50 protein-coding genes and 1 pseudogene (2 of these 51 cut by a window edge) are annotated in these 57671 nt (G+C 68.6%); 10 read left to right on the forward strand and 41 right to left on the reverse strand.

Annotated elements, in window-relative coordinates:
• The 7 genes from MQH10_RS01585 to MQH10_RS01615 all read right to left on the reverse strand — a co-directional run.
• Positions 1-1135 carry the 5' portion of an MFS transporter gene (locus MQH10_RS01585; protein WP_242562318.1) on the reverse strand. The gene continues 44 nt to the left of window position 1, outside the view, so 1135 of the gene's 1179 nt are visible here — the first part of the coding sequence; the start codon lies at positions 1133-1135; its stop codon lies beyond the left edge, outside the window.
• A complete protein-coding gene (locus tag MQH10_RS01590; protein ID WP_242562319.1) occupies positions 1132-2736 on the reverse strand; it encodes a beta-lactamase family protein in 1605 nt (534 codons plus the stop codon). The genes MQH10_RS01585 and MQH10_RS01590 overlap by 4 nt, the downstream gene beginning before the upstream one ends.
• Complete coding sequence (locus MQH10_RS01595; protein ID WP_242562320.1) at positions 2736-4127, reverse strand: tetratricopeptide repeat-containing sulfotransferase family protein; 1392 nt, start codon at positions 4125-4127, stop codon at positions 2736-2738. The genes MQH10_RS01590 and MQH10_RS01595 overlap by 1 nt, the downstream gene beginning before the upstream one ends.
• A gap of 4 nt (positions 4128-4131) precedes the next feature.
• A complete protein-coding gene (locus MQH10_RS01600; protein WP_242562321.1) occupies positions 4132-6486 on the reverse strand; it encodes a TonB-dependent receptor in 2355 nt (784 codons plus the stop codon).
• Entirely contained in the window at positions 6487-7377 is an 891-nt protein-coding gene (locus tag MQH10_RS01605) for a carbon-nitrogen hydrolase family protein (protein ID WP_242562322.1), read from the reverse strand.
• An 80-nt stretch (positions 7378-7457) separates the two neighbouring features.
• Positions 7458-8096 carry a hypothetical protein gene (locus MQH10_RS01610; protein WP_242562323.1) on the reverse strand — a complete coding sequence of 213 codons (639 nt, stop codon included), beginning with the start codon at positions 8094-8096 and terminating at the stop codon, positions 7458-7460.
• Positions 8097-8104: 8 nt separating this feature from the next.
• Positions 8105-9310, reverse strand: coding sequence for an aminotransferase-like domain-containing protein (locus MQH10_RS01615; protein WP_242562324.1), 1206 nt, complete (start codon positions 9308-9310; stop codon positions 8105-8107).
• A 600-nt stretch (positions 9311-9910) separates the two neighbouring features.
• Here MQH10_RS01615 and MQH10_RS01620 point away from each other — a divergent pair.
• Positions 9911-11605, forward strand: coding sequence for a class I adenylate-forming enzyme family protein (locus MQH10_RS01620; RefSeq protein ID WP_242562325.1), 1695 nt, complete (start codon positions 9911-9913; stop codon positions 11603-11605).
• Positions 11606-11739: 134 nt separating this feature from the next.
• Here the strand turns inward: MQH10_RS01620 and MQH10_RS01625 are convergent, their stop codons facing one another.
• Genes MQH10_RS01625 through MQH10_RS01635 form a run of 3 tightly spaced genes read right to left on the reverse strand, consistent with a single transcriptional unit; the run spans position 11740 to position 13912 of the window.
• On the reverse strand, positions 11740-12027 hold the full coding sequence (locus tag MQH10_RS01625; RefSeq protein WP_242562372.1) for a winged helix-turn-helix domain-containing protein: 288 nt from the start codon (positions 12025-12027) through the stop codon (positions 11740-11742).
• 34 nt (positions 12028-12061) lie between these two features.
• Positions 12062-12673 (reverse strand): hypothetical protein, encoded by a 612-nt coding sequence (locus MQH10_RS01630; RefSeq protein ID WP_242562326.1) that lies wholly within the window; start codon positions 12671-12673, stop codon positions 12062-12064.
• Positions 12674-13912, reverse strand: a complete 1239-nt coding sequence (locus MQH10_RS01635; protein WP_242562327.1) for an acyltransferase family protein — start codon at positions 13910-13912, stop codon at positions 12674-12676. It abuts the gene before it with no gap.
• A gap of 326 nt (positions 13913-14238) precedes the next feature.
• Between MQH10_RS01635 and manD the strand changes: the two genes are divergently transcribed.
• Genes manD through MQH10_RS26245 form a run of 4 tightly spaced genes read left to right on the forward strand, consistent with a single transcriptional unit; the run spans position 14239 to position 19171 of the window.
• Positions 14239-15447 (forward strand): D-mannonate dehydratase ManD, encoded by a 1209-nt coding sequence (gene manD, locus MQH10_RS01640; RefSeq protein ID WP_242562328.1) that lies wholly within the window; start codon positions 14239-14241, stop codon positions 15445-15447.
• A 51-nt stretch (positions 15448-15498) separates the two neighbouring features.
• A complete protein-coding gene (locus MQH10_RS01645) occupies positions 15499-16764 on the forward strand; it encodes an MFS transporter (protein ID WP_242562329.1) in 1266 nt (421 codons plus the stop codon).
• Complete coding sequence (locus MQH10_RS26240) at positions 16761-18140, forward strand: TIM-barrel domain-containing protein (RefSeq protein WP_272886631.1); 1380 nt, start codon at positions 16761-16763, stop codon at positions 18138-18140. Before MQH10_RS01645 ends, MQH10_RS26240 begins: the two co-directional genes overlap by 4 nt.
• Positions 18110-19171 (forward strand): glycoside hydrolase family 31 protein, encoded by a 1062-nt coding sequence (locus tag MQH10_RS26245; RefSeq protein ID WP_336605022.1) that lies wholly within the window; start codon positions 18110-18112, stop codon positions 19169-19171. Before MQH10_RS26240 ends, MQH10_RS26245 begins: the two co-directional genes overlap by 31 nt.
• 114 nt (positions 19172-19285) lie before the next feature.
• Here MQH10_RS26245 and MQH10_RS01655 read toward each other — a convergent pair whose 3' ends face one another.
• Positions 19286-21517 (reverse strand): TonB-dependent receptor, encoded by a 2232-nt coding sequence (locus tag MQH10_RS01655; protein WP_242562330.1) that lies wholly within the window; start codon positions 21515-21517, stop codon positions 19286-19288.
• A gap of 303 nt (positions 21518-21820) precedes the next feature.
• Between MQH10_RS01655 and MQH10_RS01660 the strand changes: the two genes are divergently transcribed.
• The 3 genes from MQH10_RS01660 to MQH10_RS01670 are packed head-to-tail and all read left to right on the forward strand — an operon-like array spanning position 21821 to position 25539.
• On the forward strand, positions 21821-22576 hold the full coding sequence (locus tag MQH10_RS01660) for a FadR/GntR family transcriptional regulator (protein WP_419720744.1): 756 nt from the start codon (positions 21821-21823) through the stop codon (positions 22574-22576).
• A gap of 55 nt (positions 22577-22631) precedes the next feature.
• Positions 22632-24566, forward strand: coding sequence for a beta-glucuronidase (gene uidA, locus MQH10_RS01665; protein ID WP_242562332.1), 1935 nt, complete (start codon positions 22632-22634; stop codon positions 24564-24566).
• Between the two features lie 37 nt (positions 24567-24603).
• On the forward strand, positions 24604-25539 hold the full coding sequence (locus tag MQH10_RS01670) for an alpha/beta hydrolase (RefSeq protein WP_242562333.1): 936 nt from the start codon (positions 24604-24606) through the stop codon (positions 25537-25539).
• Positions 25540-25560: 21 nt separating this feature from the next.
• Here the strand turns inward: MQH10_RS01670 and MQH10_RS01675 are convergent, their stop codons facing one another.
• The 19 genes from MQH10_RS01675 to MQH10_RS26265 form a co-directional block, all read right to left on the reverse strand.
• Complete coding sequence (locus MQH10_RS01675) at positions 25561-26640, reverse strand: alpha/beta hydrolase fold domain-containing protein (RefSeq protein WP_242562334.1); 1080 nt, start codon at positions 26638-26640, stop codon at positions 25561-25563.
• Positions 26637-28043, reverse strand: coding sequence for a sodium:solute symporter family protein (locus tag MQH10_RS01680; RefSeq protein WP_242562335.1), 1407 nt, complete (start codon positions 28041-28043; stop codon positions 26637-26639). Before MQH10_RS01680 ends, MQH10_RS01675 begins: the two co-directional genes overlap by 4 nt.
• 54 nt (positions 28044-28097) lie before the next feature.
• Positions 28098-28760, reverse strand: a complete 663-nt coding sequence (locus MQH10_RS26250; RefSeq protein WP_272886632.1) for an enolase C-terminal domain-like protein — start codon at positions 28758-28760, stop codon at positions 28098-28100.
• On the reverse strand, positions 28724-29269 hold the full coding sequence (locus MQH10_RS26255; protein WP_336605023.1) for an enolase-like domain-containing protein: 546 nt from the start codon (positions 29267-29269) through the stop codon (positions 28724-28726). Before MQH10_RS26255 ends, MQH10_RS26250 begins: the two co-directional genes overlap by 37 nt.
• Positions 29270-29303: 34 nt before the next feature.
• Positions 29304-29996 carry an SDR family NAD(P)-dependent oxidoreductase gene (locus MQH10_RS01690; protein ID WP_242562336.1) on the reverse strand — a complete coding sequence of 231 codons (693 nt, stop codon included), beginning with the start codon at positions 29994-29996 and terminating at the stop codon, positions 29304-29306.
• 4 nt (positions 29997-30000) lie between these two features.
• The gene (locus tag MQH10_RS01695; protein WP_242562337.1) at positions 30001-30945 is read right to left on the reverse strand and encodes a dihydrodipicolinate synthase family protein; all 945 of its coding nucleotides are present in this window, start codon (positions 30943-30945) and stop codon (positions 30001-30003) included.
• A 23-nt stretch (positions 30946-30968) separates the two neighbouring features.
• Positions 30969-31772 (reverse strand): IclR family transcriptional regulator, encoded by an 804-nt coding sequence (locus MQH10_RS01700; RefSeq protein ID WP_242562338.1) that lies wholly within the window; start codon positions 31770-31772, stop codon positions 30969-30971.
• Positions 31773-31839: 67 nt separating this feature from the next.
• Positions 31840-33441, reverse strand: coding sequence for a carboxylesterase family protein (locus tag MQH10_RS01705; protein ID WP_242562339.1), 1602 nt, complete (start codon positions 33439-33441; stop codon positions 31840-31842).
• A 6-nt stretch (positions 33442-33447) separates the two neighbouring features.
• Positions 33448-36231 carry a TonB-dependent receptor plug domain-containing protein gene (locus tag MQH10_RS01710; RefSeq protein WP_242562340.1) on the reverse strand — a complete coding sequence of 928 codons (2784 nt, stop codon included), beginning with the start codon at positions 36229-36231 and terminating at the stop codon, positions 33448-33450.
• Between the two features lie 276 nt (positions 36232-36507).
• The gene (virB11, locus tag MQH10_RS01715; protein WP_242562341.1) at positions 36508-37479 is read right to left on the reverse strand and encodes a P-type DNA transfer ATPase VirB11; all 972 of its coding nucleotides are present in this window, start codon (positions 37477-37479) and stop codon (positions 36508-36510) included.
• A 2-nt stretch (positions 37480-37481) separates the two neighbouring features.
• Positions 37482-38378, reverse strand: a complete 897-nt coding sequence (locus MQH10_RS01720; protein WP_242562342.1) for a TrbI/VirB10 family protein — start codon at positions 38376-38378, stop codon at positions 37482-37484.
• Positions 38379-38507: 129 nt separating this feature from the next.
• On the reverse strand, positions 38508-39317 hold the full coding sequence (locus MQH10_RS01725; RefSeq protein WP_242562343.1) for a TrbG/VirB9 family P-type conjugative transfer protein: 810 nt from the start codon (positions 39315-39317) through the stop codon (positions 38508-38510).
• Positions 39314-40441 (reverse strand): TrbL/VirB6 family protein, encoded by a 1128-nt coding sequence (locus MQH10_RS01730; protein WP_242562344.1) that lies wholly within the window; start codon positions 40439-40441, stop codon positions 39314-39316. Before MQH10_RS01730 ends, MQH10_RS01725 begins: the two co-directional genes overlap by 4 nt.
• A complete protein-coding gene (locus MQH10_RS01735) occupies positions 40438-42852 on the reverse strand; it encodes a VirB4 family type IV secretion/conjugal transfer ATPase (protein ID WP_242562345.1) in 2415 nt (804 codons plus the stop codon). The genes MQH10_RS01730 and MQH10_RS01735 overlap by 4 nt, the downstream gene beginning before the upstream one ends.
• Positions 42853-42859: 7 nt before the next feature.
• Positions 42860-43144 carry a VirB3 family type IV secretion system protein gene (locus MQH10_RS01740; RefSeq protein ID WP_242562346.1) on the reverse strand — a complete coding sequence of 95 codons (285 nt, stop codon included), beginning with the start codon at positions 43142-43144 and terminating at the stop codon, positions 42860-42862.
• 1 nt (position 43145) lies between these two features.
• Positions 43146-43271, reverse strand: coding sequence for a TrbC/VirB2 family protein (locus MQH10_RS01745; RefSeq protein ID WP_242562347.1), 126 nt, complete (start codon positions 43269-43271; stop codon positions 43146-43148).
• A complete protein-coding gene (locus MQH10_RS01750) occupies positions 43256-43432 on the reverse strand; it encodes a hypothetical protein (protein WP_242562348.1) in 177 nt (58 codons plus the stop codon). Before MQH10_RS01750 ends, MQH10_RS01745 begins: the two co-directional genes overlap by 16 nt.
• A gap of 17 nt (positions 43433-43449) precedes the next feature.
• A complete protein-coding gene (locus tag MQH10_RS26260; RefSeq protein ID WP_272886633.1) occupies positions 43450-43644 on the reverse strand; it encodes a lytic transglycosylase domain-containing protein in 195 nt (64 codons plus the stop codon).
• Entirely contained in the window at positions 43644-43973 is a 330-nt protein-coding gene (locus MQH10_RS26265; protein WP_272886634.1) for a transglycosylase SLT domain-containing protein, read from the reverse strand. Before MQH10_RS26265 ends, MQH10_RS26260 begins: the two co-directional genes overlap by 1 nt.
• A gap of 297 nt (positions 43974-44270) precedes the next feature.
• Between MQH10_RS26265 and MQH10_RS01760 the strand changes: the two genes are divergently transcribed.
• Positions 44271-45170 carry an intradiol ring-cleavage dioxygenase gene (locus tag MQH10_RS01760; RefSeq protein ID WP_242562349.1) on the forward strand — a complete coding sequence of 300 codons (900 nt, stop codon included), beginning with the start codon at positions 44271-44273 and terminating at the stop codon, positions 45168-45170.
• Positions 45171-45177: 7 nt separating this feature from the next.
• On the opposite strand, the gene MQH10_RS01765 is transcribed toward MQH10_RS01760, so the two are convergent.
• From MQH10_RS01765 to MQH10_RS01800, 9 genes and pseudogenes are all read right to left on the reverse strand, one after another.
• Positions 45178-46653: a sensor histidine kinase gene (locus tag MQH10_RS01765; protein ID WP_242562350.1), complete on the reverse strand. Its 1476-nt coding sequence runs from the start codon at positions 46651-46653 to the stop codon at positions 45178-45180.
• Positions 46650-46781: a helix-turn-helix domain-containing protein gene (locus MQH10_RS27000; protein WP_419720746.1), complete on the reverse strand. Its 132-nt coding sequence runs from the start codon at positions 46779-46781 to the stop codon at positions 46650-46652. Before MQH10_RS27000 ends, MQH10_RS01765 begins: the two co-directional genes overlap by 4 nt.
• Positions 46782-47062: 281 nt before the next feature.
• Positions 47063-47350, reverse strand: a pseudogene (locus MQH10_RS27005) (response regulator); the annotation flags it as partial.
• 152 nt (positions 47351-47502) lie between these two features.
• Positions 47503-48258 (reverse strand): alpha/beta hydrolase, encoded by a 756-nt coding sequence (locus MQH10_RS01775; RefSeq protein WP_242562352.1) that lies wholly within the window; start codon positions 48256-48258, stop codon positions 47503-47505.
• Positions 48259-48460: 202 nt separating this feature from the next.
• Positions 48461-48781 carry a ubiquitin family protein gene (locus tag MQH10_RS01780; protein ID WP_242562353.1) on the reverse strand — a complete coding sequence of 107 codons (321 nt, stop codon included), beginning with the start codon at positions 48779-48781 and terminating at the stop codon, positions 48461-48463.
• A 34-nt stretch (positions 48782-48815) separates the two neighbouring features.
• Positions 48816-49118, reverse strand: coding sequence for a ubiquitin-like protein (locus MQH10_RS01785; protein WP_242562354.1), 303 nt, complete (start codon positions 49116-49118; stop codon positions 48816-48818).
• 84 nt (positions 49119-49202) lie between these two features.
• Complete coding sequence (locus MQH10_RS01790; RefSeq protein WP_242562355.1) at positions 49203-49856, reverse strand: SUEL-type lectin domain-containing protein; 654 nt, start codon at positions 49854-49856, stop codon at positions 49203-49205.
• 60 nt (positions 49857-49916) lie between these two features.
• Complete coding sequence (locus MQH10_RS01795) at positions 49917-51644, reverse strand: type II secretion system protein GspD (RefSeq protein WP_242562356.1); 1728 nt, start codon at positions 51642-51644, stop codon at positions 49917-49919.
• A 165-nt stretch (positions 51645-51809) separates the two neighbouring features.
• Positions 51810-52463 (reverse strand): response regulator transcription factor, encoded by a 654-nt coding sequence (locus MQH10_RS01800; RefSeq protein WP_242562357.1) that lies wholly within the window; start codon positions 52461-52463, stop codon positions 51810-51812.
• 201 nt (positions 52464-52664) lie between these two features.
• Here MQH10_RS01800 and MQH10_RS01805 point away from each other — a divergent pair, with 201 nt between their 5' ends.
• The gene (locus MQH10_RS01805; RefSeq protein WP_242562358.1) at positions 52665-55094 is read left to right on the forward strand and encodes a sensor histidine kinase; all 2430 of its coding nucleotides are present in this window, start codon (positions 52665-52667) and stop codon (positions 55092-55094) included.
• A 30-nt stretch (positions 55095-55124) separates the two neighbouring features.
• Here MQH10_RS01805 and MQH10_RS01810 read toward each other — a convergent pair whose 3' ends face one another.
• Both MQH10_RS01810 and MQH10_RS01815 read right to left on the reverse strand, forming a co-directional pair.
• Positions 55125-57548, reverse strand: coding sequence for a YbcC family protein (locus tag MQH10_RS01810; protein WP_242562359.1), 2424 nt, complete (start codon positions 57546-57548; stop codon positions 55125-55127).
• Between the two features lie 19 nt (positions 57549-57567).
• Positions 57568-57671: the end of a proton-conducting transporter transmembrane domain-containing protein gene (locus tag MQH10_RS01815; RefSeq protein WP_242562360.1), read on the reverse strand. The gene runs 1456 nt beyond the window's last position; only the last 104 of its 1560 coding nucleotides appear in the window; its start codon lies off the right edge, out of view; it ends in the stop codon at positions 57568-57570.

Consider the following 57671-nt stretch of genomic DNA (forward strand, 5'->3'; position numbering starts at 1 on the left):
CCGCGGACAGGCAAAGACCGGTGACCGCGAGGGTCACGAGGCGCGGGAAGTGGGTCTCTTGCAGAAGCACCGCGCCGAGCGCCGGACCCGAGGCCAGGCCCAGCTTGGAGAAGAAGCCGGCCAGGGTCGCGATCCGTCCGCCGGGGTCGAAGGCGGCGCACAGACCGAGCAGATAAGGGATGACAAAGGCCCAGACGACCGAGGTCACGATGTTGGCGACCACATACATCCATGCCAGGTCGCTGCGCAGGAAGGCCAATGCGCCCAGCACCGTCAGCACCGCGCCATACGCGATCGGCTTCAGGCGCCCGAAGCGCAGCCCGATCATCACCACCAGCACCGAACCCAGGGCGCCGATCCAGTTCGCGGTGGCCAGGGTGGCGCTGATGAAAGGCTGGGCCAGGCCATAGGCGCGGCCCAGATCGATGACGAAGGCCGACAGAGCCATGTTCGCCGCCTGGAACATGAACACCGCCACAAGCGCCGCGGCCAGGGGCGCCCAGCGCACCAGGCCGCGCGCAGCGACCGCCTCCGGCGATCGGCTGCGCGCCGGATAGGCGGAGAGAAAGGGCAGCATCAGCGCCGCGGTCGCGCTGAAAGCAGCCAGGGCGAGAAACAGCACCGGGGTGCCGAACTTTGGCACAAGGCCCGGCAGGAACAGCAACCCGACGCCACCCAGGCCGAACTGAACCACCAGAAGCATGCCGAAGGTCCGGTCTGGCGCCTTGGTCCTGGCGATCACCGCGAACGAGATCCCCACCAGGAAGCCGCCGATCAGGCCATGGCCGAACCGCACCGCCATCAACACCGGCGCCACCGTCAGCTCGGTGGAGACCAGATCCGTGGCGATCAGGGCGAACAGCAGCCCCAGCGCCGCCGGCTTCCAGGCGATCCGGTCAACCACGAACACGGCGGCGAAGGCGCCGGCCGCAGCGCCATAGACATTCATCGCCGCGACCAGACCCGCGGCCCTGGCCGTGAATCCCAGCCCATCCTGCAGGCCGCTGACCAGGGCCGGCATGATGTTCACATAGAACAGTCCGGCCGTAGCCATGAAGGAGAGCAGCACGGCGGCGATCAGGCCGTCAGGCGCCGCCTTCGGCAGACCGGGGGCCCGAGGGGAGACATCAGTCATGACACAGGGCTTTCACGGCGTTGGCGGCGCCGGCGGCGGGGCCCCAGTCGAAGCGACCCTCGTCTCCAAATGCATAGAAGACCACGCCATTGGGGAACAGGACGATGGAGATCCCGCCGTAGCCGGACAGGAACGGCGTCCAAACCGGCCGCGCGCAGCCGATCAGGTCGGCGATGTTTCGCGCCCAGACACCGTGGACGTAGCGCAGCCGCGGCGAACCGGCGGGCGCCCGCGTCGGACCTCTGCAGCGCCTCGTCCATCAACTTCGGGTCGAAGAGTTCGTCCTGGCGGGCGCGATTGGTCGGCGACAGAAACAGGCCGAGGCGCGCGGCGTCGTCGGGTCGCAGGAACAGACCCCAGCCCGTGAGGGGCTGGCGCGCGGCGTCGAGGGTGCGCCGGGTCTCGTCGAGAGCCGGGCTCAGTCCCAGATCCCGCCAGATCGGCCGCAGCACGGCGTCGTAGGGATCGGCGCCTGCCGCTCCGCGCAAGGCCTCGCCCAGCAGGTAGCTGTCGGTAGTGTGGTAGACCCAGGTCCCACCGGGCGCCGTCCGGCGCGGATAGTGGCCACAGGCATAGGCCAGCTTCTCGGCGCGGGTTTCCGATGCGAAGAAGGCCGCCATGTCGCTCGCATCCTCGTCCGCCTCATAGGCGTCGGAGCCGTAGCGCCCTGTGGTCATATCGAGCAGATCGAGGGCGGTGACCTCGGCCCAGGGATAAGGCGCCTGACAGTCCGGAACGAGGTTCGCCACCGACCGGCGCGACGTGCCCGGACGCTCCCGCTCCAGCCGCATCAGCCCCAGCCCGCCGACCAGCGTCTTGGCCAGAGAATAGGAGGGCAGTAGCCGGCCCTCGCAGAAGGGATCGACGCCGAACCGGGTCGGACAGGGCCCGGCGTAATTCACGCCGTCCGCCACCATCCCATAGACCGCCTGATCGTCGCCAGAGGCCCGGGCCAGGGCGGCAAGGTTCACACCCGGATACCTCGCGGCCAGAGCGACCAGGGGTTGGACCGGCGCCTGGTTCGCCCGAAGCTCCCGGTCGCGGGCGACCCGAAGGTCGCGATCCGCCGGGGCTCCGGCGATGAACTCCACCCTGGGCGCCGCCCAGGCATCGAACTTGGCATAGAGGCAAGTCTCCGCGCCGATGCGCAGCTGGGCGTTGGCCACGCCTGTGGCGCTCAAGGTCAGGCGCAGCAGCCCATTGTGAACGCAGTTGGCGTTGGCCTCGCGCAGGGCGACCGGCAGGACGGCGACGTCGCCTCCAGCCGCCGCCCAGACCCGCCCGGGTCCCGCCGACCAATCCCAGGACTTTGATCCTCCGCCGGGAGGAACCTCGACGATCAGCCGCCCGCCATCGTCCATCACGTTCAGGGCCAATGCGGGCCAGGCCAGGCGCGGGTCAGGGTCCGGCGGCGGATCATCGTCACGCAGGACCTTCACGCCTTGTGGCCGCGGGCCAAAGGTCAAGATCAGTCGGCCCTCAAAAGGACGGGCCGGCGCATGCGCGCCGGCGGGAGGCGTGAAGGCCGCCATGGGCAGGCGCTCGGCCTCCGCCGGTCCGCCAATTGCGAGCGCGGCCAAGATCAGAATGAGCCGGCCCATCACGCGACGCCTTGCGCCTTTAGGCTCTGGGCCAGGGGCGCGAGCTCCGCCTCGTAGCGGCGCCAGAGCGACAGTGAGTCCCGATAGATCGGTCGCCGGACCTGGGCCGCGCTGGCCGTGGCCGCGGGCGCCGGATTGGCGTGAAAGTCCAGACAGGCCGGCTCCCAGGTGAGGCCCAAGACCTCGACCAGTCGGCGGCTTTCGCCAGCCTGATCCTCAACGAGGGCTTCATAGTCGATCTCGACCATCCGCCCCCGGAGCACGTCGCGCCAGTGAGCCATCAGCCGGTGATAGGCACCGATATACTGGCCGAGGTCCGCCTGGCTGTAGGAATAGGGGCAGCCCGTGCGGAACAGGGTCTTGAAGAGGGCGTAGCCATTGTCCATCGGATCGCGACGGACATGGACGATCCGCGCCTCCGGCAGGCTGAGCGCGATCAGGCCGATATAGAGGTAGTTGGCTGGGGTCTTATCGATGACCATCGGCGCGGCGCGGCCATAGGCGGTGAGGCTGTCGCGATAGGCCTGGCCCAGGCGCTCGAAATCCATGCGTCCAGAACGCGCGACCATGTCGCCCTTGTCCACCGCCGGGCCCACGGTGCGCACCAGGGACAGGGCGAAGTCGCTGATCTCGCCTAGGCTCTCCACCTGGCTGTGGGCGCTGAGGATGCGGTCGACCAGGGTCGTGCCGCTGCGGGGAAGCCCCAGGACGAAGACGGGCCCTGCGGACGCGGGGCGGGTCGCCGCGCACGCCGTGGTCGGCGCATCGAACACCTGAGCGATCTGGGTCATGGTCGCCAGATCGGCCTCGACCTTGTAGCTCAGCAGGCTGCGCCGCCGAGCGGCGCCACGCGCCAGCCAGGTCCAGGCGGCGGAAGCGTCGCCCAAGTCCTCGTATTCCTTGGCGAGCGCGTAGCAAAGCGCGGCCTCGGCGCCCGGCTGGCGGACGCGGGCCACGGCCGCCGTCATTTGGTCGATGTGATTGTCGACCGTGCCCCATTTGCGCAGGGTCGCGCGATTGTAGCAGGCGTCGCCGTCCAATGGATCCAGGGCCACCACCTGATCATAGGCGTGTTCGGCGCCGACGAGATCACCGCACGCCACCAGCACCGAGGCCAGATTGTAGAGCACGCCGGGATCCCTTGGCGCCAGGTCCGCCGCCCGCCGGTAACACCTCAGCGCGTCGTCGAAGCGGGCGTTGGCCAGGAACACCTCGCCGGCCGCTTGAAGCCCCCGGGCGTCGCCCTGCAACCCAGGCTCCAGGGCGAGGAGCTCGGCGTTCGCCTCGCCCCTGCGCCCAACATTGACGAGCGCCCGCACGGCCTCCAGCCCCCCGCGTCCGTCGCCGGGCGCGGCATGACTGACCGATCGTGGGGCGCCCGGTGCGGTCATGACCTTAGAACGGATGGTCGAGGGTGAGGCCGACGGTGCGCGGCAGGGTGATGAGGTCCTTGGCGCCGTTGCCATAATAGCCGTCGGCGGGGTCGGTCCCCATGTAGCTCTGAGTGAAGCGGCCGGTCACCCCGTCGGCGTTGAAGATGTTCTTTACGAAGACGGTCGCAGACCAGGTGTCGAAAGTCGCGGTGGCTGAGGCGTTCCAGATCTGGAACGGCGGCAGACCGACATTCAGTCGCGTCGAGGTGGTCACCGCATTGCGGGTGGCCGACTGGTAGTAGCCATTCAGCCGCCCGGTCAGCATCACCCCGTTGGACAGCGTCATGGAGTGGTCGAGGGCGAACGTCACCGCATGCTCGGCCGTGCCGGGCAGACGGGCGCCCTTCAGCGCCACGGGCCGGGTTCCGCCAGTCGGGGGATAGGCGTTCTCGGTCAGCTTGGCGTCCGTATAGGTGTAGCCCAGGCTATAGTGTACGCCCTCCAGCCACCCGTCGATCTGAGCTTCCAGCCCCTGCGAGCGCGCCGCGCCGCCGTTCTGGGCGACGAAGAAGCCCCAGTTTGGCGTGACGGTGTTGATCTGGATGTCCTTCCAGTCGACGTAGAACAGGGCCGCATTATAGGTAATCCCGTAGCGGATCCCCTTCAGACCGGCCTCGTAGTTCACCACCCTGTCTGGTCCATATTGTTGCCAGCGGGCGTCCTCGGCGTAGCGGCCGATGGTCGGCACCGCGTTGGCGCCGCCGCGCCGGTAGCCCTCCGACACCGTCGCATAGGCCAGGCCCCGTTCGCCGAATTTCCAGGAGACATTGGCCTTGTAGAGCGCCTTGCTGTCCGACTTCTGGAAGCTTGCATTGGTCGGCGACGATAGCGAGGTGTAGACCGGCACGTCCATGAAGGTGTGGCTCTTGGACTGGTTGTCGAACCAGCGCACTCCTCCCGTCACCTGCAGCCGGTCCGTGACGTGATAGGTCAATTCGCCGAACAGGGCCTTGTCGGTGAAATCCTCGTGGCGGTCATAGGCGAAGTCCTGATCCGACTGCACTTCGGCCTTGAAGGCAGGATAGGCGGCGTCCCACCAGCGCTTGAAGCCGCGCAGATAGCTGGCCTGGGTCGCGCCCAGCTTCTGCTTCTCGTAGAAGCCGCCCACCACGTAATCGATCGGGCCCTTGGTCTGGGAGACCAGCCGGATCTCCTCAATGAAAGCCCGGTCGGAATAGGTGCGGACCGCCGAGGCCATGGGCCTGGGGAAGTTGTAGTAGAACCCGAGCCAGCCATTCTGGGCATAATAGCCGGTGTTCTCGCTGACGCTGTCGCCATGGTGGTCATAGGACGAGGTCGATGAGGTCAGGGTCGCAAAGCCCAGGTCGACCGTGGTTTCCAGCGAGGTCAGGCTGACCTCCCGCGACGAGGGCTCGAGTTGAACCGAGCCGTTTTCGTACTTGCCGTAGACGCGGCCATAGCCATCGACGCCGCGCGTCACCTGACGGCGGCCGCCGATGTCGTCGGACTGGCGCGCATAGGAGAGCGTCATGTCCAGCCAGTCGGCGGGTTTCACCCGCAGGGCCGCGCGGCCGTACTTGATATTGACCGTGTCAGCGTCCTTCTTGGTCTCATAGACCGCCGCCGAGGACAGTACGCCTGACGGCGCCACAGGGATGCCCGCCGCATCCAGTTTGTAGACGTTCACGTAGTCGGTCAGGCCCGGATAGTCCTGGACGCTGCCGGTGATCCGCAGGGCGGCCTTCTCCCCGAACGGGATATTGATCGTCCCATCTCCGGCCCAGCCGACGCCGCCGGATCCGTCGACATGTGAGGCCGTGGCGCTCACCTTGCCGCCGAATTCACCGAGCTCCGGGGCGTGCAGGATGTAGCGGATGGTGCCGCCGAGCGAGCCGGAGCCGTAGAGCGTGCCCTGGGGACCGCGCAGGATCTCCACGCGATCCACATCCTTCAGCGCGAAATTGGCGAACAACGGCGTGTCATTGACATAGCTCGACACCGGCGCGACGGCCGAGATCGCATAGTCGCCCAGGATGGCGCTATCGACGTTCAGGCCGCGAATCTGGATGCTGTTGCTCACCCCCTGGTTCCGGTAGCCGCGATCGACGACCGAGACGCCCGGCACGGTGCGCAACAGCTCCGCGGCGCTCTGGACCTTGGCCTGATCGATGGCCTGACCCGACACCGCCGAGATATTGTAGGGCACGTCGAGCACCCGCTCCTCGCGCCGAGTGGCGGTGACCACCACCTCGGCGACGGTGGCGTCCGACGTCTGCTTGGCCGCCTCGGCGAGCGCCTGCGACGCCATCAGGGACAACGACACGGCGGTCGTCGCCATCAACATGGATCTGAACATCTACCCCTCCGTCTGATCTTGAGTCTTGGTCGACGCCGCCGGCGCCAGGGCCTGTGGCTTCTCGAGTGGGCCCAGCCCCGCCAGGGCGGCGGACCGCGCGCCCTCGCGATAGGGCGGGAAGGTCGATGGGCCGTCGCGATAGCTCTTCAGCACCTGCCCCAGGCCATGCCAGCCGCGCTCGCGGACCCGGCGCACATAGTCGAGGTCCAGATCCGCGGCGATGATGTCGCGACCCGAGCCAGCCTCGTAGATCACCTCGCCCCCGGGGCCGAACACCGCCGAACGGCCGTTGCCGAGATGGCCGGCCAGGTTCACGTCGACGAAATAGCACTGGTTCTGGGCGGCGCTGGCCCGGGCGATGGCCAGTTCGACATCACGATCGATCGTGTTGGTCATGCCCGGATGCAGGACCACCTCCGCGCCCATCCAGGCCAGGGTGCGCGTCGTCTCCGGGAACCACATGTCATAGCAGATCGACACCCCGATCCGGCCGACCTTGGGAATGTCGAACACCATGCACTCGGCGCCTGCGGCCACCCCAGCCTCATAGGGGCGGAAGGGGTAGATCTTGCGGTACTTGAGAACCAGGTCGCCGTTGGGATCGATCACCGGACAGGTGTTGTAGATCACGCCATCGACACGCTCGAAGATCGACCCCCCGACCAGCCAAACCCGGTTGTCGCGGGCCATGGCCCGAAGCCGGGTCTCGGCGACGCCGCCCGGATCCTGGGCATAAACCACCGAGGGTCCATAGGCGCTCAGCTCTCCGATCAGGACGAGGTCAACCCAGGACAGACGCCGCTTGGCCGCAGCGACCTCGTCCGAGATCCTGTCCAGATTGTCCCCCGCTTGCAGATCAAGCTGCAGACCGGCGACGGCGAGATGCGACATGCGAAAGTCCCTTCAACGCGGTCTTGTGAAGAGACAGTGACGGTCCAGCGACGCCTCGCGTAGGACCAGATTGACCCAATCTATGGGGCCAGATTCAGAGGTTCGGTTGCATCGCTTAATCCCGCCAATGGCTTGATGATGCCGCGGTTGAACAGCAGGTGATCGTTGCGGTACCAGCGAATCTGGTCGCCTTCGACTACGGTCAGGAAGCGCGCGGTCTCGCCGTAGGACCACTCGGTCCAGCGCCGGCACCAATAGTCTCCCTCCATCCACCAAGCGCCGACGTCGCAGTCCTCATGGGCATAGCCGGCCTTGCCGATCAGCCGCCCGTCGGGCAGCACATCGACCTCGTAAGGATCGCCATAGGCCGTGCGGCAAAGCAGTTTGGCGCCAGAGATCAGGGCCTCGAGATCCCCGCCCGGCAGCCAGGTCGGCCTGGCGGGGTCGAGCCGGTCCAGCCTTGGTTGGGTCAGGCTCTGGACCACCTCGGCCAGCACGGTGACTCCCTCGCGTATCCTGGCGTGGGGGATGCCGGTTACCCCCATGCGGAAGCAGTTCTCGGCCCGCGTGGATGTCGAATAGAACCGATCGGCGGGTTCAATCAGCACCCCACGCTTGGCTGCCTCATTGGCGAGTTGCCGAGCCGAAAGATCGGGAGGCCCCTCCACCCAGATCGCCGATCCGTTGGCCCGGGGATCAATCGCGACGAGTTGCGGCAAGTGATAATTCAAGGCGTCACGCAGGGCGTTGAGCCGCTCGCGCAGGATTCGGTGCTGACGGGCCAGGATCGCGTCATAGTGGCCGAGCGACAGGAAGAAGGCGGCCGTCCGCTGGGTGGCGCGCGGGGCCGGACCGACACCAGCGTGCGCAGCCGCCGCAGTTCGCGGATCAGGTCCGCGTCGCCGACGATGAATCCCAGGCGCAGGCCAGGGCTCAGCACATCGCAGAGATCGGCGACATAGATCACCCGCCCCGAGCGATCCATGCTGCGCAGAGCCGGCGCCGCCTGATCGGCGAAGCCGCCGCTCGCGGCGAGGTCATATTCCACCACGAGCAGATCGGCCTGTTCCGCCCGCTCCAGGAGGGCCTTGCAGCGGGCGGACGACAATCGCGCGCCAGTCGGCAGCTGGCAGGCGGGGGTGACAAAGACCAGGTCGGCGGAATCCAGGCGTTCGTCGATCACCATGCCATCGGCGTCGACCGGCACGGCGAGGATGTCCGCGCCCTGCAGTCGCAACAGGTGGGTCAGATCCGCGGGCCCCGGCTCCTCGACCGCCACCGGCGTCCCGCGGCCGACCAAGGCGCGGGCCAGCAGGCTGAACGCCTCGCGCCGGCCACCGACCACCAGAACCTCCTCGCTCGTTGCCTGCGGCCCCCGGCGCGGAAGGACCTTGGTTCGGATCTCATGGATCAGGCGGGGGTCATCAGCCTCGCCGCCGTCCTGGCTCCATTCCGCCAGCTCCTGGGCCTGGAGGGTCGAACGTACGGCGTCGCGCCACTCCGCCCCCGGCGACAGGGAGGCGTCATAAGATCCGTCGAGAAAGGGATAGGGGTTCAGCTCCCAACTCGGTGGCGGCCGGCCCTCGAGATCGACCCGGACCACCGCCTGCAGACGCGCGCGCCAAGGGGCAGACGGGGAAACCGGGCGGCTGGCGCGGTCGCGGCCGGGTCGGACCCCCTCGAAGAGAGCGTCGCTGACGAACACACCGCTGCGCTCGCGACCCGTGAGATAGCCGTCCGCGACCAGCTGCTGGTAGACCAGGGTCACGGTGTTGCGGGCGATATCGAGGTCGCGCGACAGCCGCCGCGAAGGCGGCATCCGCACCCCGGGCTCGAGATTGCCCAGGACGATGGCGTCGATGATCCGCTGCCGCAGCTGGGTCTGCAGGGTCTGGGGACTAGCCGGATCAAGATAAAAGACCGCTTCCGCCACAACGAGTTCCCAGCATCCGAGCTGGGCCCATCATAGAATGTCAGGCTGAGGTTTTGTCAGGGATTCAGTTTCAATGGCCCCTGTAAGGGAGCTTGCGCTGGTGTCCATCGACACCTCCGGCATGTGCGGTGGCGCTCACGACGACTGAGGCGCCGTCAAAATCATTGTGGTCGGAGACGCGGCCGTCGAAACACTTTCATGTGCTCAACATACTGCTTTTATGGAGATTTCTCGACCCGAGACACGCCGCACCGCCACATGTTCGGCCGCAACTTGTCTCCGGGGCTGTGTAGCGCGTCGATTTCAGCGCGGGCCTCAAAGACTTGGCGGGAGCGCAGCCGTCATGGCGCGCAGCGTAGATGGCTCCACGAACAGCCCATCGCGCTTCCTCCCATCCGGCGAAGCCCTGGCGTCGTCTGGCCTGACGGTGGACGCCGAATCCAGCGCACGACGAATTTCCGCTAGCCCTGCCGCCGATCTGCGTCGTCTATTCGCGGTCCGGCCGACCGACTCCCCAACCGAGAATTGGGCGCGGTGATCGCCGCGCCCTGGTTCTCAGGGCGTGGGGAAGCGGCACGCAATGGGGTGGGAAGGAACAGTATGACGAGCGTGAGCAGGATCGAGGCTTTGGCGCAGCTGACCGGCGAGGGTCAGCCCTATGAGCTGGTGGAGATCGAGGCCCTGGGCCGGCGCATTCGGGCGTTCAAGAACGCACCCGCGAACCTTGGGACGCTGTTCGAGCAGGGCCGCAGCGACCTGACCTTCATCGTCTATGACGATGAGCGCCTGACCTTCGACGAGGCCTGGACGCGGTCGCGGCATCTCGCGGCGGTGATGGCCCGGGACTTCGGCGTGGAGAAAGGCGACCGGGTCGCGATCTCCATGCGCAACTATCCAGAATGGATTCTCGGCTTCATGGCGGCGACCAGCCTGGGCGCCGTGGCCGTGGCCATGAACGCCCTGTGGCAGCCGCACGAGATGGAATACGGGCTGACCAACAGCGGCGCCAAGCTGCTGCTGGCCGACCAGGAGCGGCTGGACCGACTGGCCGCCTGTGAGGCGCCGCCGGCCGGACTGCAGGTGATCGCGGTGCGCCCGACCAAGCCGCTGGCCGAGGGCGTGCGCGCCTATGCCGAACTGATGGCGACGCCGCCCCCCGAGGGACCGCCGATGCGCGAGGTCGCGCCGGATGACGACGCCATCATGCTCTACACCTCGGGCTCGACCGGCCATCCCAAGGGGGCGGTCTCGACCCATCGGAACATCCTCAGCGCCCTGTTCTCCTGGGAGCTGGACGCCCAGGCCGGCATGCTGGCGGGGTTCGCGCCCGTGGCGGGCGGGCTGCAACCGGCGGCGCTGCTGGCCATCCCGCTGTTCCATGTCTCGGGCCTGCATGTCAGCCTGCTGCAAAGCTTCCGGGCCCAGCGACGCCTGGTCTGCATGTACCGGTGGGATCCGGAGCTGGCGGTGGAGATCATCGAGCGGGAGAAGATCACGGGCTTCAACGCGCCGCCGGCGGTGACCGGAGACCTGGTGGAGATCGCCCGGCGTAAGGGCCGCGACCTGAGCTCGCTGATCGCCGTGGGCGGGGGCGGCGCGTCGCGGGCGCCCGAGCAGGTGCGCGCGATCGACGCGGCGTTCCCCAATGCGGCCCCCAATACCGGCTGGGGCATGACCGAGACCAACGCCATCGGCACCAGCATCGCCGGGCCGGACTATCTGGCCCACCCGGCCAGTTCGGGACGGGTTTCCGGGGTGCTGGACATCCGCATCGTCGACGAGGCCGGGGTGGAGCAGCCCCCCATGGCGCGGGGTGAGCTGCAAATCCGCGGCGCCTCGATCATGCGTGGCTATTGGAACCGGCCCGACGCCAACGCCGACACCTTCGTCGACGGCTGGATGCGGACGGGGGACGTGGCCTATGTGGACGAGGAGGGCTTTGTCTACATCGTCGACCGGATCAAGGACCTGGTGATCCGGGGCGGTGAGAACATAGGCTGCGGGGCGGTGGAAGCCGCCCTGCTGGAGCATCCCGAGATCCTCGAGGCCAGCGTCTATGGCGTGCCCGACGACCGCCTCGGCGAGGAGGTCGGCGCCACGATCTATGCCCGCGCGCCCCTCGACGAGGCGGAGCTGCGGAGCTTCCTCGAGCCGCGCCTGGCGCGGTTCGAAATCCCCCGATATTTCCACTTCTCCGGCGAGCCGCTCCCGCGCATCGCCTCGGGAAAAATTCTCAAGCGACAGCTGCGGGACGAGGCGGCCCAGCGCCTTGCCCAAAGAGAGCCGGCCTCCTGACCGTCAGCCCTTTCTGTTTTCAATCCGAGACCTGGTGAGTCGCGCTCAGTTCCAAGACCTGGGCCAGCGCGGAAGGGGCGCGCGAACTGGTGCGCGCGCCCGGAAAGTCTGGTCCCGTTGGCAGGGCGACGGGACTAGGCCTTTGGTCCGATCAGCTGGCTCAGGGCTTCCAGATAGGCGGCGAAGGCCTTGCGGCCGGCGGGGGTGATGCGCACCTGGGTTCGGGGCTTGCGGCCCAGATAGCCCTTCTCGATCGTGACGTAGGCGGCGTCCTCCAGCTTGCGCAGTTGGACGGAAAGGTTGCCCTGGGTGACCTCCAGCAACGCCTTCAGCTCATTGAAGTCGGCGACCTCGGCGTTCGCGAGATAGGCCATCACCCCCAGGCGCAACCGGCCATGGATGACATCGTCGATCCTGCCGATCCCGGATGCGGAAGAGCGTGCGGACCCGGCCAAGTCAGGCCCTCGCGCCGGCCTGGCGCATGAGGTAGAGCCCTGGCGCCAGCATGAAGCCCACGACGCCGACCGTGGCGGCGGCCACATAGGCGGGCACATCAGTGACGAACGCCGCCATGGTGACGCCGGTGGCGAACCAGCCGATCGCCACCCCCCCAAGCCAGGCGCGGCGGCGCATCATATAGGCCACCGACCAGGCCAAACCCTGCAGGATCATCACGACGCAAGGGTAGAGACGCCACACCGTCTCACTGTGCAGACGCAGGGCGACCGAGCCGAAGCTGAGGCACAGGGCCAGGTTGCTAAGGCCCACCGCCCCGAACGCGGCGCCCACGGCCTTTGAAGTGGTTCCGACCGGCGCACCCCGCCCGCGGCGCACCACCCAGAGAAGGATGCCGACGAAGACCGCGGTCGGAACCCAGCCGACCACCTGCGCCCACGGCCCTTCTCCCGGCAGCAAGCCGAAGAGCTGGCCGATGTGCATCGCCATCTGGACCGAATAGCATCCCCCCGCCGCCGCATAGATGCGGCCGAACTGCTGTTGCCAATTGTCCTCCGGCGCCACCAAGGCGCGGAGGAAGGCAAGGTCGTCCCGGGCGCTATCGACATCCATTCAGCGGGCCTCCGTCCGGGCCATCTGGCCCCGCGCCTTCGCGAGCCTGGGCGCGCGCCGCCCGTTCAGGATGGCGCCGAGGACGCTGTGACGCACCATCAGCTGATAGCTGGCGAACATCAGCGGGAAGGCGGCGCCGAGCACAATCACGATCTTCACCTCTGCGGGCAGGTCCAGGCGCACCACCGTCGCTTGCAGCGCCATCACCAGGGGCAGGTGGATCAGGTACAGCCAGTACGATGAGTCGGCGATGTAGCGCCGCACCGGGCTTTCCGCGCCCATAAACTTCAGGGCCATGCCGATGGCCGCGGCGGTCCAGGCCCACATGGCCACGGCATAGGCCGCCGCATAGGCTGTGGTCTTCACGCCCGGCTGGGCCAGGCCGATGAAGGGGGCCACCCCGGTCAGGCCCAGGCACGCCGCGGTCAGGCCCGCCGCCAGCGCCAGGTTCAGGGGCCAGCGCCGCGACCAGGCGCCGATCAGCGCCGGTTGTCGATGCAACAGCCAGCCGAAGCCGAAGGCGGTGAAATACTGCACGGCCGCATGAAGGTTCGGGATCAGGGAGGAGTCCGGCGTCGTCACGCCGAACCACATCCGCCAGGGCCCGCCGAACAGGAAGGCCGCCATGACCGGGATCGCCAGGATGACCGGCGCCAGGGGGCTGTCCGCCACGGCGGCGACCACAGCGTCGGCGCGGGCGCGGAACCCGCCGCCGGCGTCCAGACGCAGCACCAGGGCGCGCAGGCCCAAGGTCGCCGCATAGAGCCAGAGCAGCAGATAGAGGAACCACAGATGGGTCAGCGGAAAGGCCAGCGGCGGGGCTGGAGGGGCGTGTGCCGCAAGGGCGGCGTGTTCCTGCGTCGTCGGAAGGTGGCCGACCGTCATCACATAGCCGAACAGGCTGGAGGCGATGATCCCGCCCAACAAGATCGGCCAGCCGACCACCAGGGGCAGCGCGATCCGCTTGGCGCGGTCCTTCACGAAGGCGCGCACGCCGCGCTTTTCCACCCCCATGTGACCGAAGAAGCCGGCGATCAGAAAGAAGGTCGACATCCGGAACATGTGCGACACGAAGAAGAGGCCCGACAGAAACAGGCTCCTGTGCGGATCGCTCACGGGCCAGAGTCCCTGTCCCGGCAGGTAGGCCATGGTCGCGTGGTAGACGATGCCCAGCAGCAGGGCATAGCCCCGCACCGCATCCAGTCCGTGCAGTCGGTCAGATCCGTGGGCCGCGACCATAGCGCATCCTCCTCGCCAATCCGGCGTCTCACACCCCGAGCGCCGAATGTCTTAGATCAACTAGTCTATAATGTAAACTTGTCTACCTCCTCCGCCGTTGCCGCGGCGACGCAATCGCACGGCGCTCACCGCCCATGGCCCTGCTGGATCGGATCACGCCTGAGGGCGGACATCGGGCGTCGCGGTTCGGCGCGCCCTCTCAAAATGGATCGCCCAAAATTGGTCAGTCCAGTCTGGACAAACCAATTCTTTGGTCTTAGCCAAGTCGGGATCCCGTCGCTGTCGGCTACCTCGGCAGCTGGTTCATGAGAGAGATTTCGCCTGCCATGCGGATTGTCGACGCCAAGGTCATTGTCACCTGCCCCGGCCGCAATTTCGTGACCCTGAAAATCGTCACCGATCAAGGCGTTCACGGCATCGGCGACGCGACGCTCAACGGCCGCGAGCAGGCGGTGGTCGCCTATCTCAATGAGCACGTGGTCCCGCTTCTGATCGGTCGCGATCCCCGAAAGATCGAGGACACCTGGCAATTCCTCTATCGCGGCGCCTACTGGCGTCGCGGCCCCGTGACCATGCGGGCCATCGCGGCTGTCGACGTGGCCCTGTGGGACATCAAGGCCAAGATGGCCGGCCTGCCGCTGTACGACATGCTGGGCGGCAAGAGCCGCGAAGGGGTGCTGGTCTATGGCCACGCCAATGGCGGCGACATCGCTGAGACCGTCGACGAGGTCGAGCGCTATGTCGGCCTGGGATACAAGGCTGTGCGCGCCCAAAGCGGCATACCGGGCGTCGACAAGGCCTATGGCGTCGGTCGCGGCCAGATGTACTACGAGCCGGCGGACGCGACCCTGCCCACCGAGACGGTCTGGTCGACCTCGAAATACCTCAACCACGCGCCCAAGCTGTTCGACGCCCTGCGCGAGCGGGTGGGCTTCGGCGTGGAGCTGTTGCACGACGCCCACCACCGGCTCACCCCGATGGAGGCCGCGCGCCTGGGCCGATCGCTTGAACCCTATAACCTGTTCTGGCTGGAGGATGTGACCCCCGCCGAGAACCAGGAGGCGTTCCGCCTGATCCGCCAGCACACCACCACCCCGCTGGCGGTCGGAGAAGTCTTCAACACGATCTGGGACTGCAAAGACCTGATCCAGGAGCAGCTGATCGACTTCATCCGCGCCACCATCGTGGGCGCGGGCGGGATCACCCACCTGCGCAGAATCGCCGACTTCGCCTCGGTCTGGCAGATCCGCACGGGCTGCCACGGCGCCACCGACCTCTCGCCGGTGACCATGGGCGCGGCCCTGCACTTCGACAGCTGGGTCCCCAATTTCGGCATCCAGGAATATATGCGCCACAGTCCGGAGACCGACGCGGTCTTCCCGCACGCCTACCGTTTCGAGGACGGCTTGCTGTCCCCCGGCGAGGCCTCAGGCCATGGGGTGGACATCGACGAGGCCCTGGCCGCCAAATACCCCTATGAACCCAAGCAGCTGCCGGTGGCCCGTCTCGAAGACGGAACCATGTGGAACTGGTGACCAGACACAAGCCCGCGGCCCTGGCTTCATGAAACCGGCGGAGTCCAACCCATGATGCCTTTGAGGCGCCTGCGCTGGTGGATCATCGCCCTGGTCTGCATGGGCACGATGCTCAACTATCTGGCCCGCAACTCGCTGGGGGTGCTGGCGCCCACTCTGACCAAGGATCTGGGCTTCACCACCCAGCAGTATTCCTACGTCGTGGCATCGTTCCAGCTGGCCTACACGGTGATGCAGCCCATCTGCGGCGCGATCATCGACTCGCTCGGCCTGAAGGTGGCCTTCGCCCTGTTCGCCGTGGCCTGGTCTCTGGCCAATATGGCGCACGGCCTGGCCGGCGGCTGGTTGTCCCTGGCCTTCTTCCGGGGCCTGCTGGGGGTCAGCGAATCCGCCGCCATCCCCGCCGGCGTCAAGGCGGTCAGTGAATGGTTTCCCGCCAAGGACCGGTCGGTGGCGGTGGGCTATTTCAACGCGGGCACCTCGCTGGGCGCCCTGATCGCCCCGCCCCTGGTGATATGGCTGTCTCTCACCTACGGCTGGCGCGCGGCCTTTGTGGTCACCGGCGGTCTGGGCCTCGTCTGGGCGGCGGCCTGGTTTGTCCTCTATGACAGCCCCGCCCGCCACAGGGCCCTGAGCGACGACCAGAAGGCCCTGGCCCCCGTGCCGCCGACCGCGGCGGCGGAGCCGCCGGTCCCGATCCCCATGTTGCTGCGCCAGCGCAACTTCTGGGCCCTGGCCATCGCCCGTTTCCTGTCCGAGCCGGCCTGGCAGACCTTCAGCTTCTGGATCCCGCTCTATCTGGCGCGGGAGCGGGGCATGGATCTGAAATCCATCGCCGCCTTCGCCTGGCTGCCCTTTCTGGCGTCCGACGCCGGCGGCATCCTGGGCGGATACCTCTCTCCGTTCCTGATGAAGCGATTCAACATGGGCCTGCTCACGTCCCGGGCCAGCGGCGTGGCCTTGGGCGGCCTGATGATGATCGGCCCCGGCTGCGTCGGTCTGGTGGCCGGGCCCGTCGCCGCCATCGCGCTCTTCTGCATCGGCGGCTTCGCCCACCAGATGCTGTCGGTGATGATCAACACCCTGACCACCGATGTCTTCCCCCAGGCCGCCGTGGCTCGCGCCAACGGCCTGGTGGGCATGGTGGGATGGACCGGCGGCCTCAGCTTCACCCTGCTGGTCGGCGCCCTGGTCGGGACCGTGGGGTTTGGGCCGCTGTTCGGCCTGCTGGCGGTGTTCGACATCGTGGCCGCCATCGTCCTCTTCGCCCTCATGCGCCCCATCCGGTCTGACGCCCAAAGGGCGGCGCTGGCATGAGACCCTCGATCGCCAACCCGCCCCTGTTCCGCCTGGCCGGACGCGAGGGCGCGCGAGTGACGCTCGTCGCCGACGAGGCGGGCTTCACCGTCGAGGTGTCCGTGCTTGAGCCGGACATCATCCATGTCCTGCACCGACCGGGCGGGCGCCTGCCGGCCCAGAGGACCTGGGCGGTCGCCCCCGGCGCGGAAGATGTCCCCGACGCGGGGCGCGATCGCGGGGCTCTGGAGGGATTTTCCTGCCCGGACTTCGACCTGGACGCCGGCGACGCCGCCAAGTTGGTGATCACGACGTCGCGCCTGCGCCTCACGGTGCGCCTCAAGGGCCTGTTCTTCACCTGGGACATGGCCGACGGCGCCGGCGGCTGGACCCCCATCGCCCGCGACCGCCCCACCCAGGCCTATAATCTCGGATGGTGGGGCGACCAGGTCCGCCACTATCTCCAGCGCGATCCTGCCGAACGCTATTTTGGCCTGGGTGAGAAGTCCGGCGCCATGGACCGTGCCGGGCGCCGCTTCCGGATGGGGAATGTCGACGCCATGGGCTACGACGCCCGCGGGTCGGACCCGCTCTACAAGCACATCCCGTTCTACATCACGCACCATGAGGGAACGGGCCTGGCGTTCGGCCTGTTCTACGACACCTATGCCGACTGCAGCTTCGACTTCGGCGCGGAGCGCAGCAACTATCACGGCCTCTATCGGGGTTTCGCCGCCGAGAGCGGCGACCTCGACTACTACGTGATCGCCGGCCCGAAGGTGGCCGATGTCACCCGCCGCTTCACCTGGCTGACCGGTCGACCCGCCCTGATGCCCCGCTGGGCGCTGGGCTATTCCGGCTCGACCATGAGCTATACCGACGCGCCGGACGCCCAGGCCCGGATGGCGGAGTTCATCGCCAAGTGCCGCGAGCACGACATCCTCTGCGACAGCTTCCACCTGTCGAGCGGCTACACCTCGATCGGCCCCCGCCGCTATGTGTTCCACTGGAACCTGGAGAAGTTTCCGGACCCGGCCGGCTTCGCCCGCAGCTACCACGAGGCCGGCGTCCGTCTGTGCGCCAACATCAAGCCCTGTCTGCTGGATGACCACCCCCTCTTCGACGAGGCCCTGGCCCGCGGCCTGCTGATCGTCGACGGCCAGGGCGAGCCGGCCTGGTGCCAGTTCTGGGACGGGGTCGGCGCCTATCTCGACTTCACCAATCCTGAGACCCAGGCCTGGTGGCGCGCCCATGTCACCGCCGACCTGCTGGGGGTCGGGATCGACGCCACCTGGAACGACAACAACGAGTTCGAGGTCACCTCGCCGGACGCCCTGGCCCACATGTTCGGCGCGCGGCGCCGGCGGTGGAGACCAAGCCCCTGCAGACCCTGCTGATGCTGCGCGCCTCGCGGCAGGCCCAGACCGCCCACGCGCCGGATCGACGCCCGTTCTTGGTCTCCCGCGCCGGGGCGGCGGGCATGCAGCGCTATGTGCAGACCTGGTCGGGCGACAACGCGACGGCCTGGGAAAGCTTGCAGTACAATATCCGCATGGGCCTGGGCCTGGCCTTGAGCGGGGTGTCGAATTCCGGCCACGACATTGGCGGGTTCTCCGGCCCCAAGCCCGATCCGGAGCTGTTCGTCCGCTGGGTGGAGGCGGGCGTGTTCATGCCCCGCTTCAGCATCCATTCCTGGAACGACGACGGCAGCGCCAACGAGCCGTGGATGCATCCCGAGGTCACGGCCACGGTGCGCGATCTGATCCGGCTGCGCTACCAGCTGACGCCATATCTCTACGACCTGACCTGGCGCCATCATGACGCCTTCGCGCCGATCATCCGGCCGACCTTCCACGACTTCCCCGACGACCCGGGCTGCCTGGCCGAGACGGACGATCTGATGCTGGGGCCGAGCCTGCTGGTCGCCACGGTCGTCGCCCCCGGCCAGACCGAGCGGCGGGTCCGTCCCCCGGCCGGCGCCGACTGGCGGGATTTCTGGACGGGCCGCCGCTTTTCCGGCGGCGAGCCCCTCACCCTGCCCGCCCCCTGGGGCCGCCCGCCCTTGCTGGTGCGGGACGGTTCGGCCGTTCCGATGAACGTCGCCGCGCAACGCTTCGACCGCCGCGCCGACGCCCGGGGCTTCGCGATCTTCGCCCCTCTGGACGGCGCGTTCACCGCGGCCTGTTTCGAGGATGACGGTGAGACCGAAGCCTGGCGGAGGGGCGACCATGGACGCTGGGCCCTGTCCGTCGGCGCGTCGCCGGACCGACTGGACATCGAGGTCCGGGCGAGCGGCCAGCGCCCGCCCAAGGGGCCCGTCGCCCTTTTGCTCCCTCAGGATGACGGCCGCCCGATCACTGCGACCGGCGGCCGGATCGTGGGCGAGCGGGCGATGGCGGCATGGCGCTGCCTCGACCTTGAGGTCTGAGCGGCCTCTCCTGCGCCGGGGCCGCGGCTCGGTTCTGAGTTTATCGATATCGAACAGGGAGTCGCCGCCGGTGCGCTCAGGGGAAACGAGCGCGCCGGCGGCGGATCGTGCGGACTAGAAGGAATAGGCCGCGCGAATGCCGGCGAAGCGCTTGAAGTCGCGCGGCAGGATCACCTGGGTGGCCAGCTGGTTGTTGTAGGTGCCGGCCTGGTCGAAGATGTTGGCGTAGTAGTGCTCGTTGAGGGCGTTGTTCACGAACGCCATCACCTCATAGTGCCGGGTGGGATTCTTCACGCCGACGGTGAGGTTCAAGATCCCATAGCCCTTCTGGATGGTCTGCGGGTCCTGGTTGAGCGCGTAGTTGACCTTACTCTGATAGGCGTAGGTCGCCGAGGCCACCCCGTCCAAATTGGTGCCCTGGATGGGATGGGAATAGTTCAGGTCCGCCGACAGCTTGAGCTTGGGCGCCTGAGCCGGGCGCTTGCCGGCCAGGTTCTGACGGCCCGGGCTGCCGACACAGCCCTGGGCGGCCGTCTGCAGGGGATAGCACTGGGCCACCGGGAAGCTGGTGATCTTGGCGTCCACATAAGCCGCAGAGGCCGACAGTCGCCAGTCGTCGCCCAGCCGCGCCGAGGAATCGACCTCGATCCCCTGGGTCCGCAGCTTGCCGACATTGGTCAGGCGGAAGTTGGTGCTGCCGTCCGGGAGGGTCTCGATCCCCTGGGCCTGGAAGTCCTCGTAGTTGGTCTTGAAGGCCGTGGCGTTGACCGTCAGACGGTGCTCGAGGAACTGGGCGCGCGTGCCGACTTCCCAGCTCTTGGAGGTCTCCGGGCGGATCGGACCGGCCAGGGCGCGATTGGAGTTGAAGCCCGTGGTCAGGTCGTAGGTCTGGCCCTTGTGACCCGTGGAGTAGGAGACATAGGCCATCAGGTCGTCGGTGAACTTGTGGTTCAGGGCGGCGTGGTAGGTCCAGAAATTGTCCTTGGCGCCGCCGTGGAAATAGGCCGAGCCGTTCTGGATATCGAGGAAGGTGTAGTCGATCGTCTCGTGCTGATAACGCGCGCCGCCAGTCAGGGTCGTGCCCGGGATCACCTCCCAGTCCAATTGGCCGAACGCGGCCTCCTGCTTCGAGCCGGACGTGGCGTACCAGCGAGCCAGCGAGAAGAAGGGCCCGCGGTAGAAGTTCCGCACGAAGTCGACGTCGGCGTAGAAGGCGCCGACCGTGTAGCGCAGGGGCCCCTCGCCGTTGGAGACGAGCCGAACCTCCTGGGTCAGCTGGCCGGATTTGAAATAGCCGATCTGACGGTTGTCGATCGCGGTCACGGCGGTCTCGTCCACGTCCAGCAGATCGGTGACCTTGTAATTGTCGTTGCCGGTCACCGCGACGAGGGTCGCAGGACCAAGGTCCCACTCCACCTTCAGCGACTGGCTGTTGTCGTCATAGTCCGTGCGCGCCGCGAAGTTGTTGGCGAACTTGGTGTTCTCGGGTCCGACCGCGATGCCGGCCTCGAAGACCGAGGGCGGCAGGGCCGTGTTCCCGCGCAGATAGGCCGTGGGCGAAAGGGCGATGAAGGGCCGGCCGACCGTGGTGCCGCCATTCACATAGTTCCAGCCGAGGGTGACCTTGACCGTGTCCAGGGGCGTCCAGGCCAGCTTGCCATGCACGGAGGCCGTGTCCCGCCCGCCGGCCTTCTTGCCGTTTGAGACGTTGCGGACATTGCCCTCGAACTTGTCGTAATTGGCGCTCAGCCGGTAGGCGAGCTTGTCGGTGATCGGCCCCGACAGGGTGCCGCCGGCGCCGTACTCGTCATCGGTGGTGGCCAGCACATTGAAGCCGCCGCTCAGTTCCGGCGTCGGGCCGCGGGTGACCACATTGATCAGGCCCGCCGAGGCGGACTTGCCATAGAGGGTGCTCTGCGGGCCGCGCAGCACTTCCACGCGCTCGATGTCGGACAGGTCGGTGAAGGCCCGCGCCTGGAACGCCACCGGCACATCGTCCACCTGGATGGCCACGCTGGGCTCGACGCCGATGGAGAAGGCGAAGGTGCCGATGCCGCGGATGGAGACCGAGGAGTTCACCGGTTGCTCCGCCGGACGGACCACCAGGGATGGGGCCAGCTTGCTCAGGTCGGTGAACTCGCGCACGCCGGCGGCGGCCAGCTGGTTCGCGGTGACCACCTGAACGGCCTGAGGCACGTCCTGGACGTTCTCAGCGCGCTTCTGGGCGGTGACGACCACCTCCTCCACCTGGGTGTCGGCGGCATGGGCCGCGCCCGCGGCCAAAGACGCCATCACCCCGGCCAGCAGCCAGGCCGGCAAGGACGCATTGGAAAACAGATGCCTCATGGTCTCTCCCCTAATTTCGCGACAGGCCGTTTAACCGCCCATTCAAATCGGTCCTACCATATTGGTAAGGCCACTAGCAATGACTGGCATGGCAGAATTGTAAAGGTTACCGCGCGAGCCCCCATTCTGCGGTGTCGCGCGCCCGATACCGCCGCCCGGCTCGACCTCGATGCGGGCGAAAGCGATCCGAAGAGGAAATTTGGTCAGGTCACGCTGGCCCGGAGCGTCAATGCCCGACATTCTCCAACGGGGGCCTCTGCTTCGGCTTGTCCAAATTGGCCTGACCAGATATGGATTGAGATGATGATCGCCAAGACCGAAACCGGACGATTGTACGAACGGGTCGCCCGGGACCTCTCCCGTCAGATCGCCGAGGGCGAATACGCCGTGGGTCGCCGACTGCCGTCCGAGCGCGACCTGGCCCAGGCCTACGCCGTCTCCCGACCCACCATCCGCGAGGCGATCATCGCCCTCGAGCTGGACGGGCTTGTGGAGGTGCGGCTGGGCTCCGGCGTCTATGTCACGGCCCGCCTCCCCCGCGGCGGCCAGGCCGGCGAGATGGATGTGGGCCCGTTTGAACTTCTGGAAGCCCGGCGCGCCATCGAGGGCGAGGCCTGCGCCATCGCCGCCCTGCTGATCACCGACGAGCAGCTCGACGAATTGCAGGGTCTGGTCGACGAGATGCAGGCCGAGAACAACCGCGACATCCTGATGTCGGAGGACGCCGACCGGCGCTTCCACATGCTGATCGCCACCGCCACCCGCAACAGCGCCATGATCAATGCGGTCGAAACCCTGTGGGACGCCCGCGCCCGTTCACCCCAGACCCAGTTGCTCAGCGCCAAGGCCCACGCCGCCGGCGTGATCCCGCGGATCGACGAGCACGCCGTCGTGCTGGAGGCGCTGCGCCGTCGTTCGCCGGAGGCCGCCCGCCGCGCCATGCGCGACCACCTGACCCGCGTGCTCGACTCGCTGCTGGCCGCCACCGAGGTGCAGGAGCTGGAACAGGCCCGCGCGCGCATCGCCGCCGAACGCAAACGCTACGGCGCCTCGGGCTAGAGCCCGTTTTCGCCGACCGCCCACAAAAGGGCGGCGGCTCACAGGGAGAGACAGCATGGCCGAAGACACCCCCCGCACCCCGACCCGGGCCATGACCCGCCGGCAGGCGGTCGGCGCATTTGGCCTGGCGGCCTCCGTCACCGCGGCGGCCGCGGCCCCGGCCATGGCCGGCCCGCATCCGGGCGGCCTCGCCCGCGGCCCCTCGACCCTGCTCTATCCCCATGAAAGCCGCACGCGCTCTGTCCGGGACCTCTCGGGGCTATGGCGCTTCCAGATGGACCCGGCGGACCAGGGCGAAAGCCAGAAGTGGTTTGTCTCGGGCCTGCCCGCACCCCGGCCGATCCCGGTGCCCTGCAGCTGGAACGACCTCTTCGATGACGCCCGGGACTACTTCGGGACCGCCTGGTACGAGACCGAATTCCAGCTGGATTCAGGCTGGAGGGGCCGCCGCCTGCACCTGCGCTTCGGCTCCGCTGTCTATCACGCCAGGGTCTGGCTGAACGGCGAATATCTGGGCGAGCATATGGGGGGCCACCTGCCGTTCGCCTTCGACGTCACCGGCCTGGCGCACGAGGGCCAGCCGAACCGGCTCAGCGTCAGCGTCGAGAACAAGCCCCTGCTGGACCGGGTGCCGTCGGTCCCCGACATGCGCTCGGCCCGCATGTACCAGGTGGACTTCCCCCAGACCGCCTACGACTTCTTCCCCTATTGCGGGCTGCATCGCCCGGTCGTCCTGTTCACGACCCCGGACGCCCACCTCCAGGATGTCACGGTCACGACCGGCCTGTCCGGTGGCGCGGGACTGGTCGGGGTCGCCGTCGCGGTGAGCGGGGGCTGGTCCGGCGCCGCGACCCTCACCCTGTCCGGCGGGCCGAAGCCCGTGTCCGTCAGCATCAGCGTCAAGGACGGCGCCGGCTCAGGCCAACTGAAACTGCCCGGCGTGCGCGCCTGGTCGCCTGACGATCCCTTCCTCTATCGCCTCACCATCAAGCTGGGCGGCGAGGCGGGCGGCGACGAATACGCCCTGAAGATCGGGGTGCGGACGATCGAGGTGAAGGGCAGCGAGATCCTGCTGAACGGCAAGCCCATCTTCCTCACCGGCTTCGGCAAGCACGAGGACTTCCCGATCCATGGCAAGGGCCTGGACCTGCCCGTGCTGGTTCGCGACTACGAGCTCCTCAAATGGATCGGCGCCAACAGCTTCCGGACCTCGCACTATCCCTATTCGGAAGAGTCGCTGATGCTGGCCGACGAGTACGGCTTCCTGGTGATCGCCGAGACCCCCGGCGTCAGCCTCGTGTTCATGGATCCCCCGGAGATCATCGAGGCGCGCCTTCGTCAGCTGTCCCAGGCCACGTCGGAATTGGTCCATCGCGACAAAAACCATCCGTGCGTCATCATGTGGTCCCTGGCCAATGAGCCGATCCCCAAGCCCTTCCATACGGTCAATGACGTGCCGCCTGGCGCGGTGGAAGCGGGGACGCGGTTTTTCGAGCGGCTGTTCGCCCACGCCCGCACCCTGGACAAGAGCCGTCCCATCGCCCTGGTGAGCGTCCAGAACGGCCCCGCCGACTGGGTGGGCCAGGGCGATGTGATCTGCACCAATTCCTACAACGGATGGTACGCCATTTCCGGCCAGATCGACGTGGCCACCGCCACCCTGGAAAAGGAGATCCTCGCCCTTCGCGCCCGCCACGGGGACAAGCCGGTGATCTTCACCGAGTTTGGCGCTGACGCCGTGGCCGGGGTCCACGCCCAGCCCGCCGAGATGTGGAGCGAGGACTATCAGGCGCAACTGATCGAGGCCTATTGGCGGACGCTGCGCAAACACCCCTACATCGTGGGCGCTCACCCATGGGCCTTCGCGGACTTCAAGACCGCCCAGGGGATCATGCGGGTGGGCTCCCTGAACCAGAAAGGCGTCTTCACTCGCGACCGCCGCCCCAAGCTTGCCGCGCACAAGCTCAGGGAGCTCTGGGCGAAGGTCTAGTGCGTTAGCGTTCAGCCGGCGCCGAGGAAGGATTTCCATGCGAAAAATCACAGTCGGAACGCTGATCGCCGCGATCGCGGGCGTCGCGGCTAATCTTGTCGGACCGACCGGCGTCGCCCATGCCGCCGGCGAATGGGTCAACGAGGTGAAGGCGATCCCGAGGCCCATTGAGCCCGCGGGCATGGCCCTGCCCGTGACGGCGGCCCAGGTGAATCCCGCGCACGAGGCCTGGGCCCAGCAGACCTTCGACCAGCGGATGGCCTACAATGTCACCGAGCCCGTGCTGATCCCCGTGGCGGGGCCCCGAGCGCCGGTGGCGGACGGGCCCGCCGTGATCCTGGTCCCCGGCGGCGGGTTCCTCTATCTGGCGATCGACAACGAGGGCTACGATGTCGCCCAGCGCCTGAACGGCCTCGGCGTCCGGGTCTTCATCCTCAAATATCGCACCGCGCCGGCGCCCGACAGCTTCGAGGGGTTCCACCGGCTGCTGGCCGATCGCTTCCAGAGGGGCGCGCCGATCCAAAGCAAGATCGACCCGCTCACCTTCGCCGTGGCCGACACCCAGGCGGCGATCCGCCTGGTCCGGGCCCACGCCAAGGACTGGCGGGTCGACCCCAAGCGGGTGGGTCTCCTGGGCTTCTCGGCGGGCGCGGTCACGTCCCTGGCGGCGGTGCAGGCGAACCTCCCCGACGCGCGACCGGATTTCGTGGGCCTGATCTACGGGCCGACCGCCGGGAGCCCCCCGCCAAATCCCCCGCCCCTATTCTCCGCCATCGCGGCCGACGACCGTTTCTTCAACAAGCAGGACCTGGGTCTGATCACCGGCTGGCGGGCCTCGGGCAGCCCGGTGGAGTTTCATCTCTACAGCGCCGGGGGGCACGGCTTCGCATCCCATCCCACCGGCGCCACAAGCGACGCTTGGTTCGACCAGCTCGCGCTGTGGCTGCGAGCTCAGGGGATCACGGGGCGCTGATCCCCGAGATCGATCCTCATTTCAGACGGGCGGTGAAGAAGTCCGCGACGACGCGGTAGACCTCGCGCGCTTCCGGCAGTCGCTCATCATAGAAGAAGGCGTGGCGGCCGCCTCCCACACATGCAGCCGCGCGTCGACGCCCTGGGCGACCAGCCGACTGTGGAGATTGACCGCGCTGCTCATGGCGAAATCCCGGGTTCCGGTGACGATGAGGGTGGGAGGAAAGGCCGCCAGCGTGGCGCGATCCGCCGCCGGGAAAGCGGCGGGATCCGACGGCGGGGCGCCGCGCATATAGCCCAGCGCCGGCGGTTCGGCGGTCCCCGGTTGCGGCGGCGGGCTGGGCGCCTCGCCGTCGCCGAGCAGCATGCCGATGATGCGGGAATCGCCGGGCATGGTCGGGTCGCCGCCGGCGCAGAAGACGCCCGCCGCGGCCGGCCTGGGCAGGCCGTGGTGTTGGAACCAGGCCAGGGACTGCGCCGTCAACAGCCCTCCCGCCGAACAGCCGAACATGCCGATGCGCCTGGCCGGAATGGTCTTGAGGATCGTCCGGTAGACCGCGGCCACATCTTCGGACGCGGCCGGATATTGCGCGGCCGGCGCCAATCGATAGTCGACGCTGATCACCCGCAGACCGGTCAGGGCGGCGATCGGTATGGATTCCAGCCCCCCACACTCGACGAAGCATCCGACGAAGCCGCCGCCGTGGAGATTGATGAGCAGCTTTCCGCGATTGGCCTTGGCCACGCCAGCGCGCGGCTCGTAGATCAGGACCGGCACGCCGCCGACCGTAGCCGGTGTGACCGTCACGGCGTAGGCCGCCTTGGTGCGCTCCAGCCGCGGTCCGAACAGCGCGGCGTTCAGGTCCGCGATCGAGCGTCCCTTCAAGGACCGTTCCGTCAGGATGTGCTCCACGCGCGACGCATTGCCTTCCGGGCTCATCAGACCGCTGCTCGGGACTTCGATGGCCGGGATCGAGGTCGTTCCCGCAGGGCTGACCTCGACGGGCTGGCCGGCGAAGGCCGCCGGGACGCCGAGGCCTGCGACGGCGGACAGAAGGGCGACGGCGAGCCGCCGCAGGCCATGACGGGTTGCGCGGCTCATCGGCCGACCTCCTGCTGTTCAACGGATTGGGCTTGCGACCTGCCGCGGAGCACGCGGTCCGCGCCGAGAATGACGAAGGGCACGATCGCGGCGACATAGATGTTGTCGACGCCAAAGGGATTGCCGAGCAGATACCAGGCGGTGGTCGCAACCCCGCTGGCGATCAAGGCGGTCACGGCTGACCTGGGAGACCCCACCAGCGGAAGGAAGACGCCGATCAGGGCGACGATGGCGATCGACAGCCGCAGGGCGCGGGTGAAGAACGAGAGTTGCAGGATGTGCGGCGCGAAGAAGACGAACAGCAGCGGGGCCAGTCCCACCGCCAGCGCCACATAGCGGGTCGCCGTCAATTCCTGCTCCGGACCGGGCTTGCGCCAGGGCGCATAGAAGTCGCGCATGACGAGCGCCGTGGTGGCCAGCGCCACGGTGCTGACGCTGACCAGCACCGAGGCGACCAGCGACACCGTCACCACCGCCGCGAGGGGCGCGCCCATCTTGGAGATGAACACCGGCAGGGCGAACAGGCTGTCCATCTGGGGGAAGAGGTAGCGGGCGGCGACGCCGATGAAGGCGAGCGCGAAACCCAGCGGCAGGCAGAACAGCGCAGACAGGAGCACCGAGGTCCGGGCGGCGGCGGCGTCACGATTGGAGGCGATCGCCTGCACGATGTACTGGGTCGAGAAGATCGCCCCGACCGTGCCCACGATCCAGGCGAAGATGGTCGGCCCGCCCACGGCGCCGTCGATGGTGAAGTAGTGGGCCGGCAAGGCTTGGGTCATGGGCTGCAGGCCGCCGGTCAGATGCGCGGCGACGGCGACCAGGATGGCGATCCCGGCGAGCTTGATCAGGCTGTGCAGCACCGTGACATAGGCGATGCTCTTCAGGCCGCCGAAGACGTAATAGACCGCGCTGAAGGCGGCGATGACGAAGGCCGAGACGGTGAGGTTGAGGTGCAGGGCGCTGCTGATCACCGCGGCGCCGCTGAGATAGTTACCCACGTTCACGAGCAGCAGGGCGTAGATCATGATGATCGACACCACGATGCGGGTCCCATTGCCGAACCTCTGCTCGATCAGGCCCGAGATGGTGTGCTGGTTCGAATTGTAGATCTGACGGGCGAAGAACAGCCCCAGCAGCAGGAAGCCGACAGAGGCGGCGAGCACGGACCAGCCGGCTGCGACGCCCTTTTCGAAGGCCTCCTGCGCCGTCCCCACGGTGGACTTCGCCCCGATGAATTCGCTCATCAGCAGGACCGCGATCACCACGGCGGGCAAGGCGCGCGAGCCGACCATGAACTGCGCGTTGGTTCGGCTGCGCAGGACGATCGCCAAGATGCTGGTCAGCAGGATGTAGAGGGCGACCGATCCGATGATCGTCACGTCGCGCGCCAAGCCCGGATCCATGAAACCTCCCTGGGGTCGTCGACGCGTCGCCGCGTCGCGCCCTCGTCTTGTTGGTTATTCGGCCAGGTCGCGCATGACGCGGATCAGGTCCGTCTTGCCCTCGAAACCGATGCCCGGCAGGTCCGGCATGCGGATGCGACCGGCCTCGACCTTCACCCCGTCCGGGAAGCCGCCATAGGGTTGGAAGAGGTCCGGGTAGCTCTCATTGCCGCCCAGCCCGAGGCCGGCGGCGATGTTGAGGGACATCTGATGCCCGCCATGGGGAATGCACCGTGACGCCGACCACCCGGCGTTCTCCAGCACCTCCAGCGTCCGCATGTACTCGACCAGGCCGTAGGACAGGGCGCAGTCGAACTGCAGCCAGTCGCGGTCGGGTCGCATGCCGCCGTAGCGGATCAGGTTTCGGGCGTCCTGATGGCTGAACAGGTTCTCGCCGGTCGCCATGGCACCGGGGTAGAATTCCGCCAGCACCGACTGCAGGTGATAGTCGAGGGGATCGCCCGCCTCCTCGTACCAGAACAGCGGATAGTCGCGCAGGACCTTGGCGTATTCGATGGCGGTCAGGGTGTCGAAGCGGCCGTTGGCGTCCACGGCCAGCTGAGCGTCGGCGCCGATCTCGGCCAGGACCGATTCAATGCGCCGGGCGTCGATGGCGAGACTCTCGCCGCCGATCTTCATCTTCACGACATTGTAGCCGCGGTCGATATAGCCGCGCATCTCGGCGCGCAGGGCGGTATCGTCCTTGCCCGGATAATAGTAGCCGCCGGCGCGTAGACGAAGACCTCGGGATTGGCCTCGCGCCCAGCCCGCTCGGCCAGCAGCCGGAACAGGGGCTTGCCGGCGATCTTGGCCACCGCGTCCCAGACCGCCATGTCGATGGTGCCGACCGCGACCGAACGCTCGCCGTGGCCGCCCGGCTTCTCGTTGGTCATCAGGGCTTTCCAGATCCGATGCGGATCCAGGTTCTCGCCGGTGTCGTCGAGCAGGCTTGCCGGATCGGCCTCGCGAATGCGGTCGGCGAAGCGCTCGCGGATCAGACCGCCCTGGCCGTAGCGGCCGTTCGAGTTGAAGCCGTAGCCCACCACCCGGCGGCCATCGCGCACCACATTGGTGACCACCGCCACAAGGCTCGCGGTCATTTTGGAGAAGTCGATATAGGCGTTGCGGATGGGAGACGAGATCGGCTTCGTCACTTCGACGATGTCGATGATGCGAGGAGAGGTCACAGGTTATCCTTTGAGGTCTCGAAGACGGCGGCCGTCACAGGGAGGCGCCGCCGCAGATGAGCAGTTCCTGGCCGGTGATCGCCCCGGCTTCCGGCGACAGCAGGAACTCGGCGTAGGCGGCGATCTCCTCGGGCGCGATGTAGCGCCCGATCGGCGGGACCACTGGCGCGACCGTGCGGGTGGGGTCAGCCAGCATGGCGGTGGCGGTGGCCGCCGGCGCTATGACATTGGCCGTGATCCCGCGGGGGGCGAGCTCTATGGCCCAGGAGCGGACCAGGGCGGTGACAGCCGCCTTGCAGGCCGCATACTGGCTCTTGCCCGCAGCCCCCGAGCTGGTGCGACTGCCGATCGCCACGAGCCGGCCGCCCGCGGACATGGCCGGGACCAGGCCCTGGGCCAGCAGCACCAGAGCGCGAACATGCACCGCCCACATGGCCTCGCCGTCGGCGGGGTCGAGGGCGACGAGATCGCCGGTCCGCATGAATCCCGCCGCGTGGATCAGCGCGTCGACGGGCGGGAGGCTGCGGGTGAAGGCCTGGATCTGGCCGGCGTCCGTCAGATCCAGGACCCGCTCGTCAAGCCCCGGCAAGGGGTCCGACGAGACGGCCAGGTCCAGACCGATGACCGACCAGCCCGCTCCGACCAGCCGACGCGCGATCGCCGCGCCGATGCCCGAGCGGGCGCCGGTGACCACGGCCGTGCGGGGTTCGGTCCTTGGGGCGGGCATGGGCTCAGGCCGCGCTGCGCTGGGTGAGACCGGCGCTCACCACCGCAGCCTGGATCCGAGCCAGTTCGTCCGGCGAGGGGGCGATGGTCGGCGGCCGCACCGTCCCGCGATCGAGAATGCCGGCGGCGGCCATGGCCGCCTTCATGCAGGCGTGGGCCTCGCCCGTTGGCTCGCCGGCCCCATAGACGGCCTCCTTCAGCGGATCGATCATGCCCTGCAGCCTCATCGCCTCGGCCAGGTCGCCCCGGGCCACGGCGTCGAGCAGGTCCTGGATCAGGTTCGGGATCAGGGAGGCGAATCCGACGAGCGCGCCATCGACGCCCTGGACCAGGGACGCCAGGAGGTACTCGTCGTGGCAGGTCAGCAGCGCCTTGTCCGGCGCGACCGCGCGGATCGCCTTCAGGTCGCGGGCGTACTTGTTCATCTCGCGGGTGCCGATCTTGAAGGCGTGGACGTGGTCCAGCCGCGCGAGCTCCGCCAACAGTTCCGAGGAGAAGGAGGACCGGGTCCAGGCCGGATAGACGTGGACCACAAGCGGGAGCCGGGACGCCTCGCCGATCGCATTGAAATAGTCGAGCACGTGCTGGGGCCGGAACCCGAAGCGAAGCCAGTGGTGCGGCGGCATGATGTCGAGCGCCGACACGCCCGCCTGCTTGGCGAGCAGGGCCTGCTCGACGGCGTCGGTGATCCCTTCGCAGACGATCGAAGAGATGACCGGCACGCGGCCATCAACAGCCTCAACGGTGATCCGCGACACCTCCACCCGTTCGGCCGGCGTCAGGGAGAAGACCTCGCCGGTGTGCCCGTTGGTCATCAGGGCCTTGATGCCCCGCTGCGAGGCCAGCCAGCGCGCGAACCGCGTCAGGCCAGGGGCGTCGATGCTGAAGTCGTCGTTGAAGGGAACGGCGATCGCAGGGATCAGACCCTTGAGGTCGAGCGAGTGGGGCACGGGTGAGGACTCCTAACGGGGGTTCAGGTGATAGATCGGTGCGCGGCCATGCCGCCCGCGGCGCGGAGCGCCTCGGAGAGACGGGCGGCCGCGTCGCAGGTGAGCGGGGCCGCTTCGTCGATGAACTCTTCAAGGGTGCGTCCGAAGGCGGGCGCGGCGGCGCTGATGGCGGCGATCGGCACGCCGTCGACATCGGTGATCGGCGCCGCGATGACCCTCAGGCCGGTCACTGTCTCCTGGTCGGAAATCGCGTAGCCGACATTGGCCGCATGCGCGGTCTTGGCCAGGATCTCATCGACGTCGACGATGGTCCGATCGGTCAGGCGGCGGGGCGGCGCGGATTCCAGAATGGCGCGCTGCGCCTCGGGCGGCATGCGCGACAGGATCGCCCGGCCGATGGCGGAGGAGAAGGCGGGGACCCGGTTGCCCACCCGGATATCGACCGCCAACCGCTCGAGGCCGGCCTGGATCCGCTCGATATAGACCACCTCGTGGCCATCCAGCACGCCGATGGAGGCCGCCTCGATCCGGTCGCTGATGATCGCGCGCAGAAAGGGTCGGCCCAGGCTTCGCAGGTCGGACCGGGCGATGGCGTTGAAGCCGAGCTCCAGGCATTTGAACGTGAGGCGGAAGCGCCGGGTGTCCTGGATGCGCTCCACATAGCCCAGCATGACCAGGGTGTTCAGCAGCCGGAAGGCGGTGGCGTTGTCGAGCTTGGCCGCCCGCGCGATGTCGGCCAACACCATCTCGCAGGAATCCGGTCCGAAGGCCTGAAGCACCGAGAAGGCCTTCACCACCGATTTCACAATGTTCTTCTCATCCACCATGGTCGCCCTCGATCCTCATGTCCGTCCGCCCCCTGGGAGCGTCGGAGCCTCTCCTGTGTCAGGGGCGCTATTTGGCGTGGTTTTCGAAGAAGTTGAAAATCTCTGGCAGGGCCCGGTCGTAGGCGCTGGAGTGGGTTCCGCCTGAGACTTCCAGATAGATCGGGCTGACGCCGGCCGCGCGAAGGGTCGCAAGGGAGGCGCGAACCCGATCCAGCATGCCGAGTTCGTCGCGATCGCCGACCACGGCGAAGATGGGGGTCTTGGCCAGCCCCGGCGCATCTTCGGGCAGGACACCGCCATAGGCGCCCGGCGCGAGCGCCGCCCAGAGCTCCGGATGTTGTCCGCCGATCCACCATGTGCCGCCGCCGCCCATGGAATTGCCGGTCAGGTAGCGGCGGTGCGGATCGATATTGTATTCCGCCTCCACCAGCTCGGTGACCCGCAGCACATCGAGCTCGCTGCGGTGCTTGCGTTCGTCCTGGTCGCCGGCGATCGCACGGCTGAAGCCGCGCTGCGAGCCGTAGGCGCTGTTCAGTCGGTAGCCGAGCGGCGCGACGACGACGAAGCCGTGGCGATCCGCCAGCTTCTGCATTTGAGCGTCATTGCGCCCCAGCATGTTGGTCTCATCGAGGTTGGCGCCGTGCAGCGCCACCACCAGCGGCCATTTGCGATCCGGGGTCCAGGCGCTGGGTGCGAACACCTGGTAGGGCACGAGTTCGCCAGTCTCGGCGAACCGGTAGGCGCGGTTCTGCAGCCCCTTGGCCTGCCAGACGTCGTCGCGCCCCGCCTTGAGGTCAGCGACGATCTTCTGGGACCGGCTGATCGCGGCCGGGAAATCATAGGACACGATCTCACGCGCGCCGGCGTTGAGCGCCTTGGCCAGGGCGAAGGGATATTCCGCAATGGCCTTGGCCGGCTCATGTCCGCTGATCGACGCAAGGTCGGCTTTCAGCGCCGTGGCCCGCCGATCGAGATCGCGCACCAGATAAATGGGCTGGACCAGGCGGCCGGTCGTATTCGGCCCCGCGGAAATCGTGGCCACCAGCAGATAGGCGCCGTCCGGAGCGTCCTTCAGGGAGATCGGGATCGATTTCGGCGGCTGGGCGCCCAGCCGCCCGGTCGCAACGGTCCGGATGCGGGCGCCGAGCTTCGGCGTGGCGGAGGTCGTGGGCTCGCTGGAATAGAGATCGATCACATAGGTTGCGCCCCGCGCCGCCGCGGGGACGGGATAGGCCGCCTCGAAGGTCAGCGGATCGCCCTTCCCTGTCCAGACTGGGGCAGGCGACCGAAGCGCCAAGGCGCCGAGGAGCTCCTGTCCCGGCGTCCAGGCCTGGCCGGTCAGGAGGGCCACGGCGCGCCAGACGGTCCGGCGCGCCTCAGGGGGCTTTTCCCCTTCCGCCTGCCGACTGAGCGCATCGACCTGGGCCGCGACCTCAGGCGAGACCCCCGGAGCGGCCCGCAGCTGGCTGACGGTCTGGGCCAGCACCGACATCGGCGGGCGGAAGGCCAGGCGCCAGGCCGCCGCCTGCTGCACCTGGGCCGCCTTGGCGGAAGTTTCGTAGTCCACCAGGGCGGACTGGGCCGTGGCCACCGTCGCCGTCGCAAGGACGGCGACGGCGACCAGGGCCGCGCCCGCTCTCCACCGGTGTATCAGCTGAGATCCGGACATGGCGGCCTAGAACCCGAACCGCAGGCCGAGCTTGAAGGTCCGTCCGACATAGTCGTACGGATTGCCGCCCAGATTGATGGCCGCGATCGCATAGGCCGGCGGATTGGTGTCGAACAGGTTGTTGGCGTTGGCGAAGACCTGGTATCGGCGCTCGCCGACCTTGAAGTCGTAGGTCCCGTTCAGGTTCACATAGGCCAGAGCCGGGTAGACGTTCTTGTTGATGCTGTTGGACAGGGTCGGCGAATAGCCGGCCTCGCCGGGGCCGATGAACAGCGCCGAATAGCGGATGTCCGAGAAGGCGCGGACCTGGACGCCCACGGTGAACGGATCCAGCCGGTAGTTGAAATAGGCCGATCCGACCCATTTCGGCGAGCCGCCCTGGACGCCCGCGTTATCGACGGTCACGCCGCTCGGGCCGGGCCGGTCCGTGGTCTTCAGGTGTCGCAGATTGGTCGCGAAGACGGTCATGTCGACCGAGCCCGGCAGGTGCAGGGCGCTGAGATCGGTCCGATAGCCGACCTCGTAGTCGACCCCTTCGGTCTCCAGGACCGACTGGTTGAAGGGCTGCACGAAGACCTTGGCGATGCCGAAGCTCGAGCTGTCGAACTGGATCGCGGAGCAATAGCTCTGAACGCCCTGATAGCAGCGGGCCAGGATATCCGTGGCCGAGACCGAGGCGATCACGTCATTGACCTTGATCTTGTAGTAGTCGACCGACAGACGGGCCCCGGGAAGGAAGCCGGTCCGGCCCTGGAAGGTCCCGCCGACCGCGAAGGTGTCGGCTTCCTCCGCCTTCAGATCGGGATTACCGACCGTCTGCACGGGAAGGCGCGCCGACTGTCCGTTGAACGGATTGACGAAGGACCCCGTCGCGGAGATGCCGCCGACCAGGAACAGGTCCGACAGGGACGGCGCGCGAATGTCGCGCGAGCGGGTCGCCCGCAGGCGGACACCCTCGATCGGCTCATAGGTTCCGCCGATTTTCCAGGTCGTGACCTGACCGCTGATCTTGTAGTCGGTGGCGCGCACGGCGCCGTTCAGGCCCAGCGAACGGACCAGGGGCAGGTCCGCCAGCAGCGGAACCTCGACCTCCAGATAGGCTTCCTTGACCGTCTCCCGGCCGCCATAGGACTTGTTGTTGCCGGAGGAATAGAGGCCCTGCTGCTGAAGGGCGTCGGCCGTCTGCCTCAGGCTGTCGCGGCGATATTCCGCGCCCGCGGCGAAGGAGACCGGGCCCGCGGGCAGATCGAACAACTGGCCGTTCAGGTCGAAGGCCAGGTCGTGCCGGAGCATCTGGTCCTTGGTGTACTCGATGCCCGCCACATAGGCCCGCGCGGCGGCCGAGGGGGCCCCTGTCCCGAACGGGTTCAGCGGGACGCAGCCCGGCTGCACATTGGCGACGGTGATGGTGTTGGTCAGCCGGTTCGCGGCGAAGTTGGGGTTGGTGGCGAGCGAGCCGCAGACGATGTTTCCGGTGGCGTCGACGACGGCGTATTCGGCCGCGGCGAGATTGGCCTCGCGGGTGCCATAGACCTGGGAATCGATCAGCGACTTGCCGTAGCCATAGGTGAGGTTCCAGTTGAACTTCTGGAACACCTTGCCCTTCAGGCCGGCCGAGGCCTGGATCGTCTCATAGGTGTTGTCGCCCGTGGTCCCGAGCCATTCGGTGTCCACCCGGCCCATGTCGAACTGGGTGATGTTGTTGGCCGCCATAAGGGCCTTCATCGCGGCCGGCAGATAGGGGTTGGTGGCCAGGATCGTGACGGTCGGCGTCTGGTGATATTGCGACTTGGTGAAGACGTTGCTGGTCGCATAGCCCGCCTGGAAGAAGGCGGTGGTGTCCTGGTTGATGTCGTAGGTGGCCTTGGCCATCGACGAGAACTGCTCGAGCGGCTGCTTGAGCTGCCACTGGGCCAAGGGCGTGGCGATGTGGTTGCTCGACGAGTTGATCATCAGATTGCCGAACACCGGCCCGCGCACGAGCTTGGTGGTGCTGCCGTCCGCGTTGAACGAGAGCTGGTTCAAGACCGTCGAGGTCGCGCCCGTCGCGGTCTTGGCCGTATTGATCACGCCGCCCGGCGTCTGGGTCGCATATTCGACGCCCTCGGCCCAACCGAAGGCCGGCGTCCCGGCGGCGCGCGTCGCGCCGAATGAGATCGGCGTGCCGGAGTTGCCAGGCTCAACGGCGGCCCAGTCGCGGGTATAGATGTTCCCGATGCCGTCGTTCTTGTTGTAGTCGGCGCCGACCACGACCTGGAGCCGGTCGTTGAGCAGGCGGAAGCCGTCGGCGAGGCTGACCCCGATCTCCTTGTTGTCGCCCTGCGAGGACTGGCCGGCATAGACCGCGCCCTGCAGCTGGTCGATCCGATCCTTCAGCACGAAATTCACGACGCCGGAGACCGCGTCCGAGCCGTAGGCCGCGGAGGCCCCGCCCGTGACCACCTCAACGCGCTTGATCAGCTCGAGCGGGATGATGCTGGTGCTGGTCGTCGCCGAGGAGTTGGTCGGCACGGGCCGCTGGCCGTCGATCAACAGAAGGGTCCGCTGCGACCCCAGGCCGCGCAGGTTGGCGAGGCTCTGGCCGGTCGAGATGGAGCCGGCGTTCCGCTGAACCTGGTTCGGCCCAGACGAGGGCCGGAAGGCCGGAAGCTGGTTCAGGATGTCGTCCGCCGACGAGGGCGCCGTCTGCTTGATCTGCTCGGTCCCCAGCACCGTGAGCGGGGTGGGCGAGGTCATTCCGGAATTCTGGATCCGCGTCCCGGTCACCACGACCTCGTCGACCGTGGTCACCGCCGGCTTGGCTGCGGCCGTTTGGGCCGCGGCGCCCTGCGCACCGGACAGGAGAGCGAGCGCGCTCGCGCCGCTGACCCAAAACGCCGCCCTTGCAGAAATTGTCATTGTGTCTCCTCCCCAGAGATCGTATTGTTCGGATTGCGAACTTTAATTCGCAATATGAATAACAGGCTGTCGCGACGCTTGGCAAGAGCCCTGCGTCGGGCGGTCGTTTTCCGGATTGCGATGGGGCGGCGGTGTCCGCGGAGGCTGCGTGAGCAAGCCCCCGGGTCGCTAGGACTGAGTCACACGCAGGTCGAGGATTCGGCGCTGTCCGCCGATGCGCCCGAGCTGGACGACCACGTCGACCAGGGAGGCGACATAGTCCAGCACCTCGCGACGCGACAGACCCAGGCCCGTTTGTTGGACCATCAGGACGATCTGCTCCAGGGCGCCCTCGGGGGAATTGGCGTGCACCGTGGTGAGCGATCCCGGGTGGCCCGTATTGATGGCGCGCAGGAAGGTCACGGCTTCGGCGTCGCGAATCTCGCCCACGATGATGCGGTCGGGCCGCAGGCGAAGGGCCGCCTGCAGCAGGTCGTCGACTCCGATGCGGGCCTCTCCCAGTTCGCCCTTCACGGCGACGAGACCCAGGGCGTTCGGCTGGCGAACCGCCACCTCCGGCGTGTCTTCGACCAGGACCAGCCGCTCGGTGTCCGGCACAATCTTCAGGAGGCTGTTCAGGAAGGTGGTCTTGCCCGAGGAGGTGCCGCCGGAGATCAGGATCGTGCGCCGCGCCAGGACGGCCCGACGCAGGAAGTCAACAGGGTCGGCGCGGGCCGCGTCCGGATCGAGCCGGCCGGCCAGCGCCTCGACAGGCGCCAGAGGGCCGTGATCATAGGCCTCGAGCGGCAGGTCGGTCAGGACGTGGCGGCGTATGGCCATGGCCCAGTGCCGGCGCGTGGCCGGCGGCCCCACCATCTGGATCCGGGCCCCGTCGGGCAGGCTCGCGGCCAGCAGAGGGTTCTCACGATTGACGCCCTGGCTGGAGAGGCGGGCGACCTGGGCGGCCAGGCGCTCGAGCAGCAGGTCCGTGACCTCGGGCGCCTCGTGGCGACGCATGACGGGCTCGCCAGCCGATTCGATCCAGACCTCGCCGGGGCGGTTGACCAGGATCTCCGTCACGCCCGGCTGCTCCAGCCAGGTCGCGAAGGGCCGCAGATAGGCGCGCAGATAGACGCCTTCGAGAGGGGCGGGCTCGGCCACGGCTAGAAGACCAGGTCCCGGGCCACGAAGACCTGGATCGGCGCGCCCTGGGCCGCCCGGACGGTCGGGGCGATGCGACCGTCGGTCTGCACCGCCTGGGCCGCGGCGCTCTGGGCCTGGGTGGAGGTCCCGATCACCAGGGTGTTCGAGGAGGAGTCCCCCAGGGACTGCGCCGCCCCGCCCACCACGGACAGCAGCATGGCCGAGCCGAACCGTTGCAGGAAGTGGCGATCCACCCGCCCCGCGACACCGGTCTCGCCGTTCGCGTCCATCGCCGGCGAGGCCAGCTGAATGGAGACGCCGTCCGGCCGGATCAGACGGGTCCAGATGATGAAGACCCGCGACTGGCCGGTGGCCACACCGCTCTTGTACTGGCCGACCAGCCGGCTGCCACGGGGGATCAGGACACGGGCGCCGTCGAAGCTGCGGACGTCGCGGCTGACCAAGGCGCGCGCATAGCCGGGCAGGTCGGAATTGACCGCGGTCTCCAGCACGGCCGCGATCAGGGCGCCTTGCACCACCGTATCGGAGGGGGCGGAGAGCGCGGTCGCATGGGCGACCGGGGGCGCTTCGGCCCCGACCCGTCCGGCGAACTGCTCGTCCTGGCTCAGGCCCTGGGCCTGGCCGGGCGCGGCCTGCGAGGTCTCGGCGGGTCGCGGCGATCCCGCCTCCAGGCCGGTGTTGTCGACCACCATGGGCAGGGCGCGGGACTGATTGGGATCGAGCTGGCCGCCCGGCGTCGGCGCGGGGGCGGCCGCCGGCGGGGGCGTCGGGCGATCGGCGTCCCGCGCCAGGGGAACCGGTGTGGCGGGAGCCGCGGCCGCCGGCGTCGCGGGTGCGGTCCGCTGGTGGGACATGGAGACGAAGGTGGCGGCCCCCAGGGCCAGGGCCCCGACCATGCCCGCCGCAAGGACCAGGCCGTCGCCGGCGCCGGCGTGCGGGCGACCCGCGGCAGGACCGGCCGGGCGGCCTGGGCGAGATCGGCGGCGGACAGGGCCAGGCGCGGATCGCGCCCGCTGCGGTCGGCGTCAGCGAACATCGGCGGAGCTCCGGAAGAGGCGAGCGAGCCCGGTGGGCGGCGGCTTGACCTCGGCCCGCGCTCGCGGCGCGGCGGCGTCCAGCTCCGGCGCCCGGTAGGCGTCGTTATAGAGGGTGGCGACGAAGGCCCCGCGGCGCAGAACGAAGGACGGCGCGATCTGGTCGGCCACCAGATAGTCCCCGCGGGCGCTGAAGTTGACGAGGGTCTCGGTCTTGTCCGACCCCACCGCATAGACCGCCGGCGCCGCGACGGCCGGGTCCCACTGGAACCAGGTGGAGCGGCCATTGTCGAACACGCGCAGGGGCGCCGCCTCGCGGCTGCCGGCGAAGCTGTAGGCGGTGTTGCGCAGCTCCGGCGCGGGCGTGACCGGCTCCGCGGCGGCGACCGGCGGCGGCGGCGCGGCGGGTTCTGGCTCAGCCGGGTACTTGAAGCGCAGGTCATAGACCACCTGCCCCCTGGCGCAGGCCGCCGTCGGCCGCGCCGCCAGTTCGAAACTGTAGCGTCGACGATCCGTGGCCACGGTCATGTTGCTGTGGGTCGACCGGTAGGCGGGCTTCACAAACAGGACATTGGCCCGCTTGTTGGGCGTCACCAGCCACTGTGAGGCCTCGCCCAGCCCGACGTTCTCGATCCGCTCGCCCTCGGCGAACTCGATCATGGTCTGGAACCCGAAGCAGCCGTCGAGGCGGACCACGGCGCGATCGTCATAGGGGACCTCGCGAATCCGCGCGTCGGCCAGCGCCAGGCCCGGCGCCAGGAGGGGGGCCGCGCAGAGGGCGGCGAAGAACAGAGGCTTCATGATCCAAGGGGTCCTGAAAGAGAGCGGCCGGGCGTGCGCAGGGTCTGGCCCAGCCCCCGGGCGAGCGTCGTCCCGCCCAAGCCCGGAGCCGCCGCCGGAGCGGGGGCGGAGGTCCCGGCGGCGGATCGGGCGACGCCGGTGATCCGAAGGTCCCGCGTCGCGCCGGAGACCAGCTCGGCGACGCGGGCGTCGGCGCCTGAGACCACCTCGGCGCGCGCCGAGGACTGTGCGGACGCCGACTCGGGGGGTGCGGGCGCGGGCTCGCGGCTCGCGGCCGGACGCCAGTCGCGGGTGAGCATGAAGGCGGCCCAGGCGAGGGTGAGGGTCAGGCCCGCATAGATGAGGGCGGCGAGGAACAGGGTGACCACCGGGCGCAGGTCGCGGACGGCGGCGGCGGGGTCGTCGGCGATGGCGACCACCAGGGGGTTGAGCAGATCCAGCGCCCCTGCCCCGCCGACCACCACCAGCAGGGGCGCGAAGCCAAAGCCCACAGAGGTTCTGAGCCAGCCCTGGAACAGGCCTCGGGTGGCGTCGAACAGGCCCGTGGCCACGAACAGGGGCCCCAGGGCCAGGAGGACCGCCAGGACGACGTGGGTGATCACCAGGAGGCCCGCCGTGGCCAGAAGCAGCACCAGGCCGCTGAGCCAGAGAAGCCGAAGCGCGGTCTGGACTTGGGGCGTGTTCGGGCCGGCCTGGGCGCCGAGGCCCTGGGCCGCCTGCACCACGCCGTCGAACAGGATGTCGAGCCGCCCGGCGAAGGCCTGGGTCGCGCCGCCCCGGCCGCCCATCAGGGCCTGGGCCACCTGGTCGGGACCGCCCGTCAGGAGCCCGTAGATCACCGCGTGATAGGCGGGCCAGGCGGTGGCGAAGGTCAGGACCAGCCCCAGGGTCAGGACGCGGGGGGCCAGGGCCGGCAGCGACAGTCGCGTGCGTCCGGTGATCAGGCCGAGCGCCAGGAAGGCGACATAGAGGGTCAAGGCCGAGGTCAAGGCCGCGCTGAAGGTCCCGCCGCCGGCGAACAGCCGGCCGTAGCCCTGGGCCACAGCCAGGTTCACCTGGCAGTCGAGCACCTGCAGACCGGCCGAAAGGCCGGCGTCCGGGCTCAGACCTCCGCACGCCGTCATGACACGCTCCGCAGACGCGCGCCGCGGCGGGCGGGCGTCGGTCCCGGCCAGGGCGTGCCGACCAGTTCGCCCCACCAGTGCGCGGGATGGTCGCCCAGTCGGCGACGCAGCTCGTCCAGGCGCCGGACGCTTGCCTCTCGCCCCGAAAGCACGGCGACCAGATCCGGCATGCCCGACAGATCCAGGCGGGCCACAACGCTGTGGCCGCCGTGCTTGACCAGGAAGCAGCGGGACTCGCCCGGCAGGGCTCGGACCAGGTCGAGCTCATGGCGCGTCAGACCGAAGCCGGCGCAATAGTCCTCGGCCCGGGCCCTCGGATTGGGCATGAAGAGCTGGGTGGCGGCCTGCTCGATCACCGCAGAGGCGATGGCGCTGTCCAGGGCGTCGCGGGCGCTCTGGGTGCCGAAGCCGACGATGGCGTTGCGCTTGCGCAGGGTCTTCATCCAGTCGCGGATGCGAGCGGCGAAGACCGGGTCATCCAGGGCCTTCCACCCCTCGTCGATGACGATCAGGGTGGGCGAGCCGTCGAGACGCTCCTCCACCCGGTGGAAGAGGTAGAGCATGGCCGGGGTGCGCAGGGCGGGGCTGTCCAGGAGCTCGGTCATGTCGAAGCCCAGGGTCGCGGCGCCGATGTCCAGGCGGTCCTGGGGCGCGTCGAACAGCCAGGCGTGTTCGCCCTCGCCGCACCAGGGCGCGAGGCGGGAGGCCAGATCGTCCGGCCCCGGACGACCGCGGCCCTCCAGCAACTCCCGGAAGTAGCACAGCCGGCGATAGACGGGGTCCTGGTCGTAATTGGCGTCCACCGCCGCGGCGATCAGGGCGTCCTGAGCCGGCGTCAGCCCCTCCCCGCGGCCGGTGACCAGGGACGCGATCCAAGTGCGCAGGAACGCGCGATCGGCGGGCGTGTCAGGCAGCTGAAGCGGGTTGAATCCGGTGGGCTCGCCGGGCCGGAGACTGGCGTAGACCCCGCCCGTGGCGCGCAGGAAGATCTCGGCGCCGCGGTCCTTGTCGAAGAACACCGCCCGGTCGGCCAGCTTGCGCGCCTGGGCGGCCAGGAAGTTGAGCGCCACGGTCTTGCCCGAGCCCGACGGCCCGATCACCGTGAAGTGGCCCAGGTCGCCCTGGTGGAAGTTGAAGAAATAGGGCGTGGCCGAGGTGGTCTCCAGCACCGACACCGCCCGCCCCCAGTGACCGCCCTCGGCCTGGCTGATGGGAAAGCCGTGCAAGGAGGCCAGGGCGGCGAAGGCGCCGCTGCTCACCAGGGCCGTGCGGGCGCCATAGGCCTCATTGCCCGGGAGCTGGGCCCAGAAGGCGGGCTCCAGGGCGAGATCCTCGCGCACCGCCACGGCGCCCACATCGGCCAGGGCGGCGGCGCAGTCTGCGGCGGCGGCGTCCAGGGCCTCGAGGCTGTCGGCCCGGACCAGCACGCTCATCTGGTGCTCGCCGAAGGCCGCGGCGCCTGACGCGATGTCGTCCTTGGCCGCCGTCAGACCGTGGCGGAGGCTGGCGCTGTCGTCATCGGCGGCCCGCATGCGCCGCACGGCCAGCCCCACCCGTTCCTGGGCGATCTGGCGGTCGACGAAGGCGAAGCTCTCCGAGACCGTCATCTCGTAGGGCAGCCGCAGCAGGGCGTCCAACATGCCCGGCGTCGCCTGGGGCGGGTAGTCCTTCAGACCGAGGATGGCGGAGAAGTCGCTCCGCCCGTCCGGACGCCGTCGCTCCACGGCGTCGAGGCCGAAGCTGGTCCGGACATAGGGGATGTGGCGGCCGACATCGCCGACCGGCCTGAGCATGGGCCGCAGTTCGCCGTTGTAGAGCGCCGAGAGAAACTCCAGCGGCTCGGAACAGACGCCATGCGGGGTCGGGTAGTCGTCCAGGAGCCTTGCGCCATAGGGACCCAAGGCCGCCATCAGGGTCTCGCGGGCCGCATCCAGATCGCGGATCTCGGCCGCCCGGTCGCCGGACCTGATCCCGCCCATCAGGTCGGACAGGCGGTGGGCCAGGCCCGCCTTGCCCCGGGCCGGGCGGCGCAGGAGGGTCACGAACAGGTCGTTCACGAACAGGCGCCGCTCCGCCATCCGCGCCTGCCAGCGCCGGTCGATCTCGGCGCAGATCGGGTCCTCGAAGCTGGCGGCCTGGGAGACGCTCACCCGGCGGCGCAGAATGTGGTGGCGGATCACGAAGCGCGAGCCGCCCAGGGCGCGCAGCGCCGCCTCCCGGGCCGCATGTCGGCGGTTCAGGTCCTCGGTGTCGGCGGTCTCAAAAGACAGGCCCTGCAGGTGCAGCACCTGCATCAGGCCGCCATCGCGCAGCACGACCGTGCGCCCCTCGGCGACGGTGGCGTAGGGCAGTCGTTCGCCCGCTGATCTTTCCCGGGCCATCCAGGCGGCGAAGCCGGTCCATGCGCTCATTGCAGCCTCACGGGGCATAGGAGTTGCAGCCCCAGCGCCGCCAGTTCGGCAGACGCGGACAACGGCTGACCCGCGCGATCCACAGGTCGAAAATCCGGGGCTCCTTCAGGCAGGCGAGGTAGCCCACGCCATGCAGGACGGCCGCCAGCAGCAGCGCCCAGAAGGACCGCGTGACCAGAAACGCTTCGGTGGTCAGCGCGCCGTTGAGGGTGAAGAAGCTGTAGGTCACGCCGGCGAACATCTGCGGCTGGGTCAGGGCGCGGAAGACGGGAACCCGGATGAGATCGGCCATGTCAGCCCGCCGCGGCCCGGATGCCGGCGACGATGGTTGTGGCGCCGAACAGAATGAAGCAGCCCAGGATGACGGTGGCGCCGAAACGCCAGTTCAGCCGGCCGGTCAGCATCAGGAAGCCCACCATGGCCACCGCAATCGCGCGCGCGTGGCGACGTTGCCGAGCAGAGCCCCCTGGATCCAGGCCAGGGCGTTGTTGATCGGCTCAGCGCCCGCGGGCTCGGCGATGGCCAGGGCCGGGGCGGCGGACATCAGGGCGGCGAGGGAGAAAGCATGGGTCTGGCGCATCGGCGGGCTCCGGGAGGTCAGCGAGGGGAAGGCAGGGCGCGGTCGGCCAGCCGCTCGAGGTTGCGGCCGACATAGGTCTGGGTCTCTGCGATGGCGGGCACGCCCCCGGCCCGGGCCACCCTGGCCGGACCCGCATTGTAGGCGGCGAGGGCCAGATCGACGGCCCCGTCAAAGCGGTCGAGCTGAGCGCGCAGATAGGCCGCGCCGCCCATCAGATTCTGCGAGGGGTCCCAGGGGTCGACCCCGAGGCGGCCGCGGTGGCCGGCATCAGCTGGGTCAGGCCGATGGCGCCGGCGGCCGAGCGCGCCTTGGCGTCATAGCCGGACTCGGATCGGACCAGGGCGTCCAGCAGGTCGGGGCTGAGGTCGTAGGCCGCCGCCGCGGCGACCAGGTCGGCGGCGTAGGGTTTCGCCTGCGCGGTTGGGGCGGGGGTCCCCCAGCCCGGTCCGACTTTCACGACCTCACCGTCCGCGCCGATCTCGATCACCTGGGCCCGCGCGGGCGCGGCCGTCAGCAGGACGAGGATCAGGAGTGTGGCCAAGAAGAGACGCCCCGACAAAACACGCTCAGAGACCTGGCAAAACAGATTGTCCCGCCGCACGTCATGTCGGAATGGTCGCCTGGATGACATAGATCAAAACCCTCGTCGCGACGCGTCGATATTCTGATTACATTTCCAATATGCCTCGCATGACCTCAAAATGACGGAGTTGTATTAGAACAATTTCGATATGAATTGCGCCTGATACGGTTTTTTCTCAATTCAGTCGAATTGAAATGGCTCGAAATCTCCTTCACGCCGAGGGTCAACTCCCGGGGCGCAAAGAGGAGATGACCCATGACCGATCACGCCCACGACCACATCGACGACCATGACCGGGGCCTGCAGCATGACCTTCAGGTGATGGCGGCCCAGATGCAGCGTCGGCGTCTGCTGGGGTGGCTGGCCACAGGCGGGTCCGCGGCCCTGCTGGCGGCCTGCGGCGGCGGCGGCTCGAGTTCGAGCACCACCAGCTCGACGGCGTCCACCACCAGCACGACGACGACCACCACCACGACCACGACGACGTCGTCCGGATCTTGCGTGGCGGATCCGACCGAGACCAACGGCCCCTACCCCTCCGACGGCTCGAACACGGTCAATGGCGTGGTGTCGAACATCCTGACCCAGAGCGGGGTCGTGCGCAGCGACATCCGGTCGAGCTTCGGCAGCTCCACCACGACGGCGCCCGGCATTCTGGTGACGCTCACCCTGACGCTGGTGAACACCAACAACGGCTGCGCGCCGCTGTCCGGCTACGCCATCTATCTCTGGCACTGCAACCGCTCGGGCGAGTATTCGCTGTATTCCTCGGCTATCCAGAACGAGAACTATCTGCGCGGGGTCCAGGTCACGGATTCGAGCGGCAAGGTCACGTTCGTCACCATCTTCCCCGCCTGCTATGACGGCCGCTGGCCGCACATGCACTTCGAGGTCTATCCGAGCCTGGCGACGGCGACGAGCTATGCGAACCGCGCCCTGGTCTCCCAGCTCGCCATGCCCACCGACATCTGCAACACGGTGTTCGCGACCACCGGCTACAGCGCCAGCGTGACCAACTTCGCCAAGGTCAGCCTGTCGACGGACGGCATATTCGGGGACAACACCTCGGCGCAGATCGCCGCCATGACCCCCAGCTTCAGCGGCAGCACCAGCGCCGGCTACACCGCCACGGCCACCATCGGCCTGGCGGTCTGATCCTGGATCACGCCGGGGCGAGGGGCAGGCGGACCTCCACCAGGAGCCCCTTCCCCGGCGACTTCAGGACAATGTCTCCGCCATGGGCGCGGGCGATGGAGCGCGCCACTGACAGGCCCAGGCCCGCGCCCATGGCGTGGGCCCGCGCCTGCTCGGTGCGGAAGAACGGCGCAAAGGCCTTTTCCAGGTCCTCCGGCCCAATGCCCGGTCCTTCGTCGGCGATCTCCACCACGGCCGCGTCCCGATCCCGGCCCACCCGCACCCGGGCGCAGCCGCCATATTTGACCGCGTTGTCGATCAAGTTCGCGAACAGCCTCTGCAGGGACACCGGGTGGCCATCGACGATCAGGGCCTCGTCCAGGTCCATCGTCGCGTCGGCGCCGGTCAGGGCCGCATCATCCACGGCGCAGGCCACCAGGGAGGCCAGGTCCAGCCGCTCCCGCGGGGTGGGATCCTGGCCATCGCGCACAAAGGCCAGCACCCCGCCGATCATCTGCTCCATCTGTTCGACGTCGGACAGGATGGCGGCGCGGACCTCCGGGCTCGCCTTTTCCAGCTTGAAGCGGATGCGGGTGAGCGGGGTGCGCAGATCGTGCGAGATCGCGCCGACCATGCCTACGCGGTCGGCGACGAAGCGGCGGATGCGCTGCTGCATCTCATTGAACGCCCGGGCCGCCACCCCGACTTCCGCCGGGCCGTCCGGCGCGATCATCGGCCCCTGGGGATCACGGCCCAGGCGTTCGGCGGACAGGGCGAAGCCGCTGATCGGCGCCGCGATCCGGCGCGCGAACCAGTAGCCAAGGGGCGCGGTGACCAGCAGTCCCGCCCCCAGCCAGAATAGCACACGGCGCACCCATTCGGTCTCCGGCGCCGGCGACACCACCACCCACACGCCATCCGGCCGTCGCCAGGCGGCGGCGAACTCACCGAAGAAGGTCGTGGAGCTCGTTCGGATCGCCCGCGGTTCTCCCGGGGGCGGTCCAGAGGGCGGCCCGGACGGCGGTCCGGACGGCGGTCCGGAGACTCCGTCTCGCGGCGGCGGCGGGCCGCGCTCGGCCTGAAGGTTGCGCGGGGGGCCAGGCGGCGCCCCGGGCGGCCGGCGGTCGGCATGACCCGGCCCCCCGCCCGAGGTCAATTCCACAAGGCGGGACGGGCTCCGGAAATGCAGCCGAACGGTCTCCACCGGCGTGGCGAGCAGGCGGGCGAGCGTCTCCGACCGCTGGCCGGGGCCCATCATCTGGTCATCGGCGAACTCGGGCGGCAGATCCTGGACCTCCACCCGGCGCAGAGGCCTTCGGTTGTCGGTGCGGATGGGATCCCCCCGCAGCACCGCGGCCACTTCGGTCACGTCATAGCGGGGCGGCTGGGCCGGCGGCATGAGCACGACCGCCACCACGGTCATGGCCTGAGCCAGGAGAATGACGGCCAGGATCAGGACCATCATCTGCCCGGTCAGACTGAGGCGGTCAGAGGCGCGGGTCACGCGCGCAGCACCTGGCAGTCAAGGACATAGCCCGGGCCCCAGCGGGTCTGGATGAACTCGGCGGCGCCGTGGGTCTGGAGCTTCCGACGCAGGCGGCTGATCTGCAGGTCGACCGCGCGGCTATCCACTTCGGCGGCGCGCCCAGCAGCTCCTCGCGGGAGAGGATGCGCCCGGGCGCCTCCAGCATGGCCCCGAGCAGACCCGCCTCGCCCAGGGTCAGCACCACATTGGTCCCTGACGGCGCACGCAGCTGACGGCGCGAGGGCTCATAGATGAAGCCGGCGAAGTGATAGACCACCTGGCGGGTGCGGGCGCCCTTGGCGGACTCCGCGCCACGTCGCAGCACCGACCGCACCCGGGCCAGCAGTTCGCGCGGACTGAACGGCTTGGCCAGATAGTCGTCAGCGCCGATCTCCAGGCCCAGCACGCGGTCGAATTCCTCCCCGGCGGCGCTGGCGATGATCACCGCCGGACTGCGACGAACGGCCAGGCGTCGGCAGATCGACAGCCCGCCCTCTCCCGGCAGGTTGAGGTCGAGCACGATCAGGTTCACCGAATGGGTCGCCAGGACCTCATCCATCTCCGCGGCGTCGGCCGCCGTCAGGACCCTGAGGCCGTTTTCGGCCAGATAGCCGCCGATCTGGGTCCTGAGCCCCAGGTCGTCGTCCACCAATAGAACGCAGGCGTCCTCGATCATCGCGCGGTTCGTGTCCTCCTCAGACGCTACGGCCTGGAGCGCCAGTGGAGATCAAGCCGCCTTCGACTGCAACCACCGCCGTACGGCGCCCCACGGGCGTCGAGGGGGGATCGCCCGCCCCGGGGGAGCTCCACCGTTCGCCCGATGCGACCTCAGCCGCCCGGCGAACCATAAAGGGCTCGAAAGGCTTGCAGCGCCGCGGGGTGATAGATTCCCCCGTGGGTTTCGCCGGGCCGCGTGACGGTCCAGGTGAGTCCGGCCGGGCGGGTGTCGCGAAACGCCGCCTCAAGCTGGTCCTGCTCCGCCCGATCCTTGCGGGCCTGATCGGCGGGCGGCGGCGGATCGTCAAAGGCGATCCAGGCCCGGGCCCCTGCGAACCGGGCGCGCTGAAGATCGGCCTTGGCCTCGGCCGCCAGGGCGCCCTGGTTCCACCAGAGACTGGGACTGACGATGACATAGTCGTCGAAGCTCGACGGCTCCCGCAGCAGGGTCTCGGCCACGAAGAGGCCGGCGAGGGATTCGCCCATCAAGGCCCAGCGGCCATTGGTCCGATAGCGGGCCGCCACCCAGGGCTTCAGGTCTTCGCGGAGAAAGCGGCGATAGGCCGCTGCGCCGCCGGCGGTCGGCAGGCGCTTCTGGTCCGCGGCGTTCGTCGCCGGCGAGGTCAGATCATGCTTGCGATCCACGCCCTCGATCCCGACCACGATGAGCGGCTGGCCCTGGCCGTAGGCCGCATTGATCTGGGCCAGGCCGGTGATGTGGTGGAAATCCTCCCGCTCGCCGCCATCCAGCAGGACCAGCACCGGAAAGGTTCGGCCGGATTCTCCATATCCGTCCGGCAGATAGACATTGATCCGCCGTCGGTCGCCCAGGACCGTCGAGGTCATCTCATAGGACCGACCGATCACGATATCGCGGCCGGGACTGTCCGACCCCGCGGGCTGGGCCGCGCGGTCGAGGACAGGGACAGGGCGAGCACGGCGCAGGCGACGAGGCGCGCGGCGAGGAAGGGGCGGGTCATCGCCCTAACGGACAGTCGGGACGGCGCGGCGTCAATGACGACGTGGGACAGGCCCACCCCACCGGAGGTCCAGGTCGGGCCGGGCGCCCCTAGCTGTTGGGCGTAGCCTGGGCGCGGACGACGGCCCGGAAGTCCGTATAGATCCCATAGCTCTCAAGCGTCCTGGCGGCCTCGTTGAGCATGGCCGGCTTCGGGGCGATGACCTGGATGGACATGTACTTGGCGGCGATCCCGGTGACCGGTTCGATCTGACCGCGCAGCGCCGAGATCGGGAAGGTGGTGTCCGTGTCGATCACAGCGGTCTTGTTGGCGTAGACGACGGTGACCTTCACCGGCGCGGCGGCGGCGGGTGTGACCAGGGCGAGCATCGGGACGAGCGCCAGCGGCGCCAGGAACGGCTTCAGGTTCATTGCAATCTCCGTGGGAATTCGGGGGTGGATCTCTTCAGCCGCCGCGCAGCCGGAGGACCAGTTGGAGGGTCTCCTCCTTCTGGATGCCGTAATCGGACAGCGCCCTGCCGTCTTCGAGTTGCTTGCCCTTGTAGATCAGACGCTGCTGATCAGGAGGAATTCCCTCCTTTTCTTGAAGCTTTTGCTTGACCGATTCGATGCCGTCCGAGAGCTCGACATCCAGGGTGATGGTCTTGCCGGTCAGGGTCTTCACATAGATCTGGGCCGCCAGCGCGGGCGCCGGAACGACGATGGGCAGCGTCAAGGCGGCCAGGAGAATGTGGCGGCGGGTGGTCATGACGGACGTCTCAGGCATTTGGATTCTCACCGCGGTTTGGAAGGCGGCGGCGCGCCCCAGGGCCGCGCCGCCGCAGCCAGGGTGTTACGGGCAGACGAAGTGGGCCGTCTGGCCGTCGTTCATGAGCGCCGCCGGCATCTGCGTGCTCTTCGAATGATCCGGCGAGATGCAGGCCCACTGCACGTACATCATCGGCGGATTCAGCGGGTGCGCCGCGCCGATGTCCGCGAGGTGCAAGGTGAAGACGCAATCGCGCTTGCCGACGCACTGGGCCGTGAAGATGCTCTTGGCCTTGTCGTAGGAGACGCCGAACATGTCGACGTTCGCCACCGCGGAGATGACCGGGAGGCTGGCGGCGGGGTTCGCCGCCGCGGCCTGAGGACAGCTGATGGTGAGCGGGTGGCCCTCGTCCACGGAAGCGAGCGGTTGAGCCAGGCCGGAGCAGTTGAAGCTGATCCAGAGCTTCTTCGGATGCATCGGGGCCAGATCGCCGAAGTGCTGATTATCCGCCGGCACGGTGCAGCTCGTCTGGCCCTGGCACATGTTGGTCACCATGCTGTTCACGGGGCCCTGCTGGGGCGGCAGATGCCCGACATCGGCGGGCGGCATCTTGGGATCGTCCTTGGCGCCGTAGGCGGCGAACTGGATGCCGATCGTGCCGGCCGCGGCCGGGTTGGCCCCCAGGGCGAGGCCCATCGCGGTCGCCGCCGCGAGCAGGCTGGTGAGTGTCTTCTTCATGATAGCCCCCAATTTTTGGCTGGTTTGACGTACAGGCCCGGCGCGTGAGCCGGGGAAAGCTCAGTTGCCGACGGAGGGCTTGCCCTCGGTCACCTGGCCGCGGTCACCCGGGTGGACCTGGGGCACGCCGCCCCCGCCGATGTTGCGGCCGACCGACCAGGGGAGCAGGGTGTAGGAGTAGCTGCGGCCGATCAGGAACGCCCGGTTCATGTCCGCGTCGAAGGCGTTGGTGATGTCGGTCATGTCGTTGGAATCGTCGACAATGTAGGGCGTCAGCAGCAGCACCAGATCGACCTTGCCGCCGGTCACCGTGTCGGCCCGGAACGCCTGGCCCAGCACGGGAATGTCCTTCATCAGCGGCACGCCGCCATTGCCCTTGGTGTACTGGTCCTCGATCAGCCCGCCGAGCAGGGCGGTGTCGCCCTCCTGCAGGGACAGGGTGGTCTGCAGCGAGCGCTTGAGAATGACCGGGCTGTTGATGGCCGCCACCGCGTCCGGCTGCTGGGCCGAGATCTCCTGGTTCACCTGCAGGTCGACCCGGTCGCCATAGACCACCGGCTTGATGCGCAGGATGGTCCCGGTCTGGCGGTAGGTGATCTGCTCCAGAATGGCCGACTGGCCGTTGTTCTGGATGTTGGTGCTGGCCACCTGGGTGATGATCGGGACGTCGGAACCGACCTGGACCGAGGCTTCCGATCCGGAGCGGACGAAGACCCTCGGGCGCGAGAGCAGGTTGACCTTGTTGTTCGAGGCGTAGGCCTGGAAGGTCGCGCCGATGTCTCGGCCAGTGAACACATAGCTAAAGCCCGTCTTGGCCAGCCCGAGACCGCCCTTGGTGCCGCCGACGGACGAGGTGTGCGGCGAATGCTGCTGGAAATAGAACTCCAGGCCGTACTGGGTCTCGTCATTCAGCGACACCTCGGCGACCTCGGCCTGGATCAGCACCTGCTTGGGCCTGACATCCAGCTTGGTCAGCAGCTCGTGGACCTCCTGGTACTTCCGGTAAGTCCCGGCGAAGAGGATCTTGTTGCCGACGGTGTCGACCATCACCGCCCCGTTCAGAGCGGCGTTGGGCGTCCCCAGGGGCGCGGCGCCCGGCAGGGAGGCGGCCAGGTTGGACGCGTCGGTGTTGCGCACCCGATAGACGAAGACGCTGTTGGCGTTGGGATCGCCGGCGTAGGCGTCCACCTGTTCGGTCAGGGCCCGGATGCGTCCGACCTCATCGGCGCCCACCAGGATGAACACCTCATCGGTCTTGCCGTGCGGCACGATGGTGACCACGTGGCCTCCCTTGAGGTCCGACGAGGTCTGGACGCCGCTCTCCCCCAGGGCGGCGGCGAGCTTCTTGGCGAAGGTGTCGACGCTCAGGAACTCCGGCTCGACGATCGCGGCGTGCATGCCCTGGAACGCCGGGCTGTCGACCCCCTTGAGCTTGTCGACGACGATCGCGACCTGCCGCTCCTCGCCGGTGAGGATCAGGGTGTTCTTGGCCGTATCGACCGAAATCCGGACGTCGTTGGGCTCTCCATAGACGTAGCGGGCGAAGGGCAGCAGGCTGTAGGCCTCCAGCGCGGTCAGGGTCACCGACTCGGTGACCTCCTTCTCGGTGAACACCGTGGACTTCCCCGCCTTCTGCGCGGCGGTTCGGCTGACGTCGTCGCTGATGTCCTGGAACTGGCTGCGGTGATCCGGCGGATGCCGCGGCAGGGGCTGCTGATGGACGTCCATCTGCGGAAAGGACTCGCAGCCCGCGAGCGCAAGGCTCGCCGCGCCCAGCATCAGGCGCATTGCAAAAGACCGGTTCAAAAGCATCCCCCAAAGCCCGACACGGCGGAGGATCGCCCCATGTCGCCCCCGCATCGCCGAAGCTAGCCGGAGGGGCGGAAGACTGAACTGGTCGGTCGGCAGAACCGGACTGTACGATCGTACAGGGGGCGAGGCGCCCGAAGCGGTCTAGAAGTCGTCGGCGGAGACGAGCCGCTCGCGGACGGCCAGGGCCGCGGCTTCCGCCCGGTTGGAGACCTCGAGTTTCGCCAGGAGGGCGCTCACATGATAGCGCGCGGTCGGCACGGAGACCCCCAGATAGCGGGCGATCTCGGGATTGGTGTAGCCCTTGGTCAGCAGGGCCAGGGTGGTCCGCTGCTGTTCGCCAAGCTCGATCGCAGGCTTCGACCGGCCAGGGTCAGGCCGGGTTTCGGAAGGCGCGGGCGCGACTTCGGTCAGCACCACCTCGCCCGCGTGAACCCGCAGGATCGCACTCACCAGCTCCTCGGCGGACACGATCTTGGACAGGAAGCCGCTGGCCCCGGCCGCCACCATGTCGCTGACCGTGCGCTGATCATGGAAGGTGCTGAGGCCGACGACCTTGGTCTTGGGGTGAAAACGGCGGATCGCCTCGGTGGCGCCGATGCCGCCCATGCCCTCCATCCGGACATCCATCAGCACAATGTCGGGGCGATGCTTCTGACAGAGGAACAACGCCTCCTCCCCGTTCTCCGCCTCCCCGACCACCTCCATGTCGGCCCGGCCGCCGATCACCCGTGCGAGGCCCGCCCGCACCAGCATGTGGTCGTCCGCCAGAAGAATTCGAATTGGGGGCTGTTCCATGGGCGGCTTAAATCGGGGACCTCTAGGGACAGGACGCGCGAAGGCGGGCCGTCCAGGATGAACGACATGCGGCAAAATGCACGGCCCGATGGCGCTGGGGAAGCGCCGGCATATTTCGGGCCGCCAAATCGGCGGCGTCTGCCCCGGACTCATGCGATCGCGACATCCCCCGCGGTCGGCCGACGGAGTCTTTAGCCCTCGATGTGGAATCCGGCCGCGCTTAGCTATCTGGCCGAGCTCACCCTGGTGCTCGTCCTGACCTTCTGTTTCCTGCGCCAACTTCAGGATGAGCGCAGGGCCTGGCGCATGCAGGGTGCGACCCTGTTCCTCACCCTGACCATGCTCGGCCTGACCGGCGCGATCCTCTTCTCCCTGCTTCGCTCGCAGCTGGGCGGCTTCTATGACACCTACGCCATGCCGTGGGAGCCGCTGACCTCGCCGCGGATCCTGGCGCCGGCCTGGGTCCCCGTCGCCGGAAGCGGGGCGGTGGTGGCCTTTGTCCAGTTCGCCTATCGCTTTCCGCGCAACCTTCCGGGCGCGGAACGTGAGCGGCGGATCATCGGGGCGATCTCCCTGGTCCTGCTTCTGGCGGAGGCCGGCGCGGCGCTGGCGACCGACTGGTCGATCCTGCATCGGACGGCCTGGTACAAGCCGCAAATCGCCAACCTCTGGATCGGCGCCGCCGTCTGCTGGGGCGGCTGGGTGTTCCTGCGCCAGGTCTTCGTCGCTCAGCAGGAGGCCGGGGGGCGGGCCGATCTGGGCGGACTCTTCCGGCGCGGCCTTCCGCGTTCGGCCGCCGCGGCGCGCGCCTATCTCGTCCTGCTAATCCTGCCCCTGATCCAGGTCGCGATGCTGGCCGCAGGCCAGAGCCGATTGTTCGACCTGCTCCCCCTGGATGTCATCAGCTGCTGGATGGTGCTGGCCCTGCTCACGGGCTTCAGCCTCATCTATTTCAGCTACCAGGCCGACCAGTCCTCCTTCATGCTGAAGATGGTGGTGATCAGCCTCGCCCTGGTTCTGGGCGTGCTGGCCGGCTTCGACTGGCTCATCGACCCGGCCTTCATCGAGGACTTCCACCCACCGGCCGCGGTGACCACCGGCACGACCCTGCGATTTGTTCCGGACGGCAAGGGCGGCTACGCGGCCGGACTGGCGCCCTTTGCGCCGGACAGCCTGGGCGGAGCGCCGATCACGGCGCCGGACGGCCGTCTCGATCTGCCCTTCGCCTTTCCCTTCTACGGCGCGGACCGACGGACCCTGTTCGTCAGTCCGAACGGCGCGGTCGGCTTCGCCCGGACGCCGGATTGGCTCGACCTGGCCATGGGCTACGGCTCCCAGCCAGCGATCTATCCCCTCGCCATCCGCATGATCCCGCAGAGCGGAACGGGGGTCACCGCGGCGCGCGGATCCGATCGGGTCGTGCTGAGATGGAAAGCCGAATGCGGCCGCGGCGCCCGTCGCGGCCAGTGCCAGCTGCAGCTGGTCCTGCATCGCGACGGCGTCATCGACATGAACTATCTGGAAACACCGGACTCTCCGGCCGTCGAACTGTTCGAACCCAGGGCCGCGCCCTGGTTCTTTGGCGTCACCTCAGGCGCCGACCCCGCGCCGCGCCCGGTTGTGCTCGCCGGCGGACGGGTCGCGCAGGGCGCACCGGGGCAGGCCCTGATCCAGGACGAGTATCTCGCCTTCCTGCAACGGCTGAACCATGTCTACGCGCCGCTCGCCTGGCTGATGCTGGCGGCCGCGGCGGCCGTCTCGATCGCCCTGCCCACCTATTTCCGCCTGAACCTCATTCGGCCCATGGGCGCGCTGCTGGAGGGGATGAAGACCTTCCAGGCGGGCGATTTCGGCGTGCGGGTCCCGATCACCCACAATGACGAGATCGGCTACCTCACCGGCGCCTTCAACGAGATGGCGGGCGCCCTGCAATCCTTGGTCACGGACCTGGAGAACCAGGTCGCCGATCGCGTGGGCGAGGTCAGTCGTTTCGCGGCCAAGACCGCGCTGCTGGAGGAGCGGAGCCGTCTGGCGGCGGAACTGCACGACACGGTCAGCCAGAACCTGTTTTCGGCGTCGCTCATCGCCGACTCCCTGTCGGCCCAGATGCAGGCCGGCGCCGGCGACCAACGGGAGGCGGTCGAACAGATCCGGTCGCTCAACCGCCATGCCCTTGAGGAAGTCCGCACCCTGATGACCGACCTGCACGCCGAGAAGCTGGCGGGCTCGCCGCTGTCGTCGCTGCTGCGCGAGCTGGTCGATCAGTTCGCGGCCGCCAATCGCCTGCCGGTCGACGCGAACATCGAAGGCAAGGCCATGTTGCCCACCCTGGTGCAGGCGATGTTCTACCGCGTGGCCCAGGAGACCCTGTCCAACGTCGCGCGCCATGCCCGGGCCAGCCGGGTCGAGGTGCGGCTGGCCACTGACCACGGCCGCGCCGAACTGACCATTTCGGACAACGGCCGCGGCTTCGACGCCTCAGAGATTCCGCCCGGCCATCTGGGCTTGCAGATCATGAGCTACCGGGCCGGGCTGGTCGGCGCGCAACTGACGGTCTCAAGCCGCCCGGGCGTGGGGACGACCCTGACCTTGAACTGGCCCGTCGAGGCCCGCGCCGCGCCCGCCGTCTGACGCCGCCCTAAAGCGGGCGATGGCGCGGCTTCACGCGGCGGTCCGGGGCGTGAGATCCGCGGATGGGTCCGCTCGATCCTCGGCGATCCAGCCCAGGTCGCCGGCGTAGCGCCACGCCATCCGACCCGCCTGGTCGAGGGCGAAGAGGTGGAGCCAGCGATTGTCGAACAGGGCCCGCACCTGCGGATGGCGCGCCAGGATCTCGCTCATCGCCTGACGGGGCGCCTCGACGCAGACCGTGAGCCTCAGGGGCTCGTGGACATAGCGCTCGCCGTCGTGCACCGACTGCCAGGGCAGACCCGTGCGCAGCAGCCCGCCATTGCCCTCTAGCACGCCCATGCCGCCGGTGACGTTGTGCAGCAGCTTGTCGCCGCCGCCGAACACCGAGGGCGCCACGGCCGATCCGTAATATTGCAGGCTGATCCAGCTCGCCACGACGACGGGCGCGGTCAGGATCAGCTCCAGCACGCTGAAGTCCTGATCGATCTTCCAGTCATAGTCATGCAGGAAGGCCCGCCCCTCCAGGCTCTTGCCGGCCGTTCGCCGACGCGGTGCGGCGATGAAGGCCTGGCAGCCCGCGAGCCCCCATTCGGGCCGCACCTCCGCCCAGTCTCGACTGCGCCGCGCGACGGCCGCCGGCCCGTCCGCTCGCGGCAGGCGCAGGGCCCGCTCTCCCCGGCTGACCCGGCCCGCGGCGGCGAGCCACAGCCCGGCCTGGTCGAGATCGGCGGCGTGGGAGACCGCGGGATGGTCCTGCTCATACAGGGTCACCTGATCGGTGGTGGTGTCATGCAGGGCGGCGACGAACAAGGTGTCGGCAGGGATCCTGATCCCCCTGCCCGCCAGGCTGACCCGAACCTCGGGGTCATTCAGCAGACCGGCCAGCAGCCGCGCATTGACCTCGCCGGAATAGCCGCCGCAGGCCCCGCAATGCAGCGCGCTGGCGTGCGGGTTGTTGACCACATTGGCCCCGTGGCCCGCCAGCAGGACGAGCCGGGCGAACCGGTCGGTCAGGGACATGGCCCTCAACACGGTCTCGGCCGCCTGAATCCGCGCCGCCAGATCCAGCGGGGGATCGAACCGCGGCGCCGGATCGTCAGGCGCCGACGCGCCGTGCAGCCCCAGGGCGTCGCTCAGGAGCTTGCTGGCATAGACCGGCCCGGTGGCCTCGACGAAGGCGAAGGACGACACGGCGGCGAGCTTGAACCGGCCCCAGGCTCGCTTGGCCCGCGCCTTGATCCGCGCCAGCCGGTCGGACGCCGCGTCGACGAGGTCGCCCGAACAGGACCGCAGACCGGGGTTGAGGAGCACGGGAAGCCGCAGGTCCTCGACGTCGGAGGCGAAGCGCCGATGCGAGGTCGCCAGGCCGAAGAAGCCCGCGAAGCCGAGGGTCTGGACCTGGGGGCTGAGGGATTCCAGGGCGCGCCGGAACACCTCTGAGCGGACGTCGATGCAGAAGGCGGCCTGCAGTGCGGGACGGGTCTCCGCGGGCTCGGGTCCCGGCGCGGCCAGCAGTTCGGCCAGGCTCCGCTGGGCGGCGCGCTCGGCGGCCTCCTGCAGGATGGCGTCGACCACGTGGTCGGTGCGCGGCGCGACGGGCGCCGCATGCTGGGCCAGGGCGGCCGCCCAGGCCGGCGCGATCTGGTCGCGATAGCGCTCGAACAGGGCCGTCTCCCAGATCAGCCGGATGGCCAGGAGGTCGGTGATCGTCGCGTCCGTCCCGCCCGCAAGTTCCGCCTGCCAGAGCCGGTAGCGCGCCGTCTGGGCCCAGCCGCCGAGGGTCATCAGCATCTGGTGGAAATAGGTCTCGAGCGCCGCAGGCGGCAGGCCGAGCCGGGACGCGGCCTCGGCGACGGCGTCGGAGGCCTGCTCGGGCGCTTCGGAGACCAGGGTGGCGAAGCCCGGAAGACCGACGATCTCGGGAGTCAGGTCGTGGGTCGCGACCGCGCGCCAGGCGGCGTAGGCGCCCCGGCCCCGCGGCGCGGTCCAGAGCGCCTGTCCCTCGTCGAAATAGCCCGCCGCCCAGGCCCCGAGCCGCTCGGCGATCAGCCCCGGCCAGTCGAGGCCGGAGGCCTGGGCCGCCAGGTCGGCGACCGTCTGCGCCGCCCGGACCGCGGGCCCCGGCGCGCGTATCAGGGCCTTCAGGGTGGAAAGGTCGGAGGGACGAAGGTCCGCCGGGGCGCTCGCCAGGGCCGCGGACAGATCGGCGTCGGAGACGGCGCCGTCGGCGATGCGGGCCTGATGCCAGCTGCGCGGCAGGGTGACGCCCACCCCGGCGACCCGCTCCAGCCGCGCCCCGGCCGTGGCGAGGTCTTCGCCGGTCTGGCCGAGGAACGGATTGACCGCGACGCTGGAGGCCAGTGGCCAGGCCGGGGGAATGGCGCGCGCCGCACGATCGGCGGCCGCGCTCAGGGTCCGGGCGTCGAGGACGCCGGACTGGGCTTGGGAGATCATGGATCCTACTCCGGTAAGGTCAGGTGGAGCTGCGCAGGCGCCAGCCGCCCAGCAGGCGGTCGAAGGCGGCGTTGACGTAGAAGCCGTTGGAGAGATGCACCCGCAGGCCGGCGGCCGCCGGGT

Origin of the sequence: Phenylobacterium aquaticum (assembly GCF_022695515.1) — a bacterium.
GTDB classification, from domain to species: Bacteria; Pseudomonadota; Alphaproteobacteria; order Caulobacterales; family Caulobacteraceae; genus Phenylobacterium; species Phenylobacterium aquaticum.

What these genes read in the sequence shown, in the direction of transcription:
- MQH10_RS01780 (WP_242562353.1), bottom strand. Translation starts at nt 48,781, where the DNA reads ATGAACCTGAAGCCGTTCCTGGCGCCGCTGGCGCTCGTCCCGATGCTC.
- MQH10_RS26250 (WP_272886632.1), bottom strand. Translation starts at nt 28,760, where the DNA reads ATGCGCGGCTATATCGACCGCGGCTACAATGTCGTGAAGATGAAGATC.
- MQH10_RS01730 (WP_242562344.1), bottom strand. Translation starts at nt 40,441, where the DNA reads ATGACGGCGTGCGGAGGTCTGAGCCCGGACGCCGGCCTTTCGGCCGGT.
- MQH10_RS01720 (WP_242562342.1), bottom strand. Translation starts at nt 38,378, where the DNA reads ATGGTCGGGGCCCTGGCCCTGGGGGCCGCCACCTTCGTCTCCATGTCC.
- MQH10_RS01745 (WP_242562347.1), bottom strand. Translation starts at nt 43,271, where the DNA reads ATGGTGGGCTTCCTGATGCTGACCGGCCGGCTGAACTGGCGTTTCGGC.
- MQH10_RS01620 (WP_242562325.1), top strand. Translation starts at nt 9,911, where the DNA reads ATGACGAGCGTGAGCAGGATCGAGGCTTTGGCGCAGCTGACCGGCGAG.
- MQH10_RS26260 (WP_272886633.1), bottom strand. Translation starts at nt 43,644, where the DNA reads ATGGGCGGCGCGGCCTATCTGCGCGCTCAGCTCGACCGCTTTGACGGG.
- MQH10_RS01750 (WP_242562348.1), bottom strand. Translation starts at nt 43,432, where the DNA reads ATGCGCCAGACCCATGCTTTCTCCCTCGCCGCCCTGATGTCCGCCGCC.
- MQH10_RS01790 (WP_242562355.1), bottom strand. Translation starts at nt 49,856, where the DNA reads ATGAAGAAGACACTCACCAGCCTGCTCGCGGCGGCGACCGCGATGGGC.
- MQH10_RS01805 (WP_242562358.1), top strand. Translation starts at nt 52,665, where the DNA reads ATGTGGAATCCGGCCGCGCTTAGCTATCTGGCCGAGCTCACCCTGGTG.
- MQH10_RS01810 (WP_242562359.1), bottom strand. Translation starts at nt 57,548, where the DNA reads ATGATCTCCCAAGCCCAGTCCGGCGTCCTCGACGCCCGGACCCTGAGC.
- MQH10_RS01690 (WP_242562336.1), bottom strand. Translation starts at nt 29,996, where the DNA reads ATGCCCGCCCCAAGGACCGAACCCCGCACGGCCGTGGTCACCGGCGCC.
- MQH10_RS01660 (WP_419720744.1), top strand. Translation starts at nt 21,821, where the DNA reads ATGATCGCCAAGACCGAAACCGGACGATTGTACGAACGGGTCGCCCGG.
- MQH10_RS01725 (WP_242562343.1), bottom strand. Translation starts at nt 39,317, where the DNA reads ATGAAGCCTCTGTTCTTCGCCGCCCTCTGCGCGGCCCCCCTCCTGGCG.
- MQH10_RS01675 (WP_242562334.1), bottom strand. Translation starts at nt 26,640, where the DNA reads ATGAGCCGCGCAACCCGTCATGGCCTGCGGCGGCTCGCCGTCGCCCTT.
- MQH10_RS01590 (WP_242562319.1), bottom strand. Translation starts at nt 2,736, where the DNA reads ATGGGCCGGCTCATTCTGATCTTGGCCGCGCTCGCAATTGGCGGACCG.
- MQH10_RS01645 (WP_242562329.1), top strand. Translation starts at nt 15,499, where the DNA reads ATGATGCCTTTGAGGCGCCTGCGCTGGTGGATCATCGCCCTGGTCTGC.
- MQH10_RS01655 (WP_242562330.1), bottom strand. Translation starts at nt 21,517, where the DNA reads ATGAGGCATCTGTTTTCCAATGCGTCCTTGCCGGCCTGGCTGCTGGCC.
- MQH10_RS01630 (WP_242562326.1), bottom strand. Translation starts at nt 12,673, where the DNA reads ATGGATGTCGATAGCGCCCGGGACGACCTTGCCTTCCTCCGCGCCTTG.
- MQH10_RS01600 (WP_242562321.1), bottom strand. Translation starts at nt 6,486, where the DNA reads ATGTTCAGATCCATGTTGATGGCGACGACCGCCGTGTCGTTGTCCCTG.
- MQH10_RS01800 (WP_242562357.1), bottom strand. Translation starts at nt 52,463, where the DNA reads ATGGAACAGCCCCCAATTCGAATTCTTCTGGCGGACGACCACATGCTG.
- MQH10_RS01680 (WP_242562335.1), bottom strand. Translation starts at nt 28,043, where the DNA reads ATGGATCCGGGCTTGGCGCGCGACGTGACGATCATCGGATCGGTCGCC.
- MQH10_RS01670 (WP_242562333.1), top strand. Translation starts at nt 24,604, where the DNA reads ATGCGAAAAATCACAGTCGGAACGCTGATCGCCGCGATCGCGGGCGTC.
- MQH10_RS01700 (WP_242562338.1), bottom strand. Translation starts at nt 31,772, where the DNA reads ATGGTGGATGAGAAGAACATTGTGAAATCGGTGGTGAAGGCCTTCTCG.
- MQH10_RS01735 (WP_242562345.1), bottom strand. Translation starts at nt 42,852, where the DNA reads ATGAGCGCATGGACCGGCTTCGCCGCCTGGATGGCCCGGGAAAGATCA.
- uidA (WP_242562332.1), top strand. Translation starts at nt 22,632, where the DNA reads ATGGCCGAAGACACCCCCCGCACCCCGACCCGGGCCATGACCCGCCGG.
- MQH10_RS01595 (WP_242562320.1), bottom strand. Translation starts at nt 4,127, where the DNA reads ATGACCGCACCGGGCGCCCCACGATCGGTCAGTCATGCCGCGCCCGGC.
- manD (WP_242562328.1), top strand. Translation starts at nt 14,239, where the DNA reads ATGCGGATTGTCGACGCCAAGGTCATTGTCACCTGCCCCGGCCGCAAT.
- MQH10_RS01785 (WP_242562354.1), bottom strand. Translation starts at nt 49,118, where the DNA reads ATGACCACCCGCCGCCACATTCTCCTGGCCGCCTTGACGCTGCCCATC.
- MQH10_RS01705 (WP_242562339.1), bottom strand. Translation starts at nt 33,441, where the DNA reads ATGTCCGGATCTCAGCTGATACACCGGTGGAGAGCGGGCGCGGCCCTG.
- MQH10_RS01795 (WP_242562356.1), bottom strand. Translation starts at nt 51,644, where the DNA reads ATGCGCCTGATGCTGGGCGCGGCGAGCCTTGCGCTCGCGGGCTGCGAG.
- MQH10_RS01635 (WP_242562327.1), bottom strand. Translation starts at nt 13,912, where the DNA reads ATGGTCGCGGCCCACGGATCTGACCGACTGCACGGACTGGATGCGGTG.
- MQH10_RS01605 (WP_242562322.1), bottom strand. Translation starts at nt 7,377, where the DNA reads ATGTCGCATCTCGCCGTCGCCGGTCTGCAGCTTGATCTGCAAGCGGGG.
- MQH10_RS01760 (WP_242562349.1), top strand. Translation starts at nt 44,271, where the DNA reads ATGACCGATCACGCCCACGACCACATCGACGACCATGACCGGGGCCTG.
- MQH10_RS26240 (WP_272886631.1), top strand. Translation starts at nt 16,761, where the DNA reads ATGAGACCCTCGATCGCCAACCCGCCCCTGTTCCGCCTGGCCGGACGC.
- MQH10_RS01740 (WP_242562346.1), bottom strand. Translation starts at nt 43,144, where the DNA reads ATGGCCGATCTCATCCGGGTTCCCGTCTTCCGCGCCCTGACCCAGCCG.